This is a genomic window from Legionella lytica, assembly GCF_044626755.1.
Lineage (GTDB): Bacteria > Pseudomonadota > Gammaproteobacteria > Legionellales > Legionellaceae > Legionella > Legionella lytica_A.
In genome coordinates this window covers 1-57,671 of sequence record NZ_JBGORX010000004.1, presented here as the reverse complement: position 1 = coordinate 57,671, position 57,671 = coordinate 1, and the positions used below count along the sequence as shown (strand labels likewise).

Here is a 57,671-nt window from a genome sequence, read left to right as displayed (position 1 = left end):
AAAAAAAATGATGCTGAACAATTGAGGACTATTTTTAATGAAAGTAGTTCTTTACAGGAAGTTGTATGGAATCAATGCCAATGTTGGGCAAAAAGCGCCGGTTAATCCTTAATGAGGAACGCTGAAAAAAATTTTTATACTTCTATGTTTTCTCCAATTCTCGCCAAATTTTATGGAGCTCTCCATCGGATTTTTGTTTTAAGCTTAAAATAATAGCTCCATTATTTAGCTTTTCTTCATAGTCTTGAGCTTGAATTTCTGATATTTCTAAACCAATTAATGTTCCCATTAAGGTTCCTGTTACCACTCCGGCAAGAGGCCCTGCAATAATCAATCCAATAGCGGGAATAAAGATATTGGTGCCAAGAGCTGCTAAAAGGCCAATAATTCCTCCCGTAATTGCTCCGACTGAGCTGCTTTGCACAATGCTTGCGGAAGATGAAAGTTGAGAAGGGATTAAATCGCCATAAATCTCTTTCATTGTGGCTTCAGTCATAATGATGTTAATTTCATTTTTTAGGTAACCGGCATTTAAGGCTTCTTGATATGCCTTTTCCGCGCTTTCTTTTGTAAAAAAAACACCTATCAATAGATTATCATCCATTTTTGCCTCTCCCTGTACTTTCTTATTTAATTACCAACATAAAAAATAGTTCAGAATAGTGAAAATAATTTTATTATTCCTCCTCCTTGAGTAAATGAGTACCTAGTTACACATTCTCTGTTGTATTTAATTAAGTATGAACCCAAACCTCGATTTGTACAGAATTAAATCATTCGCTGCCTGGGAAAAATAACTCCCTAAGGTGGCAGGGAGATGGGCCTGCCTTAGAGAAATATGATTTAGAGGCTATATTTCACAAAAATAACTCTTAATTATTTATTTTATGACAAAGGATATATATGTCCTGTCTTCTAAATTGGAGTAATAAATGTGTCTCAGAGGATGAGATGTTTATTTGTTGACGCATTTGTTCTTTTTAGATTTATTAAGTTTGAAGAACTTATTTTTCATAAGAAATATCGTTTCCTTTGATAAAATTTTCAAATAAGTAAATTTTACGAGAGTGAGTATAAGTAAATATCCAGGTCATTCCGTAGTTAAAATTATTTTATTCTTGAATGGTTTCCATAATCATTATATAGTTTCATTATGAAACTAACTGGGGTGGTTTATGAATATAGAGGCAATAGATGAGTTAAGATTTTATTCACGAGAGCTTATACGGGAATTTGGTTTTTTAAATGAAGCGAGTAAAAATGAAAATTTAAATTTTGCGCAAATTCATTTGCTGCTGGAGTGTGATCGCCATGGGGCTATTGATCAACAGGTGTTAGCCAAAAACTTAAGAATTAATAAATCCTATGTAAGCCGCTTAGTTAAGTCTTTAACCAGTCTGGGATATGTTGATTTTTATGAAGTAGAACATGATAAAAGAAATAAACCTATTTATCTTACTAGTTTGGGTGTAGAGAAGATCAATGAGATTAATGCCAATGCGAGAAATCAGGTTCTATCCGCTTTTAACTATGTCACCCCAGAAGAGCGGATGAAAATAATTGAAGGAATACAGCTTTATAGCCGGGCTTTGAAAAAGTCTCGTGACCTTCAAGGTATCAGCATACGTCTTATTGAGCCACAAGATAATGAGCAATTGTGTATTTTAATCAAATCGGTATTAAGTGAATTTGGTGCGAATAGGCCTGGATTTGCGTACATGGATGAAGAAACAGCGTCGATGTATGAGTTTTATCAGGAGCAAGGAAAATCCTACTTTGTGGTCCAAAAAGATAATAGGATTATCGGTGGAATAGGATTTGCACCCTTGAGCGGTACAAATGCTGGGATCTGTGAATTAAGAAAAATGTATTTAGATAAAGAGGCTAGAGGACGGGGGCTTGGTAATGAGTTATTAAATATTGCGATTAACGAAGCTAAATCCACCTATAAAACAATGTATTTAGAAACTCTGTCTCATATGACCCAAGCTATATCCTTGTATTGTAAGTTCGGATTTAGTTATTTATCCGCGCCTCTGGGAGATACCGGGCATTACAGTTGTGATACATGGATGATGAAGGAGATTTCATAAAGGAATCACGCACATTTTTTTAAAATCGATAGGTTAGATTTTAATAGCATGCTGACGGAGTTAGTAAATTATCTATTTTTAATTCAGTTGTAAAAAAGAATTTTTAAGGCAGTATATTTCTTGGGACATTTATTAACGGACCACGGTAGTCGAGAGTGGTGATAATTTATGAGGGGTGTCTCAAGGACTAGCCACAAGAATACGGTCTTTTGTCTATCACACTGCTTAACCAACGGGTCCCATTAATAACAAAGCATTTCTAAGGAGAGGGGAGATGAATTCCGGCAGAACTAAGGGATTAAGATTATTCTATATAGCCAGTTTTTTACTATTCAATACGAGTCACGCAGAGAGTTATCCTTTTCAAATTGGTGCTGGGATTTATGATATTACCGGTGCTGCAGCGGAAATTAATATGATGGGGTATGCAGCCCCGCTGCAATTAACGACGGGGATCCATTCTCGTTTATGGTCACGGGCTTTTATTATCGCCTCTCCAGCGAAAGATCAGCGTGTGGTTTTTGTTAGCGCGGATTTGGGCATGGCCTTTCAGTCAGTCAAACAGGGTGTGGTTAAAAAATTAAAAGAGCATTTTGGTGCGCTTTATCATGATAAAAACTTAATGATTAGTGCTACGCATACGCATGCGGGACCTGGAGGTTATGCTTTTGAGACTTTATATAATTTCACCGCTCGTGGTTTCTATAAAGATAACTATGATGTGGTGGTAAATGGAATTACCCAATCTATTATTCGTGCGCATAATAATTTGGAGCCGGGTACGATTTACATTGAAGAATCAGAACTAACAAATACTACAAAAAATCGTTCCCTTAAAGCCTACTTAAAAAATCCCGAAGAAGAGCGGGCTTTGTATGAGCATAACACGGATAAATCGTTTACCTTGCTCAAGTTAGTAAACGCTCAGGGTGAGCCTATCGGTATGATTAATTGGCATGCGGTACATCCTGTCTCGATGAGTAAGGATAATACCCTGATTAGTGGTGATAATAAGGGCTATGCTTCTTATCTTTTTGAGCAAGAGATGCGTAGTAATTGTCTGCAAGACAAGACCTTTGTTGCCGCTTTTGCTCAGGCGAATGAAGGGGATGCAAGTCCTAATATTTTTGATACGGTTGCTAATGGTCTTTGTGGTGAAATGACTTGCGTTGATATTCACCATACCTATGTCATCGGCAAACGCCAATATAAAAAAGCCAAAGGGTTATTCGCGAGTGCTAATGAGCCCATTGGTGAGGGTGTGGAGTACCGCCATCAATATTTAGATATGGAACATACGAAGGTACGAAGTGAGTTTACGGGAAGCCAAGAGCAATCCACGTGCACCGCGGCTTTGGGCTATTCTTTTGGTGCGGGTACTTCAGATGGGGTGGGCTTCGAGTTTTTATTCAGTCAAGGTCAATTAGAGTCTGATTCTTTTGTGAATTTCTTGCGCAATATTATTGCTACTCCTACTCCAGAAATGACGGAATGTCAGAATCCTAAACCCATTTTACTGGCAGTTGGACTGAATCAACCGGCGTGGGTTCCTCATAATATGCCCATCCAACTATTTAAAATTGGTCATTTAGTAATTGCGGGTGTTCCCGGTGAATTTACTACTATGTCAGGACGTAGGCTAAAAAAATTATTGAAAGAGACGTTTCAAGGCCAGGTTTCCCATGTAGTTATTGCCGGGCTGAGTAATTCTTATGCGGGTTACGTTACTACGCCAGAGGAATATAGCCAACAAAATTACGAAGGTGGTTTTACGGCATTTGGTAAATGGACTTTGCCTGCTTATTTGCAGGGTTTTAAAGGCTTAGCACTTGATATGATGAATCAACGAGAAACCGATACAGGGCCCCTACCCGAAGATTTAAGCTCTAATACTGGAAGTTTGATTTTTCCTGTGCTGTTTGATGATAAATGGCCGGTGATTCCATTTGGCAGTGTGCATGAGCAACCTAAAGAAGAATATCAACCCGGGGAGATTGCCCATGTTTCTTTTTGGGCAGGGCACCCACGTAATAATTTAGAAACGATGAAAGGCTTTTTGGAGGTACACCATTTACTTCCTAATGGCGAATGGGAAACGATTGCTCATGATTGGGATTTTAATACGGTTTATCGTTGGGAGCGTATAGGTATAGCCTATGCTTATGGACATGTTTATTGGAAAATCGCCAAGAATACTCCTGCAGGTAGTTATCGTATTTATCATTCAGGGCATTATAAAATGGGTTGGAATCAACAGATTTATTCCTATGAAGGTATATCTGATACGTTTAAAGTGAGTTAAGTCTGGCTCAGCCTTTAGGCTAGCGCGGGGGCATTGTGAGGCTCAATATGTCGTTAAGGCGTGGACATCTGGAGCAATGAGCATTTCTTTTATCCATGCATCAAATTTAATTGCCCCTGGGTATGGTTTTGGAGCATTCCCCCAGGCAATTTCAGGCAAGTTATGTACGACATTACCACTACCTATAATGAGTATTCCTTGTTCTCGCAGCGATTTTAATTGTTGGCCAATACGATAATGATATGCTCCAGATTGTTCTAAGTATATGCTCAGCTGGACTACAGGAATATTGGCTTTAGGGTATAAATGACGCAGCACTGACCATGTTCCATGATCCAATCCCCAGGTTTCATTATCTGGGTGCACCATGTGAGTCACCCAAGTTCCTTCAGTTAGCCAGTGGGCTGCGTTTTCCTAATTGTTGAAGGCATTCAGTAAAGTCATTTTTTTCAATTGCATTCATCGGTGAGCCATGACCAATGAATAACACGGGCATGCGCCCTGGATGTTTAGACTTTGGGTCCGTCATTACCAATCTCCTGGTTAAACTCCTTTTTGGGTTTTAGTGTAATATAGCTTGAATGCGAAGAGAGAGCAGGAAAAGTAATTTTTTGAATTTATATTGGCCTATTGGGATTTTGCGAGCAAAAGACGTGCTTGCTTATCCTCTTTTTATGTATGATAAATTTGGCCAAATACACTCCATTCATAGAAGCGATATTCACTACTGTCCCTGGTTCATTGATTTTTCCATAGAGATATCAGCTTCCTCAGATAAGCCCTTATTGGGAATTATTGGGGTTTCTTTAAAAAACCTAAACTGATTTTCACTGTTGGCAATAGGCTGTATGTTTAAGCTTAAATCGGCTAAGGTCATAGTCATTAAATCTAGCCCAATCTTAGTAAGAATAGGCCCCACAGTGTAGGATACAAATGTGTTTTGGTTTTTTCTAATAAGTTCCTGAGCCTCTCTAATTGGTTGGGACAAGTCTGGCTTCATATTTTGAGAGGCCATTTGAGAGAGCCGATCAATTTTACTATGCAAGTTCCGTGCTAGATCACCTATTTTTCGTTTTAGCTCAGCATTTAAATCAATGTGGTTTAGAGCGGAAGAGAGCTGTATTGCTTGTATTTTGATGTGAACCAAATTATGTTGAATAAACACGGTATTGTCGTCAGTAGGCGGAAAGGTGAGTGCAGGAGTACTTGGGGCTAGAGTTAGTTGAGTAAATAAAGCAATAGCCTGTTCAATTGTAAATCGTGAATCTACATCAGCCTGCAACATTCCTTTCAGCATGGAGCGAATGATTTGTTTGTTATCCGGGTCGATGAGGTCCTCTAAACCGGTAAATAATGAATCTAAATTTACATTTCGAGAGTTTTTACCACACAGTTGCAAATCATCCTGCATATAACTTGTTTGGTTAACTCGCCAGATCAGCGCTAAGACTCTACCTAAAGAAAAAACATCAATTTTAACGGTCTGTTTGCCTCTGAAAAATATTTCTGGAGGAGCATACGCTGGTGTGCCACAGCATTTTCCATCAAGTGCATTCGCTTTCACACTTAAGCCAAAATCGAAAAAGTTCACCAGCCCAGCGTGTAAGTCGACTAATATATTCTCGATCTTTACATCGCGATGAATAATTCCTTTATCGGTTATTTGTTTTTTTAAGGTGTGCAATAATAAGCGAGTGAGGTCAGTTCGCTGTTTTAAAGTTAAGAGACTAATACCCTCTAGATCTTCATCGATAAGAGTAAATAATTCCTGACCTTTTAGTTTTTTCATTACCGTATAACTGGTTTGCCCATCGATTGTAGGACGTTTTATCCCTAAATGACTTGCCTCTATAGACAAGTTATATTCTTTCAAAATGGTCTCGATAGGATTTTTATCATCGTGTTTTTGAATTTTCACGGCACGGGTTTTGTTGTTTAGCCCATGGGGTTTAAACAGAACATCATTAGAGCGCACTACTAAAGTGCCTTCTATTTCATACACATCACCAAATGTACCTTTTCCAAGGAGGCGATCGCTAATGAACTCATATCGATACCCCATTTTCCTTTCGTTACGTTGGCGTTTTATCACCTCAGAAGTGAATTGAAATGGAGTGCCATCTTCGAATGCATACGTGTGTCCTGTTTGCCAGACATTAATTTTTTCTGATTGCATATTAAAAAATGCAGCTAGTTTTTTTGAGTATTCTTCGGGTATATTTGTTGGGCTGATCGTGATCATTGAGCCTCTTTCTTCTTATCATTCTTGGGTCCATTATAGCCATATTTTATTAAAAAGTGCTTCAGTTTTTGGTCATACGTGGTGTGATGCTTTTTTAGTTTATTGGATAACCACAGATTAATAATATTAAAATGCCATTTTCTAAAAATAAGTCTTTAAATTAATTAATATATTTTAATTTAATAATATAGTTAAATGGAATATCAGGCGTTAATCTTAAGTATGAGGGATAGGTTAAGATAGGATATGAGGTATCTCAATTTAGCTATTTGTTTATTAATCAGTTTCTTGAGCGCAACTGCTTTGGCTGCCAAGGTTTTTACATTTAAAGAAGCCTTAGCAATGGCGTATCGGAATAACCCCGAATTGCAGGCTGAAATAGATAAAGCGCAAGCTATGCGCGGATATTTTATTCAAAGTGGTCTTTATCCTAATCCTCAACTGACCTTAACCGCAGAAAACTTTGGGGGTTCAGGGAGCTATTCTAGTTATGAGGCAGCAGAAACGACAGCTGCTGTAACACAGCCTATTCCTCTAGGAAGGCGTCTTTCCTATTTGAAAAAAGCAAGTTATGCGGATTATTTAGCGTCCTTAGGACAAATTCAGGTGCAGAAAGCAGCAATTTATATGGGGGTTGGGATTGCATACATCGATGCCTTATATGCAGGACAATGGCATCAGGTAACCCAAAAACTTATTGCACTGAATAAAAATATTGTTAACTCGATTGAACGACGCGTTAAGGCGGGGGCTGGGTCAGAGTTGGATTTAAGATTAGCCCAGGTACGTTTAGGAGAGGCGCGCATTCAAGAAAAAAAGGCGCAGCGCGATGCATTATCCCAGCGCGCGAAACTGGCTCGTTTATTAGGTAGGGGATTAAGGGTGGATTTGCCTTTAGTGGATCAGGGATTGCCAGATGTAACTTTAAATTGGCGCGAGCTTTTAAAAAAACTACCGCAAAGCCCACAACTCATCCAAATGCAACAACAAATAAAAGCGAAACGTGCAACCATTACTGCGGTTAAAAAATCGGTTTGGCCTGATTTAAACATTCAGCTAGGTGGGCGGCATTTTTCGGATGATGGCAGTAATGCGGCGGTCATGTCTGCTTATGCGCAAGTCCCTGTTTTCGACCGAAATCAGGGGAGAATAATGACCGCAGAGGCACAATTGACGCAAACAATACATCAATATCAGGGGGCAAGGCTTGATGTTCGGCAAACAGTATATAATGTCTTTTTGCAAGCTCAGCAAAGTCGTTATGAAGCGGATTTAGTGACCCGTTCTTTATTACCCTTGGCACGAAAGTCAATAAAATTAGCGCAAGATGGCTATCAAATGGGGCGATATACTTACATTGAATTATCGCTAGCCTTGAATACTTTATATGAAGAAGAACGACATTATCAGCAAGCACATGCGGATAATCACAAAACATTAATTCAATTGACAGGACTTTTGGGTCTGCATCCGACTAAGGAGAGTAAATGAATTGGTTCGCGTCACTAATTTCTTTTTTGCAAATTGCTGCGTTCCTCTTAGGGATGAGTTCTTTTGGGGTCTATGCACACGTTACTCATGCTAAAGAACACGAGCATCAGCATGAAGCAATAGAACTAGGCTCTGAGGGTGGTCGTTTGTTTAAAGAGGGTGATTTGACTCTAGAGCTTTTAATTTTTGAACGAGGTATACCCCCTCATTTTAGAGCGTATTTTTATAAAAAGGGTGAGCCGATTTTACCTCCAGAGTCCGATTTAAGCATTGAGCTTACTCGATTTAATGGCAAAAAGGAGCAAATCAGTTTTATTGCCATGAAAAGCTTTTTACAAAGTAAGCAAGTTATTGAGGAGCCCCATTCTTTTGACGTAAGAATTCGCTTTAATGACTCTGGAAAACAATTCAATTGGCATTATCCTTCTTATGAAGGACGAGTAAAAATTCCTCCCGCCATGCTTAAAGCGGCAGGAATAGAAACAGCAATTGCCCAACCTCAAGTGATAAGAACTCAATTAAATGTCGTCGGTAAAATCGCCACCAATCGCGATACCACAGCCCCCATTTACGCGCGTTACTCCGGGATTATTAAATCCATGACAAAAAATCTTGGCGATGAAGTAATCAAGGGGGATTTATTAGCCATCGTTGAAAGTAATGAGAGTTTACAAAGCTATGAAATAAAAGCGCCTATCACCGGAACTATTGTGCAAAAACATGCAACGAATGGGGAGTTCGCGCAAAATACTAAGCCTATTTATGAAATCGCGAACCTCGCTAATGTCTGGGCTGATTTTACTTTATATCGTAAAGAAGCGCCCTTAGTAAAATCAGGTATGGAAGTGATTGTGACTGGCGATGAGGGAAAACCTAAATCCATAAGTACTATTTCCTATATTTCTCCTTTAGGTATTGAAGACAGCCAAACCACCTTAGCGCGCGCGGTTCTTCATAACGAAGAACGCTTATGGCTTCCGGGTATGTATGTCAATGGTGCTATTGTCATTAAGGAAAAAACAGTCCCCGTTGCGGTCCCTGTTTCAGCGTTACAGCACATGGGCCAACAGGATGTAGTGTATGTGCAGCAAGGCGATTATTTTGAAGCCACTCCCGTACTGCTGGGGGAAAAAGATCACGAATGGGCTGAAGTGATTTCAGGATTAGGTGCCGGCGAGCATTATGTAAGTAAAAACAGTTTTTACATTAAAGCGGAAATAGGTAAGGAAGGGGCAAGCCATGAGGACTAACAAAGCATGATGCTTGAAAAAATTATTCAATTCTCTTTACGAAATCGGTGGTTAGTTCTTTTATTTACCCTGATTATTGCAGCCTTAGGCGTTTATAATTTTCATCATCTTCCTATTGATGCCGTACCTGATATTACCAATGTACAAGTACAAATAAATACGGAAGCATCGGGTTATTCGCCTTTTGAGGTGGAGCAACGTATCACCTTTCCTGTTGAATTGGCCATGAGTGGATTGCCCAATCTTGATTACACGCGCTCATTATCTCGTTATGGCTTATCTCAAGTGACGGTTGCCTTTAAGGACGGAACGAATATTTATTTTGCCCGGCAACTGATCAATGAACGTTTACAAGAGGTGAAAGATAAATTACCGCCCGAAGCAGAAACTACCCTAGGCCCTATTTCCACAGGGCTGGGTGAGATTTTTATGTATACGGTAACGAATAAAGCTAATGTTCCTCATAATAAACGCCATAGCCCCACGAAACTGCGCACGATTCAAGATTGGATTATTAAACCGCAATTGCGCAACGTTGAAGGGGTCGCGGAAGTGAATACGGTTGGTGGGTATGAGAAGCAATTCCATATTACTCCCGACCCAACTAAATTGGTGCGCTATGGCTTGAGTTTAAATAACCTGGTTGAAGCCCTGCAACGCAATAATGCGAATATTGGGGCAGGGTATATCGAGCATAATGGCGAGCAAAATCTTATTCGAGTGCCAGGCCAAGTGCAGAATATTACTGATATAGAAAATATCGTAGTAGCCAATTTTAACGGAACTCCGGTACGTATCCGCGAAGTGGCTGAGGTGGCACTTGGCAAGGAGTTACGTACGGGAGCTGCCACAGAGAATGGCGAAGAGGTGGTCTTAGGAACCGTCTTTATGCTGATGGGTGAAAACAGTCGTACCGTGTCACAACGTGTTGCCACTAAAATGAAAGAAATTAATAAGTCACTGCCTGCTGGAGTTGAGGCGGTTACTGTCTATAATCGCACTACGCTGGTTAATGCTACTATTAATACGGTAAAAAACAATTTACTCGAAGGCGCATTGTTAGTCTGCGTTATCCTATTCCTATTTTTAGGTAATATTCGTGCAGCACTGATTACGGCAATGGTGATTCCCTTATCTATGCTCCTTACGATTACCGGCATGGTGACCAATAAGATCAGTGCAAACTTAATGAGTTTAGGGGCGCTCGATTTTGGGTTAATTGTTGATGGCGCGGTCATTATTGTTGAAAATTGCATCAAACATTTAGGAGAACAGCAGCATACTATAGGGCGAATTTTAAATCTTGATGAGCGTTTAAAGGTAATTTCTCAAGCTACCACCGAAGTAATACGTCCCAGTATTTTTGGGGTATCAATTATTACGGTTGTTTACTTACCGATTTTAACCTTAACCGGTGTTGAAGGAAAAATGTTTTTACCTATGGCAGAAACAGTCATCATTGCGCTCTTGGCATCGATGCTTTTTGCTTTAACCTTTGTCCCGGCTGCCGTTGCTATTTTTTTGCGAGGGCGTGTACAAGAAAAGGAAAACCGGTTGGTGCATTTTCTTTCCCTAGGTTATGCGAAAGTATTAAGACAATGCTTTCATGCCCGAAAAAAGGTGATTGGGGCTGCGATCGGTTTGATTTTTTTTAGCTTTATTCTGGCTTTGTATTTAGGAGGGGAATTTATCCCTAGCCTTGATGAGGGCGATATTGCCATGCACGCCATGCGTATTCCCGGCACCAGTTTAACCCAAGCTATTTCCATGCAAGATTTGGTTGAGAAGCGGGTAAGGGAATTTCCAGAAGTAAACAATGTGTTTGCCAAACTGGGAACCGCAGAAGTTGCGACTGATCCTATGCCCCCAAGTGTGGCAGATACATTTATCATGCTTAAACCACGCAATAAATGGCCTAATCCGAAGAAAACCAAACAGCAACTGGTTCAGGAAATTGAGCAAGCGGTGCAAGAAATCCCAGGAAACAACTATGAGTTTACCCAGCCCATTCAAATGCGTTTTAATGAATTAATTTCCGGGGTACGTAGTGATGTAGCCGTTAAGGTATTTGGTGATGATATGAGTGTCTTACTCAAAACCGCGGATGCGATGAGTGTAGAGCTGAAAAAAATACCTGGCGCTTCCGATGTAAAAGTGGAGCAGGTGAGTGGTTTACCGCTGCTCACTATCGATATTGATCGCAATGCGCTCGCGCGCTATGGTTTGCAAATTGGCAGTGTTCAAGATGCCCTGCTGATTGCGATAGGTGGCAAAAAAGGTGGGGAGGTATTTGAGGGTGATAAACGCTTCGATTTGATCGTACGCTTACCCGAAGCATTACGTACAAGTCCTAATGTGTTAAGACTGGTGTTTATTCCACTGCCCCTTGGCAAAGATGGACATAGCCATTTTATCCCTTTAAGTGAGGTCGCTAAAATGGTACGCAGTGAAAGCCCTAACCAAATCAGCCGTGAAAGTGGTAAACGTCGCGTAGTGGTGACTGCGAATGTAAGAAATCGGGATTTAAGCTCTTTTGTTAACGAAGCGAAAGAACATATTGAGCAAACGGTTAAAATACCCAGTGGGTATTGGATCCGATGGGGTGGTCAATTCGAACAGCTGCAATCTGCCTCAAAGCGACTGCAAATCGTTGTACCCGTAACTTTATTAGGCATTTTTTTACTTTTATTTATGAGCTTTGGAAATATAGGTAATGCTTTGCTCGTATTTTCTGGAATTCCTTTGGCTTTGACCGGAGGCGTTTTTGCACTTTGGTTGCGGGGTATTCCTCTTTCTATTTCTGCAGGCGTAGGTTTTATCGCCTTGTCGGGGATTGCTGTTTTAAATGGTTTAGTAATGATTACCTTTATCAATAAACTACGGGAACAAAAAAAATTATATTTAAAAGACGCAGTGTTACAAGGCTCACTAGCGCGCCTTCGCCCGGTATTAATGACTGCCTTGGTTGCATCATTAGGTTTTGTGCCTATGGCATTAGCTACGGGTACGGGTTCAGAGGTACAGCGACCGCTTGCCACGGTAGTCATTGGCGGTATTATCTCATCTACCTTTTTAACTTTGTTGGTATTACCTGGATTGTATTTTGTATTGCATGAGCGACGCCCAAAAAATCGCGTTAAGAAAAAACGAGAAAACTAAGAGTGAATTGATGCTAAGAAAAATTGCCTTGGTCCAGTGGTTTGGACTGGGTCGCAGTAGCTGCCACTGACTACGCTATGAATTATAACATTTTTAAAGAATCCTAAGGCCGTATATTTCATTGAAAATTACTCATTAATTGACCATTTTATGGATCCCTTGGTCAAGCCACGGTAAAATTTTCTTAGCGTGACCTCATGGACTTCTACTCTAACTAATTACGAATGGTATTTTGTGCCGCACCACATGCTATCCATGATTAGGCTTGGGGATACTATTAACCTCAGTGTCATCACAGCTACCATTTCCTTTTTTAATATGGAACAATGTATTTCTGAGGCTCCCTCCAGAGGATGCCCGTGGTGATTTCTCTTCTTTTGGGGCTTGAAGTTTAAGAGACGCTTGATATAAAACCTCTTCATCAGGAGGGGTATACTGTGCTAAAAATACCGGCAAGGTAGTGCCATAACTTACCTGCTCAAAATTAATCTGTACTTTAATCTCCACGAGTTTTTTCAGAACAGCCCCTACCATTTCAGCACGGATCAATTCATTGTCATTACCCGCATTGGCAAACGTAATTTCAGTAAGAATATAGCCTAAAAAAGGCAAGGTAGTGCGGTATGCATTATAAATATCGCGCATAAATTTAAAATTTTTCTGGTTCGAAACGACACGGTTTACTTCATCAATAATACTGCGTTCTATTGAGGGTAATGTATGAAATGTATTGGTTAATCTTGAAACGCCCATGTTATTAAACACACTAGACAGCATCATTAGATGGTTTAAATCCGGGTAATGCTCCGAATCTAAAGGGCATAGATGTTGCGTTAATTCAACGAAAAAAAGCAATGCATTGTGAAGATTCTCAGCGGATTGAGAGAGAATTTTATCACTAAAATAGACACTTAACTTATTAAACTGTTCAGTAAGCTCTGTAATGCAGGAGGCATTTTGTTGACGTTTTTCCTTAAGCCAGCACTCTTCCCTAAACTCATTAAGGGATACTCGCTGATAAAACGCCATGGTTAAGGTCCTTAATTCTTTTGCTATTAGCTCAACATGTTCTACGCGTTTTTTGGGAGTAAGCGCTAAGGCTTGATTAATCAGCTCATCAAATGAGTCATTGGTTCTAACCAAATTATTATGATTAACTTGTTGTTTTATTAAATAAAAATTATGGAGTAAAGGTTGGCTGGATATCATGGAGCTTAATTGAAATGCTTTCTCCACATAGTCATTAAATTCGCTCCCTATTTCTCCTAACTCTGATCTTGGATTTACATTAAGGTTACACAGAAACCGTAACTGCAAACCTACTTGAGGGGGCAGATAAACTTGTGCAGTAGCATGATAAAACAATAGTTGTAATATCAGAAAGTTAGCGATGGATTTTTGTGCCAGGTCACAATCAAGGTATATCAGTCTTAAACCAATCAGGATCTCAATCAGTGAATGAACATTGAGAAGACCCAAAATACGATGAGATAAAATGCTAAAGTCGAATTCTCGTGCCGAATTAGGTTGTTCCTGTCCAGCAGTCAATAACCATAGTTTTTGTACTATTGTTTTATTTTGGTATTTTTCAGTGTTGAGGTTGAGTTCTTCCCGCGGAGGGATTTCAGCCAATGCCTGATTATTAATAAGGAGGTGAGCAAATAATTTAAGGAGGCAATTGAACTCATGCTGAACTAACGAATAGTGTTTATGGGCAGCGGGGTGTAAAAAACTCATTGCTTTGGAGAGAAGCATTTGGACTTGCTTCTTATCTAAATCAGTTTGATCAAAATCAATTTCTAGTACGTGATGCATACAGAATTGATTAAATTGCGCCTGTAATTGTATGGCCTCCTTAGAATTACGGTTAGTTTTATAGGCGATAACCAAATCTTTCACTAGGAAAATTAATTGCTCTTTAGATACCTCTGAATGGCCTTCGGCTATATCTGCATTAGCTACTCTTGAGCGAGATGAGGATAATTTAGGATTACTTGCGGAAGATAATAAGGGAAACTCCTTCCATAGCATCTCTTTAGTGCTCGAGTTAGGGCTACGATAACGTAAATCTAATTGTTCAATGGAGGCCAATTCCTGGCAATATAAAGCTTGGTTCAACCCATTATCATGGGCCGCAAGCCTCATGGGGGATTCGCCTTTGAAGTTGGTTAAGGTGCGGTTAACTAAAGGATTTTTTACCAATACTCGAACCGCCCAGGATTGCTTGTTAAAAATTGCGGTATGTAAAGGAGAATTCCCTGCATTATCTACTTGATTTAAGAGTTCAGGAAAATAGTCCATCAATAATTCCAAAACTCGTAAACACGAAGCATCACATTTAGCGGCATAATGTAACAGGGTATGCCCACCGCGATCACAAGGAGTAGCTTTGGAACGCCAAACTTCATTTTCTAGTAGTTTTTCAAGAACCTGAAATTTATTTTTTCGTATTAAAAAATGAAATACATTCTGATCTAATAAATACCTAAGATCCAATAATGAAGAATCTTGGTTAAACCATTTAATTAAGTTTTTTGCGATGTTCTTTTCATTTTCATTAGATGTTATTAAGTTTTTTATTGTTTGCTCATTCACTAATCAATTCCTTGGTGAGTGCTTGCTTACATTTTCATTAATTTTATTAAAATTTGATATTAATAAAAAAAACATTAAATGAATATTGTTATATATTATTTTTAATGGTGAAATTACTTTCAAAATGAAAGGAGCACACCCAATTGGTTTAATTGTTATCAAGTGGGATTGAAATTGGTCTGATCGGCTGTTTAAATTGGAGTGAGGTTTTTGAGCTATTTTATTAGGATTCCTTGACACTGTACTATAGTACGTACTCTATATTGCTATTTATAGACAATTCACGTTGATTAGGTGATTCAATTAACTTCGGAGCATATATGAGGTCTTTAGTTACTCTTTTTGTGATTGGTTTTTTCTTTAACAATCCTTTGTCCTATGCTAATACGCTGGAACACGCGAAAGAGCATACACTACCTAGGGAAAATGCTATCCAAATAGAGATTGAGAATGCGCCGAGTAAAATTACGGCTAACACGACACAATTACTTCATTTTCAACTTCTTAACAATAATAAGCCACTGACCTTAAGCGATCTTAAGACAGTACATACAAAAAAGATTCATGTGATGGTTATTGACCCCACACTGACCGATTATTATCATATTCATCCAGTCAGGGATAATAAGAACAAAGACTTTGTTTTCAAATTTACCCCAAAGAAAAATGGTTCTTATCGAATATGGGCTGATATCACCCCGATTGCTACGGGCAAACAAGTGTTTATAAATACAGATATTGGCTCCTCTTCAGAAAAAGCTGTAATTAATAAAGAGGTCACGTTAAGTTCCAAAGTAGTTCCGTATCAGTTTGATTTGCAACTCGATGGGCAACCTCGGGTCGGTAAACCGGTTATGGCAACCATTAGGGTAACCAAAGATGGAAAACCTTTCAGTCAGCTCGAACCGGTTATGGGCGCATTTGCTCATCTTATGGGTTTTAATGCAGATTACTCTTCCATTCTGCACATTCACCCTATGGGAAAAGAGCCTGGCAACGATGCAGAGCGAGGGGGCTCACAATTAATGTTTCATATCGAGGCACAAAAGGCAGGTTTCGTTAAATTATTTGCGCAATTTCGAATTAATGGAGAAGACGTTTATGTCCCTTTTGGCATCATAATCAGGTAATAGTATCAATCAATGCTCTGGGGTTTTTGACTATTTAAATGATAAAATATTCATTCATTTGATTCGTCAAACTTATGAAATTCTTGAGGAGCAAGGGCAATTTTTATTTACCAATATTTCTAAAGAGAATCCAATCCGTGTGGGAATGGAGTATATTTTAAATTGGCAACTTATTAGGCGTTCACGAGAAGATCTCTATGTAGGCGTCAAATGTGCATAGTGATGCAGCTTCCATTGGTAAAGAGGATACAAATCTGACTTTTCTTATTGAATTAATTAAGTAAATTAATTTGCGAATTTCAGCAGGGCTCTAATCTTCGTGAAGAAGCCTCTGCTTCAAGGACAACAAGAGTGCTGTGGCAATTTGTTTCCTGGCCCGATTAAATAACCAGAACTAGCTCCTCCTCTGGTATAACTGGGGTTTCTGATGCAGCGGTTGCAAAAAAACCTATCTTCCTGACCATTTTAACTTCGGTTAGCGTTGTATCCACTGGTTGGCCCCCTTGTCTTTGCATTTCTTCGCTATAAGAAGTCGCCATATCTTTTACGGTTAAGAGTGATAAATTTCTCTTTAGAGAATCGAACAGAAGGTCAGTCCAATTCTCTAATAGGACTCCAAAGCCTTTTCCTCCTAAAGAAAATCCTTGTAATGCCGCCTCCCGTGTTGGTTCAAAAGCTAATGGCAACAATAAGCCTGTTAGAATGCCGGCTCCAGTACCATATAAAGTGCCGAGCCCTATACCTACTATGAGTCCGGCTGCTATGGAGAAGAAAAGCCATGTTAAGGTAAGTATCGTGAGACTTACAAGCAAGAGGCTAATAGCAAATGCCATTGCAATCATCTCCACTTTCGAGCCGCTTTTATAAGCTTGCACTGCGTCATTTTTGAGCGATGAACATAACATAAAAGGGAGAGAGAACATACCAATTAAATAACCGAGTATACGCCCTGCAATGACAGATGAAAGAGTGGTATTGGATAGGCGCTCTCTAAATGGAAGCTTGGCTTTAAGCATACCATCGTTCCAAATATGATGGGCCAATTTTCCATTGGTCTTACCCGCGATAACCAAACTTTCAGCTGCAAGTCTCTCTTTAATGGAGGGATGGCTAAAGAGAAGTTTTTCTAAATTATTCGCGGAACGGATGTTGAAATAAATATTTTTTTTAAATTCTAACGATATTTCACACTGCTCTTGGCTGTAATCCACCATACCAATAAGCAATTTTTTATTTTCTTGACCATAAGCCAAGAAGTCTGCCATAAATTGCTCATCAGTTAACAAATCATTTAAAATAAGAGGATAGAATAATGCTAATTGAACATGCAGTCCTTTTTCTTTCAATAAATTAAAGTACTCTTCATTTTCGTAAATAAATGCTATTTCTTCTGGGGAAAATTGACTACTAGGCGCTTCTTTTTTCTCTCGGAGTTTATCTAAACGTGATGTCAAATTTTTAAGATAATTTTTATTTACTTCTAATACATTAGCAAAACGTTTGCAAAGAGTTGGCAATTCATTAGGATTTTCTTCACCTAAATATGTACTTATGTGCAAAATCAGGAAATCATCCAATTCGGAGAATAAGTCAGCACTTACTGTCATTTATATCATTCACTTACTGAATTTAAAAGTGAATTGTATCGCCAGTTACCTTTAAGGTCAATTATTGTCTTCCATGTTTCGAAATTAATTTTTCTGGTCGTGTTTTGAAATAATATTTTCTATATTTTAACCAATTTGCAGAGTTTAGAGTGTAAACTGTGCCCCAGTTTATATACTTCCAGGCCCAGCAGGGTACATTAATTAAATATTTTTGATCCTCGCCTGGAACAGAAGCCACACAGATACTTATCGACCAGAGATTGGTTTTAGTAATTTTGAATTTCGATATTCAGCATGCGACAGGCATTTAAGATTTCTTCAACACACAATTCATTATCATTAGAATAATACACAAAGGCTCGATGAACATTGCTACTGGTGGAGTTTAACGAACAGCCATCAACCGATGAAACTGCACCATACCTACCGTCAGCAAGGCTTGCTCTAACAACCTGGCCATGATCGATGAATATCAAACAGGACATACTCTGATTATTAGAAAAAATTGAATTTAAATAAAATGCATTAAAGCACGGACAGGCAAGCGCAGTGTGGTTAACTGATAAAAAAAGCACCATTAATAATATTAAAAGCGTATTTTTCAAGACGGACATTATCAGCACCAAATTTAAATCCATTTATTAAATTATAGGACATCCAACCTAGTGCGGGGCCTTAGTGAATGCTTTCGCATCGGCATTACCTCAAGTAATACTGTTTGCTTTATTCTTAGGGCGCCTAATTCATGCTGATGTATCAACGAGAAAGTTTTTACTTAAAGGGGCATTGTTTTTTGTAAAAATCCTTGTAGCATTTCTTTGTTGTTTAAGATGTTTCAGCACGGTTTCTTGTGTTAGAGATGGTTTACTATCATTGTTAAAAGGATTTTTATATTATGCGTTTTATTGCGTTATTCTTATTTTTTATTTCATCAACGCTTTTTGCTCAAGCTAATTCTGCTTGGATTTTGAAGCAGCATCCTCATTTAAAAGGAACGGTACAAATTAAGCAGTTTAAATCAAAATCATTACATGTAGTGCAAAAGAAGAATCTCTCTTATCCAACCCAACTTCTTCGTGTAGCCGGTGATTTGAGTGCATTTGAGTTGCATAATTGTGATTCTGTTATTGATGAGGTTCATAAAGTTTTAGCTCCTCTTTGGGCTAGAGAAGACCTTTTTTCACAAGGCTATATAATATGTTCCTCGGAAAATGATGGTAAGCCCATACAGTTTATGATTGGTAGTAATTTTGATGCATTAAGTGATGAAGCCATGGCTGTATTACAAGATTTTCCTAATCAAATTAAAAAGGATGCTTTTTTTGGACAAGCCGCAGCTTTAGAGCCGGTAATTACGGTCATAGCCTCAACAAAATTGGATGCAAATTTTATCGACGAACCAAATTCTAACGTTGAAGCCCGTTACAGGACCGAATATAAATCAGTTTTTGATTCTGTATATGAAATGGAGTCAACATTAATTCATGATTCTAAGGAGCAATCTGATAGCCGTTTTGAATTTTTGGATAGTTTTATGGAAAAATGGTTGCCTTATTCTAATTTTAGGGATTTTTTAGATAAAAGTACTATTAGCTTGTTAGTGGAGCCTTATGTAGTGGTTCAGAAAGAACCGAGAATCGTGCATTTGAGCTCCTATTTTTGGGGAACACCTGATAATGAGAAGCAGGATTCCTAATTATTTTCCTATGGGTCGTCTCCGGAGTGTTGGGACGACCGTCTATCAGCGATTAAGCCCCGCATTATTTTCCGCCTGAAAGCAAGGCAGTAAATTTTTCGATGCTCAATGATTTCTTCCGAGCCGCCATTCTGGTCAAAGGCTACATAATCTACTTCAAATCAAAGGAATGCTCGAGTGATGGATTGCAAATTTGAATACAACTGGATAATATGACCTTACAAAAAATAACAATAAATGAATGACATGAAACTCGCACTTTTTACTACGGCGTTACTAACAGCCGCCTGCGCCTCAGCTACTCCTCCTGTTAATAACTGGTATACGAGCGCTTTTGGTGGTTATACGCACTTATCTTCGAATGTAAAAACCTATTATTATGGTTACTTACTTTCTGATGTGCATTATCGTTACGGCTATGATGTAGGCGGTAGTATTGGATATCAGAGCTTTCCTATTCGTTATGAGCTGCAATATACTTATTTATATGCTGATACTAATCAGTACAGCTCTAATTACATAAAACGATTAAAGATTGATGGCGGTACTAAAGCCAATATTCTTATGGCAAACCTTTATTATGATTTCCATGAAATAGTGGGCCATGTTTCCCCCTTTGTTGGAGTAGGTATTGGTTATGCTTTGATGCACGCGACATTAAACAGTACAAGTCGCTTCCATCGACCTCATTTTAACCGGGATCAAAACTCCTTCACTTATCAAGGTCTTGCTGGATTGACTTATAATTTTAGAAATAATCTTGCACTGAACGCAGTTTATCGTTATACCGCAACAGGCAATAACAGTTATTGGGGCAAACCTCTCCAAGCACAAATGGGTAATTTAGAGGTAGTCTATCGTTTTGATTTCGCCAGCCCTAGTTATAAATAATGGCTTATTATCTTTAAGAGACAAATGATTTCATTTCTAAATAAAGTTCAATTAAGTAAAGAGTTTTTTTCCTGCCCACCAGATTCTGGGACTATTTTTTCTGCGGGGAAAATGACCGTTAATTGTGAAGCAAATTCTTTTTCTATAAAGTCTTTGCTTTCTTTAAAAGAATTACTTGTCAAAGAAGAAGAGGACGTTTTCCGTTTTTTAGTAGATACAGAAGGCAAGTTATGGTTTGCTTTTGAAACTCGCCCTCATAATAATGCACCCAAACATTTTCAAATGACCGGTGCTCCTTTGGAGGCTGCGAGTTGTTTGACTGCAGGTAATATAAAATTTAGCAGTAAAGCTGGGGCGGTTTTAAGAAACATCAGTCATCGTAGTGGTGATTTTCGTCCTTCATTCCTTTCTCTTCGTTGGGTATTAGCAATACTTCTTATCAATGAAGAAATACTTCCCTTTAAGTTGCCTCGATTTATTGTTATAAAAGAGCTAAAAAATGAAAAAGTATATAAACATGTATGGCGCCTAAAAAAAATCAAAAAATGGGTGGATAGTTTTAGTGATAATGAAGCGCTGATAAATCAATTACGTCAGGAAAACCTTTATAGCAAAACCGTACATTATGAAGCAACGAGGCATCTTGTTGAAGAAAACTGTGCTGTGTTAGTGGGGAACGAAGGGCAAGTGGCTTTCGGTTAAATAGAGGATTTGAGTTTTATAACATGCAATGATTACTTCTTCGCCAGGGTTGAATCGACCCCGGTTTATACCAACTCGATTCAATATCTCAAGAACATTAGTACACACCTTCTGCGGTTTGCAATCACTCATGTGTCTTTGTCATTTAGCGATTCATTTTTCAACAAAGGGGATGGTTTAAGTGATTAATATCCTATTGGTTCTAGTTGCATTTTTATTGGTTTTATTAAATGCTTTTTTTGTGGCTGCTGAATTCGGGATGGTGAAACTGCGTGCTACTCGCGTGGAAGCAATCAAAGCCAGTTATGGCCTAAGAGGTAAAATTTTATTTCATGTGCATCAACATCTTGATGCGTATTTATCAGCGTGTCAGCTAGGTATTACCTTCGCATCTCTTGGTTTGGGTTGGATTGGCGAGCCAGCGTTTGCTCATTTAATGGAACCCCTGCTGATTCTTATCGGGGTGACCTCTCCGCAGCTTATAACCGTTATTGCCTTTTTCACCGCATTTTCATTGATTTCTTTCCTGCACATTGTTGTTGGTGAGTTGATGCCTAAATCATTGGCTATTCGTCAGTCAGAGCGTGTCTCTGTATGGACTGCTTTGCCCCTATATGGTTTTTATTGGCTTATGTATCCTGCAATTTGGGCACTCAATACTTGTTCGAACTTTCTGTTAAAAGTTTTTCATTTAGATGCTGTTCATCATGGTGAGCATTTTTACTCGACCGACGAAATAAAGCTCCTTTTAAATGCGAGTCATCTTCATGGGGAGTTGAGCGAAGAGGAAGTTGATATCATTGAGCATACTTTGGATTTAGCTGATTTGAAAGTCACTGAAGTCATGCGTTTCAGTGAAGAAATGATCATGATTGATTTAAACCAACCCATTAAGCAGATGATGGATATCATTATGGAGCACCGTTATAGTCGCTATCCTGTATATGATCCTGAGAAAAAAGACATTATTGGAATTATCCATGTAAAAGACATCTTGCCTGCCATTTATCAAAAATCTGAACTCGATGATTTAAGACCATTTATTCGGCCTATTTTAAAAGTTTCGCGTCGTTTGCCAGCATTAGATTTGCTACGACAATTTCGTGAAGGAATGCCACATTTTGCGGTGGTTTATCGGGGTAAGAATACCATTTTGGGTTTTGTTACTTTAGACAATTTATTGCAAGTGCTTATTGGTCGTATTAAAGATGAATTTCATCGCACCAAAATAGATTGGGTCTTAAACAAAGATGGAAGCATCACCGCTTCAGGAAATTGCTCCATCTATTCTTTGGAACAAGCAATCGATCGCGACATTGATGTGGAAGATGACATAGATATTTTAACCGGATTGTTTTTACAACGCTTAGGCTATATACCCAAAGAAGGGGAGCATATAGATTTTCCGGAATTTGAGGCGGACATAGAAAAGATCAAGGCGAGTAAAATAGTAAAGGTAAGAATTTACCCCAAAAAAATATCAGACTAGTCATTAAAGCTGAGGATTTAAAAATGATAAAAGGCTTGCTCTCTTCGGAAGTAGAGGAACGAATACAACAGGGCAAACAGAATATAGCCACCACGACAAAAACTAAAAAAATCGCGGAAATATTTATTGAGAATATTTTTTCGGTTTTCAATTTGGTCATATTTGCAATTATTATTTTCCTAACCACGTTCTACTTTATCGAGCATGATGATCGATTGTTTTTTGATATTATTGGTGTATCTTTTATTGTCATCATTAATACATTCATTGCTATCTTTGAAGAAATTAAAGCGAAACGAGCTTTAGACAAAGTAAATTTATTGTTGACGCGTGAAGTCAAAGTGATTAGAGATGGAGTAGAGCAATCCATTGATCAATCCGATGTGGTCCTTGATGACATCATTCTCTTAGAACGCGGTGACTCAGTAGTAGTGGATGGTGTCGTAGTCGAATCTACTAAGTTAGAAATCGATGAATCTTTGTTAACTGGGGAATCCACTCCAATTAATAAAAATAGAGATGATGAATTAATGTCCGGAAGCCATTGTCTTTCCGGCAGGGGAGTCTATAAAGCGGTAAAAGTGGGCGATGATTGTCATGCACAGGAAATTACTAAGCTTGCCAAAAAATTCAAACGCAATATTTCTCCTTTGCAAAAACGATTAAATTTTATTGTAAAAGCTTTATTTGCAGTGGCTTTAGTTTTAATTACTCTGGAAATGGCATTTGGACCAGCCGAAGCAAATCGGGTGGAACTGATTCGGAAAATAGCCACGGTGATGCTGGCACTGGTTCCCCAAGGGCTTATTTTGATGGCTTCAGTTACTTTTGCGCTCGGAATTTATCGTATCAGTAAAATTGGTGCGATTATACAAAAGCTTAATGCCATTGAAGCTTTTTCTAATACTAAAATTGTATGCACTGATAAAACCGGTACTCTCACCCAAAACAAACTGTCCGTGCATAAAATCACGCCATTAACTACTGATTATTCTATCGAGGAGATAAAACAACTTCTAGGGACCTATGCGCGTTTTTCTCTCGATAAAAATGCGACCTTAAGAACTCTGGAACCTTTTAATGCCTCTGATGCTCATATCACGGGAGAGATTCCTTTTACTTCGGACAATAAATTCAGCCTCTTACAGTTAATCATCCACGATGACAAATTACTGTTGTTAAATAATAAAAAAACAACGTTTGTTCTAGGTGGTTATGATGTGTTATTGGATAAAATTGACGATTCACAAAAAAAGCAGATTGATGCGTTGTATCAAAAACAAGAATTAAAAGTTTTTCGCAATCTGATATTTGGTATCGAGAAATCTAACTGCTCACCAGAATCTTTTGCAGAAAATACGAAAGGCCTGGAAATTGAACCGATTTGTATCATTTCGATTATGGATCAGGTGAGAGACGATGTTATGGAGGCGATCGAGCTTTTCCAAAGAAAAAACATCCAGGTTAAGATATTATCAGGTGACAATGCTTCATCTATCCAAGCTGTTGCCCATGAGATTGGTTGGAAAATCCAGGACAGTGATTTAATCTCGGGCAGTGAAATTGATGCAGTGGATGATGCACAGTTATTAAAGATCATTAAAGACAAAAAAATATTTTCTCGTCTGAAACCGCAACATAAACTGAGAATTGTTAAGTTGCTTAGAGAAAATAAAATTTACACTGCTATGATCGGTGATGGAGTTAATGATCTACCCGCAATCAAAGAAGCGGATATTGGGATAGCTATGGAGGAAGGGAGTAGCATTACCAAAGAAGTGGCTGACATTGTTTTATTAAAAAACAAATTTACGCTTCTGCCTAAAATTTTTGATGAAGGCAACAAGATTGTTAATACGATTAATGATGTAGCGAAACTATTTCTTACCAAGACATTTTTAGTTATCTTTACTACCCTGATGTCGTTTTTTGCCTTTTATGATTTTCCGTTGACACCACGTCGGGTTGCCTTAATTAATATTTTCTCTATTGGTTTGCCCTCATTTATCATCGCGTTAAAAAATTCCAATATTAACAAATTAAAAAATTTTACAGCCGAATTATTTTCCTTTGTCATGGTTTCCGCATTATTAATTGCGGTGGCTTCTTATGTAGGTCAGTGTGTGGCGGAATGGTATCCAGGACATACCTCTGAAGATTTACAAATGGTGATGCTTTCAATCATGGTTATCGTAACAACGACTAATTTTTTGGCGGTTACCATTCACAAAAATGAAAAGAATTTACGATTATATTTTTTATATGCTTTTGGACTCATTGCCTTATATTCCTTACTAGCGCTTAGCGAAAGCGAGCTTATTTTGATTAAATGGGCAAAAATATTTTATGAAATATCGTATCTTGACCAAAAATATTGGCTGGTTACTTTTTTGATTAGCTTTGTCTTTTCAATCGCGATTATCCTGTCCCAACTTGTGCGGAAAAGAATAGTGAGATTAATAACACGTTCGCGCTCATAATGTGGGGATATCGATTTGAATTGAGCTCCTGATGATTAGTACCAGCTCAATTCAATATCTTAGCTCTAAGGGCTAAGAGCCCGAGTAATTTCTTCTAAACCTTTTTCGGTTTGTAATAAGGATTGAATCTCCAGCATTTGATTACGCTCTTGTTTCTCAATTTGCTGCTCATGATGTCTGGAGAAAAGCGATATAGATGTTAAGGAGTGCTTGTTGAGAGAGGTATTATATTTTACTAAGCGATATGCTGTAAGTAATTGCTTAAACTCAAATGATTTGGCATCGACAAACATAAGCGGAGTATAGTCCGCATCATTTTTTTGCAATAAATCAGCACCATTTTGAATAAGTAAAAGAGCCGCTGCAAAACTGCTAAACTTACACGCATAATGCAAAGGAGTCCATCCTTTAGTACTAGCGGGTGCGACATTAACTCCGGTTATTCCGGCATCGATTAATTTGATTAATGTGGTGACGTCATTTTTTTTTGCCGCTACGCATAATTGAGTGGATTGGGTTGCGTGCAAACTTTGATAATTGTCTCGGGCATATATATGGCTTCCGGAATCAGGATACTTATCATCTTGTAAATGCAGGAGATCTTGGCTTTCTCTATTGGTCATACGTAGGTAAGGTTCTAAACCCCGATAATTACCATCTTTATCACTAGGCAATTTACTCCAATTATCACTAAGAATAATCTTCCCGCTCATTGTGTCCATGTAGACTAAAGAAAATCCCTGCTCAGCTAGAGTTTTCCCGCAGGCCCTTTTTTCTTGAAAATGAGTTAAGTTGAGCTTAGCTTTGGTCGCTGCAAAAAATTGTTTTACAAAATCACTACTTTTTTTGGATTCCTCATGATCAGCCCAGCTTCCGATAAGCGTGATAGTGCATTCCTCTATGTTGATGCTGTTCCCGTGGTATTCAGCAAAAAATTTGTTCAAATCATCATGACAACAATTATCATCCCAATGCAAAACAGCGCTGCGTGAAGGATGGTAAATAAATACCCCACAACAACTACGCAAAGAGTCAGTACCGATGAAGGGAAGGGCATTTTTTGCCTCAACGATTAGATATTCTTTTTGTAAAACAAGGTTGAGTTTGGGCATGGTATTTTTCTGTATCTGGATATTTGTTGGTAATGATATAGAGGTTTTATTAAGAGAATATTAAGTCAATTTGATTTAAAGAAAGTCTTTAAAGGTCGCTATTATAGGCATGAATCGGGTTATACAATAAGAAATACTGGCATGATGGTAAGGAATAAGCCACTATTGTTTTCTAAGATTATGTAATTTATTCCATACAAAAAGTCGTCATTGTAAACAAAGGAAGCAATCCTGGACTGGGTTTTAACGAAGCATCGTTCTGGGTTCTCTTTGTTCATAATGACGAAACTACTATTTTCGTGAATCCTTACTAAGTGCCTCATATGAAAAGAGATAGCTAAGAACAGGTAGAATAGAATACTTTAGGTGTTCGAATCTAAAAACTCTTCCAGGACTGCTCGTGGTTTGTTTCCGAGTAAATTACTTTGCATATTATTTTTAAATGTGACCGGAACGCCTTTAATCGCAGTACCACAAACAGTTGCAAATTTATCATTTACCATTTGATAGAAAATCCAATCTCTGTATTTTTCTTGGTTAGAAACATACTCATAAACTGGCAAGAATGCTTTACAGTGTGAACACCAGGATGCATGCACTAATAAGACTGTTTTCGGCATAGCTAAAGCAGCGCAATCATTGCTTGTAAATGGTTTTAGTGTTGCAAAAGTCAGCGCGGGAAGCAGTGATGCTAGCATTATAACCAACCACTTTATTCGATTTTTCATTTATTTTTATCCAGGGATTTGGGGATAGGGATGATAAATTATCTCCCAATTTAAATCAATTAGAATAAAATAGTATAGAAAGGGATACTTATTGCACTAGAGAGTTATTAAAACGTCATGATGAAATAATAGGATAAATCTTTTGAACTGCACTTTAGGTTAGAGGTGCAGTTCAAAGGAAATAGCGATGAGCAATCAACCATTTACTTTCGGGGATTCGTGCATTCGTTGATCTTTAGAGTGTAGAAGTAATTCGTCGCTTCTTTTTCGCTTATTATTAGTATTATTTGCAGAAAAAAGAGCAGCCCAAGTCCTAGAGGCTGACCTATTTAAAGGCTCTATTAATATAGCGCTATCCGCCTCAATTATGGATTCATCTTCATTTTCATCAACATCTTGTGCTAAATAATCAGTCGAAAGCGGAATAATTTTATTTTGATTCTTAATTAAGGGTTGAATGTATTTCTCATGAATATCCGAAAAAGTAACAACAAGACCAATTTTATCTTGATAAAGACGAATTACCCGCCCAATCATTTGTTCTATATCTTGCCTTTCATTCCCCATTGCTGGCTTACGTAAAATGAGTTCCCAACCTAAATCAGGACAATCAAAACCAAAGCGAAGTTTTCTCACTGCCAATAAAACACCAGGCTTGTCACGTCGTACAAACTCTTTTAACTGATCTTCTTCCTGAGGATTTTTACTGTGTATCTCATAGGCATCAATATTCGCGTCTAACAACATCATTTTTACTTTTCTACATAACTCGATACTTGATAAATAAATTATTCCTTTCGCCTCAGCCAGAGTAGAGCCTTCATGAAATCCGGGATGATAGCGGGTTTTAAGTAAACGAGGTAAATCGTTAATTACTAAGTCTGCATTTTCAGAAGAATAGGGGATCCCCAATGATTCCGCGATAATGGGTGCATGAAACTGTCCATTCAAGGCTTGATCTAAGCTTAAAGTATATAAAGTTGCTTTGAGAGCATCTTCCAATGGGGGGGTCGCACTACTCCCAATAATCATTGGTTTATTTTCATCAGGTAGTGCCCCAATTAACTGTTTTACCGTTTTGGAATAGTAATGATATTCATCCAGCAAAATAAGTGAGGCCTTAGAAACAATATGTGCGGCTTCATCTAAAAGCTTTTTAAAGCTGTCTTCACAAATAATAATAATTAGCTTTTGTTGAGGAAAAAACTTATTTTGTATGAGCGCATCGACGCTGATGCTTTGTTGATGGCTTGAGACTGTAATAATATTCTGTGGTAAAACCGAAAGCGGATCGCCTCTCTCTAAAAGAGAGTCATTGTAACGGAGTAAATCTATATAAAATTGATGAACAAGATCAATGTGAGGAGTTACTATGAAGACCGATTGAGCTAAAAGGGAAGTCTGATGAGCCATCAATGCCCAGGTTGATTGAATAAGGCTTTTTCCACTTCCGGTAGCCATAACCAAGCGGGAGGGCTCTTTATATGCGGCCGCTGATTTAATAGCATCAGCTTGATAAGTACGTATCATCGAGGAATCAAAATCATAACTATTAATTGATTCAGTCCAGAATGTTTTGAAAAATTCTTCGGGTGGATTGAATGTAAGGGGCATATCCATTTCCTCTAATACATTACTAGGCATTAACAGGGGCACTGACACTCCGGTTAGGTTATTTGCCAGAGCATGTAATAAAGACAAATCAGCCTCTTGAATGTTTACCTCTAGTGCTTCATGCACGCAATAATTATTGGCAATAATTTGATTTAATTTATCGAGAGATAACTTCAGAACGTGCTGCAAAGGTAGGGGAAAAGGATAGAGCTGCTCTTCGAGATGAAAGGACTCTGCTCTTTTGCCACTGGCGGCGAAAACATTTTGATGTTTTTTCGATCGGAGCAGCCCCATCGATTCAATAGGAATTATTCCATACCCACAAATTCCTTGAGATTCAAATAGATGATGCAATACAATCTGAAAATAATAATCCTCACCCCATTTGAGTGCTTGAGCAGCGTTAGGAAAAAGGAGAAAAAGTTCCTCTGCCCCTTCGAGCTTCTGGCGGATAAATGCCATATTAATCCAGAAGAATTTCGAGCCCAGCTCATTAGACGCTTTTTTACGTCCCATTAAAGTACCTACACTGGTACTGGCTTGTAGAATCGCCTCAATTGTCAAAAAATTAATAACTTTATCCCAAGATGGATTCCCAGATGTGGGATTAATCGCGAGGCGCTTAATATTATCATCTAAAAGGGTAAAATTCGGGCACTCGAAATGATAGGCAAATAAAAAGGCAGCTAGGCGTCGTGCTGTCACACTACCTAATTGGGTATAAGAACCATTATATTTGCTTTCTATTTTATGTATTACTAATAAATTAATCTGAGGGGATATATAAGGACGTAAGGTTTCCAACTCTTCTTGGGTGCAAATTAAAATACTCTTTCCTGGTGGGACATAAGCATTTTGCACACGTCCGGCGCATATAAATGTATTAAATACAACAGGATTGATGTTCTGACTATCAGTATAAAGCGTTGCAACGAATGAATCAGTGGAAATATCCAATGAATAGCAAACTGAGAACGTGTGTATGTGTTCACTAACTTGGGCAAAGTCTAAATACTGATAAGGGGAAACCCTGTAACTCTTGGGGGGGATAACAGTAGGTAATCGTGCATGCGGTTTTCCCATAATGTATTTTGTATGAATTCCCCCTTTGATCATCTCCGCAGGTGGTGGTGAAGGAGGTAGTACTTGTGGTTGAGGTTTTGGGACAAGACTGTGGGATTGGGCATAAGCATGTGCTTCGATTTCAGAATAATCAGCATCGTATCCTTGAGCTAAGGATTTTGCATAGGAGCTAGCAAAGGCATCAACATACACTTGGGCATGCACCTCCCCGTATCCTTGAGCCTTAGCATAGACTTGGTCGTACAGGTGTGCTGGAATAAGTTGACTAAATTGTGCAGGTAGCGTCACATAATAAGCCTCATACATTTTGCGAATAGACGTCAGCGAAATATTATGTTTACACCGGATCTCCTCTACCATCTCATGATTTTGATTTTTGATATATCCTTCAAGCTCTATAATGATTGACCTCTGAATTCGGGACCCAAACATAGCAGAGTAGCTATAATTATCCGCCTCTTTATCAAAACCAGAAAATTTATATCCTTTCATTATTTCTGCTATAGAGGCGTTATCCCGAGTCCGATATTCCTCCACTTTTGCAACATTACCGGCTTCGGCATAACCTCTGGCAACTTGGTGCACCGTATCAGGGTGTTTATCCAAATGGTCGCTGACTTTTTGATCATTTCCTGCCCGCGCAAATAGCCGGGCCATAACATTGGCTGAAAGGCGATTTTTTTTTCGACAATCATTAATTTCTTGGTCTTTATTTGCCCTTATTAGCGCCAAAAGCTCATCTACCTTTGATACATCTTGGAAAAAAATACCACCACTCATGATAATTGCTCTAAAATAAAATGACCAACATTGTAACAGAAAGGTCGCTGTTAATGCTATCGGAATCTAATTTGATCGAGGTGACCGCTTGATGTGGGGAATGAAAAAGAAAGGACTAGATTAATAAAATCAATAGGTAGACACAACCACTAAATAAAGAGTGGGGCTAAATTTACTGTTCACAAAGCCCTTATCAAATCCTGAAAATAGTGCCACATGATTCGGATTAGGTCCCCAATACACCAAATACGCTTTAGCTAATGAAAAGAGAAGTACTACAGGAAGTGAATACTTCGAATCAAAGTAGGAAGTGATAAAGTATATAAGCTGATTAGCCAAACCATGGCAATCATACACACGCCAAGTGTACTGTCTGTCTGTGCTTACTCTAAGCTTTCTTCTTTTTTATGGTGATTTGATTGGTGTCTTGTAGCTATTCTTTGTAATAATCAAGCTATGGCCATTATCAACAGAATTTTAGGTCGTGAGTAGCTCGGCTAATCTTATTTATGATTTTCCTTGTTTTGTCAGCTCCGGAAAATCATAGTCTTGCCAACCTGGAATATCTGCCACTTTAAAACAAAGCTTACCTGCTGCAGGCTGAACAGTCTTTTCCAGAGGCACTTCGGATGTCAAAACAAGTGAACCAAAAGGATAGGTCGCATCAATTCCTACGGAAGAGGCGAGACGAGAATCTAGGGGAATATCATCTAGAATAGAAGGATCTAAGGGGCCTGCCGGTAAATTTTCCACAATCATAATGTCTTTATGAGGCTGCATTCGAAAAGAAGTAGCCCAGGTTACTTGATTAGGATCTTGAATGTTAATGTCTGGGTTCACTGCGATGACCATTTTCGGGCGCAGATTACTTGCCATGGCAGCGAGAATAGCCTGACGCGCTTCCCCATCAAATCGAGGCTCAATTGCTATGACAATATAAAAGGATACTCCTCCTGACGCAGGAATAGCTACATCGGAAATCGTGGGGAAGGATTTATTCATGCTCTGAAAGAAGGAGGCTTCAAAAGGTATTTGTTTTAAAAAGTGATTTTCAGTTGGCGGCACCCCAGTTAATAGGGCTTGGAAATAGGCATTCGTGCGATGTGTAATCGCTTTAACCCGGGCGGTCGGCTTCATCGAGCCCGGCGTGTAATAGCCAGTGTATTCTCCCAAAGGTCCTTCAAACACTAATTCGTCTAAATCTATTTCGAGCTCAAAAACCACTTCAGCATAAGCCGGCACTTGAACATCGATGGTTTTGCAGCGAGTTAAAACAACGGCCTCGCCGCGAAGGCCTCCTGCTACAGCAAAATCATTTGTGTCGTCTTGAAGTTGGAATTGGCAGGTGTATGCGATCACGGGATCAACTCCAATCACTAAAGCTATGGGGTACTTTTTATGACCTAACTGACGTGCCTTTTCCAGGTTTTTGCCTAGGCGATGATTGGGTTGTGCCAAGAATGACATGGTATTTTTGGAAATAATCTGGAACCGATAATTTCCCATGTCTGCAATGCCTGTTTCTGGATCTTTACTTACAGCAATGCCTGCAGTTATATATTGTCCGCCATCACTAGGACTATATTTAGGAACAGGAAATTGGGATAAATCAATTTCATTCTCTATAATAATTTGTTCATGAGTTGCGGCATTGTCGGTAAGCACTGGTTCAATCGGATTTTCTAATCCCTCTAGGATCTGTTTAAATATGGAAGTTTCGTCGGCTTGAAACGCAATCAAGGTTTTTTTTCGAGAATTATACAATCCACCAATTAGGGGAAAATCAGTGCCATTATCATTAAATTGAATCGCGGGACCACTGATGGAGGCACTTTTTTGCAATGCTTTACCAACATCCGCAGACAAATCAATTGGCCGATTAACCTCAATAATTTCGCCATTTTTTCGAAGGGCATCAATGAATTCCCGAAAATCCTTAAAGGGCATGTTGGCTATCCATATAAAAATATTATATAAAATATAGGATTGTTTCGCCTAAATTTCCATCGCTTTAGAGACCAGCACGTTTTACCCTTAAGCCAAAGATCGCGAAAAATTAAGAAACTTATACTATAAATATATATTAGTGCTTCATGTGTTTTTAGAAAGATGCTTCAAGGAAAAATGATGATTGCCCCAGATATTCCAGAAAATGAGGCGGAACGTTTAGCAACATTGTATCAACTACAAATCTTGGATACAGAGCGAGAAGAGCGTTTTGATAGGTTAACTCGCATTGCCTGTAAGCTTTTTGGTGTTCCTATAGCGGTCATTTCTTTTTTAGAAGCGGAGCGACAATGGATGAAGTCTACTCAAGGCTTTGATATTCGCGAGGCAGTCAGAAAAACCTCGTTTTGTGGCCATGTTATTCTATCCGATGAAATTATGATTGTTGAGGATGCCACTAAAGATATACGTTTTTATGATAATCCCTTTGTTGTGGGAAAACCTAATTTCAGATTTTATTTAGGCTGTCCTTTGAAAATAAAAACATATAATGTGGGTGTGATTTGTTTAATTGATGATAAACCTCGCTCAATCAAGGATGTGGATCAAAATATTGTGTACGATCTTGCGGACATGGTAGAAATGGAATTGGAATCAATCCATTTGGCCATCACTGATGAATTAACCGGCTTATCCAATCGACGCGGATTTTTAAAGTTAGCCGACTATTTATTTCAAAAATATCAACGCGAAAATAAAATTTTTACCTTATTGTTTTTTGATTTAGATAAATTTAAACAGATTAATGATCAATTTGGGCATGCAGAAGGTGACAGAGTATTAAAAGTTTTTGCGAACGGTCTACTTATGAACTTTCAATGTCATGATGTCATCGCTCGTTTAGGTGGTGATGAGTTTTGTGTATTGTGCTCTGGGTATAATCCAAGCGATGTAACTGGTATTATTCAACATTTAAGAGACTCATTAAAGCCAGTCGAAACAAAAGGTTATACGATTGAATTTAGTGTGGGTAGTATTCAATATAATCAGGAAGAGCATAAGACATTAGAAGGCATGCTGACGCTTGCTGATGAAAAAATGTATGATGAGAAAAAAAGTAAGTAGATAAAGGAAAAGAACAATATGGAGCAACCCAGTTTTACTACAAAATCGCTTTAGATTATTTCGCCAAAAGCTCTTACTCAGGGCTGATGTTCTAAAACGATCTTCCCAAGGTTCTCTCTTCAGGCTTATGCTCCGTTGGCAGCAAGCCGTTTTTGTCTTCTATCTGACTCAGATTAGTATTTTGAGAATCAGAAAGCCATTCTTGGCAAAAAGACTTATTATGTTGTACGGCAAAGTGCAGAAGTGATTCCTCATGCTCACCAATTCGTTCTCTTTCTAATTGCTCTCGCGTAAATCCAGAAAGTGCATTAACATTATCTCTAAGGATTGCCCGCATGGCGGGTGTATTGCCATCCCAATCTTGTTGATAAAGAATTCCGGCGTTTAAACACACTGCAACAGCCTCTCGTGTACCTTCCTCGGCGGCAAAATGTAGCAATGATCCTCGAGAATCTAGCAAATTTCTCAATTGTTCATTTTTCAGTAAGATGGTTAAACATGCTGATTGCCCATTTAAGATGGCTAAATGAGCGGGAGTATATCCCAGGAAATCTGAGGCTTTAATCAAATCACTTTGCTCTAGAGTAGTTAACAAGGTATCAAATCCGTATATGGCCATATAATGTGCTACATTTTGCCTTTGCTCCGTAATTTGTTCTATTGCTTCTGGGGCAGCCTGTTGCAATAAGGAATACATTTCAGTTCTTTTGTTGATATTTTTTTCCTTCTCTGAATCTGCTTCACTAATCGTTAAGCATAAAGCTAAATGAATTGGATAGAGTTTTTCTTTATCAGGACTGTTTTGTGCTCCTGCCTTTAAGAGCAGTTTTACGGCATCTAAATTTCCTAAAGCGGCTACCAGATGCAAGGGGGTTCGTGCATTTTTAGGATTTACGTTATGGATATATTCTTCTAAAAACTTGATGTATCCTCTGTAAGCGGCCCATTCAACAGGAGTTAAATTCATGAAATTAGGATTAGGTGTACTCACACTCTGACTCTGTGGAAGAAACTCATCAAGATATTCCCGAACCATAGTTTGCAATATGTTATATGCGTCCTCCGGTCTTTCTTTTGACACTAGGGAGGGGGCATACAAAATATTGTCGTTACACCATCCTCTTAGTGCCTGCAGTTGTGATGCATTTGCATAAACATGGGTTAAGCCTAATTCCTTAGCTAATTGCTGATAACTTATGGACATTTGTTACTCCTCTTTGTATCGATCCTCAGGCACAAATTTCCTACATTCACTTTGCTCTCTCTAATTTCAACGTGCATTCCTTTAATATGCTCTAGTTTGGTGAAGAATTAGGATGGGTAACTGTAGGCTGACTATAGTACCTTTTATTAGGAGCATATTGTTTGGGGCTCGTACGCTTCATGAAATGGTTCATGCTCATTATTAATCCCTTTCACATCTATTTTAGCATAACCTCCATTCTTATTTTCACTATCAGCTAATATGCCAAGGCTTAATTAATCCTGGAAGTAAGAAATAAAAAAATCCCAAATAAGAACCCAATACGGTATTTTTTACCTCATTACAGAGTTTAGGTCGCTGGAGAAGGGAAGTGATTATCAATCCAGAAATCTTTTTGTGAATAGGATGTCCTATGTTGTTCTTCTTTTGCCATAAATCCCACTTCATCAATACTTGTTTGGCATAGCCAGGTAGTCATTTGTGCGGGCGTTTTGCTTTGAAACGATTTGGGAGTAAATAGTGCGACATTTTTGCCTCTGTCTTTATCTCTGGCGGAAATATATTGGAAAATTTCTACACCAGATTCCCGCATAGTAGAACCAAGATGCTGGGTTTCAGAATAAGACGTTGGGGATGTTAAAGTTACTTCGTACTGTGCAAAAGGGTCTTGGTCTAAAAAAATACTCTTGTCGCTCCGTACCTTGACTGTAAACGAGGTGTATTGATTTGATATGGGTTGTTCATACGGCGTTTCAGGGCCAAGCATGTATACAAATCGATAATAAGCTGTTTCCGATAAGGCCGTCTTGATATTCAATGAGCCATAAAAAATTCCTTGTTCAAAGGTTCTGCCAAATCTCGAGCCATATTTCAAGGGGGGGTATCGAAATGGCGTGGTGAGCAAATAATGTAAAGCACTTGTATCATTAGGGAGCGGATTTTTAGTTGACTCTAATAACTCCTCTAGTACACCTTGTTCATATACATTGTTTACCAGTCCTAAAGTTGCTATTTGTTCCTGAGATTCTACTAATCGATAAATTTTTGCCATTAAGGGCTTTACCTGATTTTTCCCATCAGTTTCGGACCAAATATCAACCATTAGATCTTTCCTCGAATCGCATCTAAATAATTAACCACTCGAGATAGTCCCAAAACGCTTTTCATCGTTTCCAAAGGGACTCCCTGAATATGTCGATTATTAGTTCTTAACCAATGCTTCATTGCCTCCACATTGCCGCCATTTAATGCAAATAAAGAGCGATAAACCCTTATTAACAATAAGGAGCACTCACCTTCTTTGCTTTTAACATCAATTTTCTTGTTACTTAATGAACGCGATAGGGTATTACGATGAACCCCAATAATTTCACTTAGATCATTATGGGAAATATCTAAGATGTCTTTTAAATTATGTAGCGCGATTGCTAAGACCTCGCTTTCACTTGGTTTTGACTCGATGTTCATAAATAGCTCCAGCATGCACCATATGTAATATATTAGCATGAAATGCACTTTTTTGTGCGATTATTTGTGCTTATTAATAAAATACTTCTAGAGTATGAATCCTCTTAACCTACCTTTTTCCCGGTCGGCTTGGCGCTGATTTTTGCCGCGCTAAGGTTGTTGCTAATCCGAAAAACCGTTCTATCTACTCGTCGTTGCAACATGATTTCTACCATTACGGTTTCATTCGGATGAAGAATTTTGTTAATGTCGGCAAGGGAGGAGTGAAAATCCAGTATACGGTAGAAGGCAAGGGCTTGAGTGCTTTCTTCCGGATGAGCCTTGATACGAAAACCCAGATTGCCTTGCATTGCAGGTGTATTAATTCCGCTTTCCATGACGTCGTAGTCCAGATAATAGGTAAGTTTACCGTGATCCAGCTGGTTTTGTTGGCGATCAACGAAAAAACCTGGAGGAAGTGCATATTCGCTGTATTGGGGGCCGGCAGTTAGATAAAGATCATAATCATCAAGATGATTGCCTCGATCATCAATTAGCCGAAATATAATCATAGAATAGCGACTAGTCGTGAACTCCCGCTTAGAAAGAATGGTCTTTACAAACTCTGTGTGTTCCTTTTTTTGAGTATCTTCAGTAAGCTTATTCAGCTCTTTTGTTAATGCACCATAACCGTTACTATCTTTTACTTGGAGACAGCGTAAAACCCATAGAGCGGTAGGGTGGCTGGCTGCATTGCTCATAGTAATACTGCGTAGGATCCCCATTTTTTTACCGGAATGTGAGCATTGAGGCAGGATTCCTAATGCCATTGGTTTTGAGCGGATCATTTGCGAAACTATAAGATTTTCCCCATTAGTTCCTGCTTGATGTAACTTTAATAAACTGTAATTCATATTTGCAGCAGCAACACGTACAACACCATCCGAACCGGGTTCACCCGTGTACGAGTTAAGTGCATCATAAAGTTGGCGATCAATTTTTTGGCCTGTTAGTACAAAGGGAAAGATAGCATTAGCCGGGCAATCATAATCAAGCCAGCTTTCATTTAGTTGCCAGCTCATATTGCTGCCAAGCTCTAACCAATCGAGCACGTGTTGTCCGGGTTCAATTCCTTCAAAAAAGCTTTTGATTCGACTTAGTCTGGATTTTCCAAGTTGTGCTAGTGCTGAACCGTGGTTGGCAGGGGCTAACATAATCAGATGACTCAAGGGACATTGTGCAAGATTATTCTTAAAATATAAATCCATCCATTTACGCACTACGGGGCCACCAGTTGAGTGAGTAATGCACGCAAAGCGTTCCCCATTGTGCAATTTATCAGCAATTTCATCTCGCAGCGCTTGCTCAAATGCTCGTGCTATGTCGTCCACGGTTACACTGTCGTTAAAACTAATGTAGCGTCCAAGGTAGATATTGCCAACGTGAATATTCAACATGCCATCGATGCTTTGGCTTGCTAGCCATTGCGGAAGCGCTCCATAAGTATTGGTATTAGTGACATTCCAGCCATGGACGAAAATAACGATCATAACGTTCCTTAATTATTGATACGAAGAGGAAGAATTATTGAGCAAGGCGATGATATTGGATTATTTTACAATAATATAGCGGTATTTAAAAAATTCCTTTGGCTTGGTTCTTTAAGAACTGATTCATAGACTTCTGTGGTTTAATTAAGTTAAGATTTCTTGTCACAAGCCAAAAATTACACAGGTCTTAGGAACCTCTCGAAGGACGGATTGATGCTTGGGCATGGATGAAAATAAAGTTTGAATAGGGGGTGGGTTTTATTGCCGAGGGGCTCAAGCCACAATGACATCCATCTAATTAAATTAGTTTGTGGGGAAAAATGAATTCTATTTCAGAAACAGAAACGGCAAAACGCTTTATTACCGCTGGGGCTTTGTTCGCTCTACTTGCTACGGTTTTGGGTGCTTTTGCTACTCATGGTTTACAAGGAACATTTAGTGTTGAGCAAATGAAAGTCTTCCAAACCGGAATTTTTTACCAGTTTGTACACAGTTTGTCGTTGATTATGCTGGGTTTGCTTGTGTTGCATGCAAATTTTAAGTTGATACGCTGGGCGGGGTATTTATTTATTGCAGGTATTTTGTTCTTTTCCGGAAGCTTGTATTTACTCTGTATAGTAAAGATTAAACCGTTGGGGATAATTACTCCCATTGGTGGTATGTGCTTTATTATGGGTTGGTTATCACTCGCTATTGGAATATATAGGAAGAATTAAATTCCCCCAGGGTGAGCAAAGTAGGTAATGCAACCTTCTATGCCTTGAATCCCTGGGTTGTTTCGTCACTACGTTTCTTGCAATCACTAGGTTAACGAATTAATCGCTGCAAAGAATGATGGCGTTTAGCGATTAGGACAGCCGGCTTGATGATAGGAAACTAAAGCGTTATAAATGGCTTCATAGTTTGCAAAAGAAACTTTATTGGCTTTAATGTCATCAAATACTCCATTAGTACGATTGCAATCGCCCATGTCTGTAATATTAGAGTGATCCCCATTCGCTTTTTTATAGGAAATAAAATTAGTTCCACAATGTAAATGGGGCCGTTTCGCTCCACCATTGCCTAAGAAATCTTCATTGTTACAAAACGTCTTTTTAAAGTTCATCTTACTAAAATCAGTATTCTCGGCGAAGGATGTTCCTGAAAGTATGGTGAATAGATATAAAGTGACCATTGCAATTATTTTCATCATAAAACCTTAAAAAAAAACTAGAGGTCAAAATATAACACGATTTGATATATATTGAATATAATCATTCTGAAAAATACAAGTAGGTTAATTTTTCATTAATAAGCAAGAGATGGAGTGTGCCAACCTGGTACTTGTTGATCAAATATAGTGCATTTGATATAATTTATGTCTTTCCAGCCAATGCCTATTGAAAAAATAAAAACTTTTCAATAAAAATGAGATTTCCTAATGGATGACAAAATAGAATTTAGAGTACCTCAAAAAAATCAGAAGAAAAGAAAATACATCCCAGAATTTAGCCACTATTTTGAGCTTGATGAACATTGGATGGAGGCAAAGGAATTTATTTTCGGGGCATTAAAGTATAGATATCCTCAGCACTTTATTAAGGATGAACCTGATTACCGTAAAATTGGCGAAGAATTAAAAAATAACCCCATTAAAGCAAAAGCAGCTCGAGAAATTTTTATTTGTTATTTTAAAATTTTATACAAAGCTACTCATAAAACTGCTAATACAGACTATCCCTACATGGAGGATATTATCCAAGAGTTTGGCGACCAAATTATTGCACATGGAGTAGAGGAAGCTAAAGGCGGAATGTATAATTTATTGATGATGGCTGTGAGTAATAAAATATGTGTTCCTCAAATCTATTGGGGAGCTTTGGTTCCGGGTTTGCCTAATATATCTCCTGTTTCTCATGGGCCTTATTATGTCGTTTATACAACACCTTTTTATCAGCAGGAAAAAGCCCCCAATAATCCTTTATTGTCTGATATTGCCTGTATCCTCGTGCCTTTTGAGTCCAATAAAACTCTGTTAAGGGAAGCAATGAATAAAATGGTAGCTTATGAATTAACGACAGAGTCAGTAAGCTCCCTTTTTCTTTCTAAACTGAGAAGTTATGAAGAGTTTTACCATGAATTATTAAAACATAAAAAGGAACCAAGAATAACGTTTGCTAATTCATCTTTCGCTCCTCTCAGCTGGATGTCCGCTGCAAACAGTTCATCCAGTGAGGAAACGGAGTCTCATGCAATACCGGAGGCTGATGACGATGATGATTGTTTGGATTGGATGTTAGAGCTTTGATTTGAACTTGTCCCTCATCTTGTTTTTAATCTTATGCGTTTATCCAGGCTGGATTCACTGATTTTGATGTGCCAGTAGTACTGGGTACTGAGCTTGAGCGCTTGAAGCAAGAGATGATGCAGGCATCAACAGCTAATGACGTTCAAATACCGCAATTTTCTCATGCTAATGCATTTTTCCTACCCGTAAGCACTCAACAGAAACCCTACCACGAGTCCTTACTCTGTAATCAATGTAATAGGTAGTTTGGTGAGGATTCAACGATATTTTTATCGTTGAATCTGTGTTCGCTCATCCAGAGGTTATTTTTATCTCCTATAACTTAGATAAAGACCTATTATTGGGTTTAATTGATGGTGCTACGATTGGTTCTAAGATTTTAAAAAATCCGTGTAGGTGTTGCTGGGAATCATTCATAGGCAATAATCTCGTTAATTTCGCGCGGTTTTGTTCATCGCTCCCTGAAAATACTGTAGGCACGGCTCTATAATTTGCTTGGGGTTCTGCATCGGGTTCCATTCCTTTAAATTTGTTGAATAAATGGTATGCCAATGTTTTGCTGGGGGTAGGGCTTTTTTCTTTTGAATTGCTTTTATCTGGTGCAGTATTTTTGGCTTGAGTGTTTTCCTGGATGTAATAGGCCATACCATTTTGATGAATAATGACGTCATTTCCGTAAAGACCACGAATCACTTTCAGGACAAAATTATCTATATGTTCAGAGCGGTTTTTGGGAAAAAATTGATTCAATTCTGAAACGAAGGCATAACTGTTCATATTAAGGGTAAATCCGATGACTACAACCTTGTATTTCAAGCCAAGGCTTAAAGCTCCCCGAAACATTAAAAACTGCAGTAAGCCTTGAGGTGTAGTATTTTGCGGATCTATTGAGGAATTAGTTTTTGCAGCGAGTACATAATGCCAGATAATGATGGGTTGCTTTCCGGGTAGAACAAGGAGTTCATGCACCGTTCCAGCGATTAATTCGTTTACCGTAATGCGCTGGTTGCCCACCAGAGCGAAGGATTTTTTATATACTAATTCAACAAACTTATTGCTTCCGGAGATGTCTTTATCAAATGAAAATCGCACCTGACTGGTTTTGATAAGATTCCAAAATTCATCTGAGGTGGATGATCCATGAATGAGCTGATAAAACCGTTGCTGTTCAGTAGCGGACATTAAGGCTAGAAATTTAGCTTTTTTCTCGGGGGACAAAGTGCATTTAAATCTTTTTTCAATCAAAGTACACCAAAGCTCTCCTGCTTCTGAATGAGATAAGCTCTCCTTTTTCGCCGCTACTGCTGCCGAAAACTCCAATTTATCTTGCTCAGTAATTAATGAATCAAAGCTTGCTTCGACTAATGAGGAAAAAAGTGAATTTTCGTCTTTGCTAAGTAAGGCTGCGGATTTAAAGATTGTTTCCAGTTCGATGGGTGGGCGATCGGTAGATCGAGTAATAAACGTGGAGCTAATTTGTTGGTGGGTTGCTACTAGAGAAATACTAGTTACTCCTGTGTCTCTATTGCTGAGGGATTCTTTAAGTGGAGGTCGGAAGTAGCTCCACATTTTATTTAGAGCAGTACACTGTTCTAAATGCTCAGATGTCATCCATTCTATTTTGTTATAAATAGCTTCATAAAGCGTTTCTAATCGATAGGGGCTATAGGCAGCGGAGCGGCTAAATCCATGGGCTAATACAGTACCTAAGCAATCGGCTAAATTATTGTGGATTATGTGCCCAAGCAAGGTATCTTGTTGTTTCAGATCAAGTTGGTCGGGATGTATTGGTGTATGGCTTATTAGCCAATCAAATTCTTTAATAGGGATAATTGCTAGCGGGGGAATTATGCCTATTAATTTTAAGTGCCCATCATCCATACGCTTAAAAAATGGGTATTTAGGCAGAGGGTTCCCTTCGTAATCGCAATTACATTGACACTTAGGCGTGCTATTAGGATTACAATTATTATTACAATTACTACGATGAGTTGTTTCGAGCACATACTCATCATCTTTTAGTAACTCGTAATTTTGGCGAACGCTTGCATCATATACTTCAAAAGGTCTTTTACCAAAGCTATCCAGTAAACGGACTACTTTTGATGTCTTGTGATGTACTAAATAAAATTGTGTATTTTCTCGCTCTACCATGAAGTGCGGTTGGCTTTTTGATGGAGGCAGCAATCTTCCTGGTTCGGAAACATTTAAGGTAACCATCGGGCTTTCTCTATAGGCGCGTACCAACTGAAAAATCCGGTTTATTTGGTCATTTGGTGTACCTATAGAAAAGGTGCGTTCTTCTAAAACTGTATGGGTAAAATGCTGGTTGGGATTTTCCATAAACATTGCAATATGCTTTAAATCTTTATGCAGTTTCGTTGCCTGAGGTATTTTATTTTTTAAAACTTGAATAAATACATTAAATGCATTAATCGTTTGCAAAACAATGGCTTCTTCCTGCGCCCCACCAACACAAAAAAGACCACCACCATTGAAACTGTACTCTTCCTCACTAATATTATTTTCTGCCAACAGGCTCATACACCATAGCATAAAGTTTCGTTTCCTCTCTCCTTTCATTGTGGTGCGAAGAGATACTCGAATGATTGGGTTTTTCGTTGGTGCTAAATCTGTGGTTGAGTTGGAATAAAGTTCAATGGCGAGATCGCGTAGAGCAAATGAAGGTTCATTTTCTATTCTAAAGCGCACAAAATGAACCAGAGATAAGTTAGGCGTTAATTCAATTTCAGGAGTGGCTTGGTGGCGCAGCGTGCCATTTCTTGTCACAAAATGAGTTAAGGGTAAATCCAGATCTAAGTCTGGCACTAAATCACGTGTAAAAGCGATTCCGTGGTGTAAAGAGCCATTTTTTCTCGACTGCTCATCTACACAATTAAAAAAATTACCCATTCTATAGAGTTCTGTCATTATGGCACCCCAGATTTCTGATGCAATATTATACGTTGTTGTTATTTTTGGATCAATATTTAACCATTAAATAGCCCTAATGGTTAAAGTTTACCCCGTAAAATTTACGGGTGTGTATAGCCTAGATGAACGAATAAAATGAGCAAGAGCCTTTTTTGTAAACAATTTTAGGTGTTTCTATGCCTCGTACCTTATCGGATCTGGATATTATCAGCGCATTGCTGAGTGTGGAGTACCTTTTGAATCAAGCGGGTATTTTTTGGAACGAATCGCTGGGTGTTTATTAACCCAAAAGATGTTTGACCAGCTTATGGAGTTGATGAACGTTAATTCACAAGAGCAGTGGCTCAGTAAGCAGGGACAGAGAGACAATCCCCAAACGGTGCCATTGTTTTTGCTGAACAGATTATAAAAAGTATTAATGGGGTCCTTAAGCAGTACACCCAACAATTTGAGATTTCTATAGAGGAGCGTGAATATTTGCAAAAAGTCAGGCTCCAACGACCCAGCACGAATTTTTTTGCACCAGAAACAGGTTTTCACCAAAAACCTTCTGATGAGGCTCAGCATAATCATACTCTGTAAAGGAGCATCTTTTCCTCTTAAAGAAAAGAACTCAGCGATAAAATATCGTTGAGTTCTTTTTAGTATTAAGCAGGTTTTATTTCAAGGTACTTTCTTGCCGCGTTGCGGCTTGTAACTCGGCTCCTGTTAATGCATCAGCCTCTTTGAGCGTTTTAATAATTGTGCTTTGAGTCTCTTTCTCCGTTTGAGTTTTAGGTTTCGCACTCATCGCCCAATCTAATGCCGTTTTGGGATTAGTTTCAGATTGACCATTAATATTAAGTTCAATTTGACGATTCAACTTATGTGTTACTAATAACTCCACAACTTGATGTTTTAATCCAAAAGAAGCACGTCTTAAAGCCAATTCAAAATTATTCTCCCTTAGGGGATTAAGAATAGATTCGTCATGGCATACTTTTAATACTTCATTAAGTAAAGGGTGTTCTTGTTTCCAAATAAGGTAGCGACGACATGCGCGTTGAAGTACAGACGTAGCGCCTTGTATTTTTTCTTCACGCACTTTTTTATCAGCCATCCCCTCAGGAAGCCATGAATGATCGGCTTTGCGTTCTATTTTTTCCTGTTTTGACATGCTTTTCATTGCCGAACTATAAGAATTATTTGATTCTATTAATTTGGCTATAGGTTGATAAAAGCCAATATCACTACGTTCATAAAGTGCTAAAAAAGGTAACCATTTTTTCTCGATCGGAATGAGAGGAGGGATGCGTGCCCCTTCAGGAGCAACATTTTCATAAAGATAATTAAATAATGCTGGGCCTGACATATTAATTACAGAAAGCTTCATGAGATAAGCTTTAGGAGTTAATGCTGATGAACTGTTGGATTTAACTTCTGCTAGGCTGGTTAAATATTTTCTAAAATGGAATACATTAGGATTTTCAGGATGTAAATGATGAAAATTATCCATTATTGCCTGCATGTCCACTGAATTTACCACCTGGTTTATTTTGATATCAGGAGAGAACGTGTCCCAAGAAAAGTCTTGTGTGTATCGCTCAATTATATGAGTTTTAACTTTTTCTAAAGCGCCTAGTGCCGCAGCAGATAATTGTGTTGGAATTTTATCATTCAGGCTAAATGCCAAACAATCTGTATTTACCAACAGTAACACGCTCTGTTGAACAGGCATGTATTCTGCGGTAAAAAGTACTGGGCCTCGCAGCGATAAATAGTCCGCGTCAGCGCTAACCTGTGTTAAAGAAACACGAACGTCAAAATCACTGTATATGCCATATTTTTCGATTACTGGTGTTAATAGACGTGTGCAATCAGAAGCTGCAGCCATATTTCCACCCGCTCCCTCAAGAGCATGCTGAATTTCTGCTTCTGCATAGGCATAAAGCTTTTGATCTTGGGGTTGTTGCATTTCAGATTTAAGGCGTTCAAATTCAATAGAAGTAATGTTATGTTGTTTGCAAAACAGATTTAATTCTTGAATCGCAGTAGGTGAAAGACAGGTTGAGCTGTAGATAAAAGACAATATTGCATTGGGATTATTCTGACGCATTTCAATAAAACGTAATTGATCTTCAACTCCTAAATAACTGTCAGGATTCGTGCTAAACCATATTTTATAATAGCGAGTGATATCAAATAAGTATTGCGGATCTTTGGAATTAAACTCTCGATTAAACATTGAAGCCCCATGTAAAAGTCTTTATTTTAATCAAATTGATTTTTATTTGCAATGAAAGTTTGTTTGAATTCCGCATCATGTACTTAATTGATGTCATTTGTTTCCAAATGATGGTTGGCCAACATGAGCAAAGCCATGGGATCATTATTCTTTGCACTTTCCTTAATCCAAAATAGATATGGCTTCATATTTTTTTGGTCCAAATAATGCGTGGCACCTAGTCTTTGAGCTACCGATAAATTGGCTTTTGCCATTAGCAGTTGGACGGCGAAAGGTTTCGCTTTTATCTATCTTGAGCTGATTTCTTTGTATATTGAATTACTTGTATCTGGTATGTTTTGGTAATTTCTTTGTTTAAAATATCAGAATAATGTTCCGATACATCAGTAAATCCATCAAGACAAGTAATTGCAGGATCGTTTAAAAAGTGTCGTACAACCAGGGTTGCTGATTCTGAAAGCTGCGAGGCAATTCGAGTCAGGTAAGTCGCAGCCATTTCGTTGGAGAAGTAGGAAGGGGCGTTTGATAATGAAACAAATTTACTTTTATTTTCATTTTTCTCCAAAGTGGAAACAATGTCTTCTTGGATGTAGTCTACCTGAGTATTTAAGAGTGCTTTTTTGGCTTGAGCAAATAAAGTGGGATTACATTCTGCAGGCAGCGCCTTAGGGGAAGTAATTTCGCCAAAAAAAATTAATTGGAGCATGTAATTTTTTCTCGCGAGGGTATTTAGAAACATATCATCAAAACATTTTTTATAGGTTTTATAAAAGCTGATTTTGGGATCTACCTGAGGAAATATGCCTGGCTTTATTTTCAACGTGATGCTCATCAATACCGCGTATATTCGTAAAAAACAGGTCCATGCCTTTTGAGGAAATTGATGAGAATAATAGGCTTTTTGTTCTGCCAGCGTCATACAATCAAAAATTCTTAATCCCTTTTTTCCTACAAATTTACGAATAAATTTACTCATTTTACGAACGGTTTGCTCCCATTTTCCAGAATAAAGAAGCGGAGTCCATGCGTTTTTACGAAATAAATTTAAAAAGTACACTTTTGTTTCAGGCTTTAATGTAACTAATTTATTAAACAAGATTTCTCGGGTTTGAGCCGTAGTATCTGCTGAGGGATATCCAAAAAACTCAAGGAATTCATTATGTTGCAAATGCCTTACACTTTCAACTCGTAGCTCGGTTAAGTACAGTTGCTCTAAAGAAAGATCCACACAAATGAGTTCTTGAGGGCATTTAGCTAATAGGGGAATAATTCTGCTGCCACTCCCAGCAATTGCAACGACTTGCGCTGTATTTTCTGCAAGAAGCTCTGCTTCAATGGCTGAGTCTTCATTAGCTAATGTATATACTAATCCATTGAAATGCGCCTGTCCCATAATTCACCTTGTTTGAATTAGTTTAAAGATCACTGGTCATTAACCAATTCCAGTCTCGTGGGTTCTTCCCATAATTAAATAATGTCATTGTGGAAAAGGGGAGGATTTGTATTTCTGCAAGCTTAGAAACCAAGGGATCTTCTGCTGCGATACAAAACATATGGATACACCCTTCTTGAGGCATGCTCTGTTCCGGATTTAGTGCCTCGGATTTTCCAAACTGAGCGTGCAAAATAGGAATTTTGCTTTGATCGTGCGTTAAAATTAAATCTTTAATTCCTTCCAAAGATAAAAATCGAATTTTTCCGCGGAACTGTTCCAAAATAGGTTGAGCTTTTTGCATCGCATTTTTATCTAAAGAAAATAAGTTAAGCTGTGTATTTGTTCTTACTGGAATCCATCGAAGCCATCTAATCAGTTTTTTCATTCGATTTTGATGACCACCGCTAGCTGGATTCATCGAAATACCAAAGCCATTCCACGAGGTGAGGAAATTTCGTAAATAAATTTTATAGGCCATTTTGATCGGTAAATGCCGGCCTCGATAGTCTGGATGGATTTTTAGATCGCAATAATACCAAATCTTTTTTATTCCTGTATGCGATGGCACATCCCTTAGAACAGCAGCGACAACTCCAGCAACTTTATTTTTGTCTACAAGCATATAATAATCGAGCTTTCCTTGGCGTTCGAAGAAAGCAAAGTAATCCTTGCCATGATCAATTTTAAAAAAGTGATCTCCATATGGGTACTCTGCCTTCTGCTCCAAATCTACAATTTGGGAATGATAAAGCGCTTTATTTTCGGGTGTTAAACGGATTAATTTCATGAAATCAAATCAACTTGCTGACACTTTGGGAGATACGATTCTTTAACATCAACGTGAAGCTGATTTCCTTGAATCCAACGTCTGTTACGTGCTCGGTATAATCCTTCGTATAATCCATAAAAGAGAGTGGCTCCTAAGCGAAGACCTTGTTCGACCATATTCCGAGATGCAGGATCTGTATTCCATGATGCTCGTAGGATGCTAAAAAAATCCTCTGCATGTTTGATGTCTAATTCTTCGTGAAGATCGTAATGAATTAGCTGGCTAGAGACGAGCCATCCTCGTTCTACTACATTTCGTCCGATAAAGGAGGAGATATTTGAGAACATTTTCTCGATTATTCCCATTGCTCCAACCCCGAGCAAATAATTATCGGAGTTACAGACACCATCTAATGTGGTATTAAAAATGCGAAGCTCCGGCCATAAAGTACGTGTTTTCACTGTTTCAAAAGTACATCCATCTAATCTTTGCAGAAAGGTTAGAAAAGTAAATTTATGAAAACGTTCGCTGTCTCCTTCGCCGTGCTCTTCCCAGACGTTTCTTAATACACCGAGTCTTAGTTCAGGGCAGGGAATTTTTGATACCAAGGCAGCCATGGGGCGGGCGAAAAAATCAACAGCTGAATAAAATTGAATTTGTGTCTCTACAAAATCATTTTTATCGAAGGTGCCATTTTTCAGGTGAACAAAATAGGGATTATTTAAATAATCCATTTCGCGGAGAATATGTTCTATTAGTTGATCCATGCTTATCCTACCTTTCTCATGCTATTGATTTGTGCATAAAATAAACTTCTATCCTGTGCCAACAATTCTGCGCTTTCAGCATCTAAAAGTTCAAAATGATCTGAAAAGTATTTCATAAAGTCTTTTTGATTATTGAGCTGACGCGTAAGTAGTCGTGCACCTGGTTTCATTTCATGATTGAGGCGACTTGCCAGGTTTCTAATACCTTCTTCATCCATCCAGTCAAAAATATTGGAAAGGTGTACCAGATCGAAGGAATTAAAATTTTCGACTTTATCGATTGTATTATTAAAGAATTCAAAAGAATATTCGGGTGTGGAGGCAGTGAGATAGTAAGGAAGACACGGCTCCTTATCGATGTACTGTCCTAAAAATAAATGGTGAATAAAATAATTTTGAGACATGTTTTCTTTTTCCAATCCTGCCTCGATTACCTTTCTGAAATACTCTGGATAAGAGCCTTTAGGAGCGTGCTGAACTGCTTCCGTACCAAACATGGCCTCGAGCAAACTATTATGAAAAAACAAATCAAAAGCTACTTTCCAATATTTATGCTCAAAGAGCGTAGTTCTTAGATTAACGCGGTGAGCTTGCTCAGGGGTGGTCAAAAGTGCTTTCAGCTCTTCACGATTCAAAATAAATTCATAGATAAAGTTTCTAAAGGAACGGAAGAGTGATTCAAAATTTCCTCCTTCATTTAGGCCCAATGAAGAATCGCTTTCTATATTAAAAGAGGCTTTTTTTTCTTCGAGTGATGCATTCTTTAAAGTGATGATTTTCTCTTTTATCAGTTTAATTTGTGCAGGATTAGGATCAACTAAAGTAAACCGAAGATTAGGAAAATAGGCCTGTAGGGATAAGGCGGTACATCCTCCTGAAGCAATAAGCAGAATTTCCTTAGCTTCAGAGGATTGAATTATTTTTCTTTCGATTTCTGGATCTTCTCTAACCACTGAAAATTGAATCGGATTATTTTTACTCATATTATTCTGACTCTCTGTCTTTTTTGCGTAATTTATTGAAAAATAAGCTTTAATACTAAATTGATGTTATGGCGCTGTGAGTATTGTATGCAATTAAAACAATTTGTGTCAATAATCAAGAGATTTTAGAAAAATTGAACTTGTTATACACAAGAGAAGCTTGTCTATTTATTCTCTCGTTTTAGAATGTTAGGACTTTTCATCTTTTTTTCTGTTTTTCGCAGGTCTTACTATTAAGCGTACATTCCTTTGGCCTTTAAAAAAGTAGAATACCCAGTCGATAAAGACCAAAATTTTAGTTCGGAAGCCGATTAAAAAGTAAATGTGAACAAAACACCAGGCTAACCATGCAAAAAAACCACTGGATTGCAACGGGCCGGATAATACGAGGGCATTGAATCTACCGATGTTAGCCATCATACCTCTGTCTTTGTAATGAAACCTAGGTCTCTTATCGACGGGGAGTTGTTTTCTAATTACATTTCCGACAAATTCACCTTGTTGCAATGCCACTGGTGCAATAGCAGGTAATGGTTCATTATTTTCTTGAAAACAGGCCGCATCACCAATTACAAACAACTCAGGATTTGTAGACAAGCTTAAGTCGGACTGGACAATAACTCGACCTGATTTATCGCAGGGTGCATCAAGTGATTTTAATAGCGCAGATGCTTCATTGCCGGCTGCCCAAATGATGTTGTGAGCTGGAATAAATTGATCCCCAAAGGCTACGCCTTCGTCAGTAATTTCCGTGACTCGTGTATTCAATAGCACCGTGACACGCTGTTTTTCAAGAGTGTGTTGTGCGTAGGTTGCCAATTTTTGAGGGTAACTATTGAGAACCTGACTACCTCCCTCGATTAGATAAACCTTGGTCTTACCCGGATCAATCGAGCGAAAATTACTTTGTAAACTCTGATGTGCAATTTCAGCTATTGCGCCAGCCATTTCGATTCCTGTCGGCCCCGCACCAATAACAATGAAGGTTAATAAACGTTCAATCAGTGATGCATCAGTGGCATTTTCCGCTAACTCGAATGAAGTTAATATCATTTCGCGAACACGAAGTGCATCTTTTAAGGTCTTTAATCCCGGAGCAAATTGTTCCCATTGGTTTTGACCAAAATAGGAATGGCGTGAGCCCGGTGCAACAATTAGATAGTCATAAGGAATCTGCTGTTGATCCTCAAGGCTTATTTGTTTATCGCTTTTGTTTATAGCGGTCACTGTGGCCATTAAGGTTTTGACGTTTTTACTCTTACGGAATATTTCACGAATAGGGGCTGCAATATCTCTTGGAGACAAGGCTGCGGTAGCTACTTGATATAATAAGGGTTGGAATAGATGATGGTTTGTTTTATCAATAAGGGTGACAGAAATTCCCGGTTGATTTGCCAATGTTTTTGCGGCATTTAACCCGCCAAAACCGGATCCAATAATCACAACCTGTTTTGTTTTCTTTGAGAAATTCTTTTTCATTAAAACCCCATATTCAGTCTTAAAAGTTAATTTTAAATGAGTATGTGAAATTACACCATAATAGGAGCGCGCGATAATTTTTTTTCCTAAGAAAGGAGGGTCAATTAGCAAGGATTTAGAGGAGGTGCGTTTTATTGATGGCGATTAAGAAGCTTTAAATTGGGTAGTTATCTTTTTGGGAAGCCAAAATTAAAGAAGACCACCGTAGTGGTCCTCCCCGTAAGTCTATGTCCTCAAAAAGAGAAAATTGACCTACTAGTATAAGTATAGTAAAAGATGAGGAAAATTCAACTAAATGGATCGTTTTAGAACACATAGTTTGATTGAATACATTGCCGCGGTGATAAAAAAAACACTAAGAGTTTATTCTAGCTTAATAGGTTAATTTTTTCTTAAGAAATATGGGCTAGAATTAGTAACATATTGATTATAATAAGTGGCCCACGAATGAAATTCTGTAGTAAATTTATTAATGGTCTCAATTCAATTAATTTTGTTGCCTCTTCTTCTAATGCTCTTAAACAATCGTTAATTGCGTTTGCTTATCAAGAGCTAAAAAAAGAACAAGAGCAACGTTTAAAGCAGTTATCAGAACTTCCCATCAGTATTCCTGGTAATGTTATAGCAAGTGAGCAATTAGAAGAATACAAAAAAAAGCAGAGAGAGGCTGTGGAGCAAATGGCGGCTCAAATGAATGCTATTTCTGAGGAATATAGCTCTTCTTTGGCACTTGATGTTGAACCTAATATTGAGAATTTACCAGCCTTTATTAAATCCATTGCTCAAAATTTCCGTGATATAAAACACCTGGCTTATACTCTTTCTGATGCGCCACCTGCCATTAAAAAATTACAGACACAATTATATATCGAGGTCTTATCTAAGTTAGACCAGGAAGAGCGAGAGGCCCAATTACAAACCCTATCATTAGCTAATATTCAAGACATGATAATGCAGGCTATTAGCCTTTATGAACGTGATCCTCATGACGTTCAATTGCGTAATCAATGCCGAATAATTGTGCATATGGGTTTTTATGAAATTATAAGACGTGATTGCACACAGGTAGCTCTTGTAGATGAGTCTAATAAATATTTAGAACATCAAGAATTTATAAATTTGCTACATTCTAAGTTAATTAATGTAAATCAATCGACCGTAATCGATAACTTAAGTCAATATAAAGCTACTGATGGAAAATCGATTGGGGATTTGTTAGTAGAAGCCGAAAAAAAATTGCAAATAGGTATAACAGACGATTGGACTAGTGATGAGCGCATCAATGCTCTGAAAGCAAGAAAGGAATTATTTCATGCATTAAGGTTTGGCCAGGAGGACCGCAGGGAATATGCAAAAAAGACTCAAGTGAATCTGATTCGTGATCTATTTTGGGCTAGAAACATCAGAGATATGGAGTTATTTACTAAAAGTAGGGTTACTGATGAGGTTTTTACTCGTTTCGCCCAAAGACGATATTTGCACCAGGATTCACTCTTTAAAGCAAAAAATGAAGTAAAGGCCTATAAGGTAGGGCAAGAGCCCAGATTTATCAAATTACAGGATATTCTCGAGGAAATATACGAGAAGTCTAAGGCGCAAGGGCTTAAACGAGGTGATAAGAGGGAACCGTTTACCGCCAGTGAGCCTAAAATTGAAAAACACATAAAGGATATTTTTAGAGGACAACGTGTTAAGCCGATTATTAATTTGTTATCTAATGGAACAATAGAAATAAATCTTTTTTATTTTAATTGCGATGATGCCTTTGCTAAAAAGCTAATTGATGTCATTGGAAAGAATGGAGGTTTTGGGCGGACTATTAATACGCAATCAATGGAGCAATTTCTCAAGGAGTCAGCGGTTACAGATAAAGTCCAAGGAATCACCCTAACAGGCGTCTCCCTTGCCGCTATAGAACAACAGATTGTTGTGATGGCGAGAATGGGCCAGCTTTCGGATGAACACGCTCATGCTTTTCTGCAGCAATTGACTGCAGTAAAAACGCAAATCGATGCGACCCAAGTATCCGAAATTCGTGATTTAAGTCTCGATAATAGTGATGAGCTATTATTACGTAAGGTGCTTGAATTATATTCCATTTATGCATCTAAACAGGTTAAAGATGCATTCAATGCACCCACCCCGACGGTGAAATCCCCTATTTCCATGACGCTGGAAACTGCTTTTGCTCACATTCAGGCTGGCCGATTTAAACACGCTTTAGAACTACCAAGGCTTGAAGGATATTTGAACGAGGCTTATCAAAAATTATCTCAATTAAATCCTCTGGAAGTTGCTGAGTCTGTTAAACCCCTTATTGAGAAATCCATTGTAATTTCTTCATCGGCACAGGAACGTCAGAGTTTATCAGAAGAGTTAGAGCTCGCTTTTAAATCAGGGAGTGAGGTTGCTAAAAAAGTTGAAGCGATATATCTAAACGAATATCGTTCGATGCTCCCGACTTTAGGACTGAAAGATCCTCATGACATTACGCACATGGAAGAACAAATTAAAATCATGGCAGAAGAAATGTCTCGATTGTACGAGCGGGTGGAAAAAGGGGAACCATCCATCACGAATGCAGAGCAAGATGCTTATTTTTCTATTTTAAAGGCAATTGCTGTAGCCATAAAACCTAAAGCTCTTAATGAGGTTCAATTCAAGGTAAAACATTCCGCCACAGGGCAACATACAGTAGATGTTTCAGATGAAAAAGGACAACCTGTTGCCTCCGTTTCTGTGAATATTGGCGAGATAAAACTTCCCTATTCTTTATTGAAACCTGTGGGAGGAGATTTTATTTTTTCCTATGGAGGTAGTCGCGGAATTATAGCTCCTTTTGAAGGGCTGGATGAGGCGTACAGTGGGGGCAAGCGGAAAGGGCGCTTATTTACTCATAGCAAGCTCTTGGGCGTGGGTCAATATGGTTCAGTTAAAGAGGTTGAAAGTTTATTATCTGGTTTAAATCAGGTCATTAAAAAAGGCTATGTGCCTGGTAGTGATGCAATACCCACATTCCAAGACACGAGTCGAAATGATTTAAGAACAAGACCTATTACGGCACGTGATGATCCTCTATATCGAATTGAAAGTGATATTCTGCAAAATTATTCCAAAGCCGTGCGGGAAAAATATGGGGTTACCTCCGGGAGTACTCAATATTGGATAAAAAATGATAAGGAGAGAAAGGCTGGTAAATTATTTGCCCGCGGTGGGACACTTCGCCAATATCAAATTTTGACTGAGCGTGCCAAAGGAGATACCTATGCTGATACCGCCAATCAAAAACTAAATTTATATACTAAAGCTGATATTGCTTATCATGATCCTAATAAACGAGGACAGCCACGTGCACTCGAATCGATAGGTTCTCTAAAGGATAGCCTTGAATTATCGCAACAAATTGTTAGTGAGGCCCAACGTTTTTCTGAGCTGGGTTTTTCCCATAATGACATTAAGCCAGAGAATTTCCTTTATAAAAAGAATCCTGATGGTAGCTATCAAGTAAAATACATTGATTGGGCAACTGGGGGCTTTGAACAAACTCTTTTAGGACAACCATCAAAATCGCTCACCGAAATTTTCTCTGAGATTTTCGGCGCTGATCTGTCACACAATATAAGTCCCGAAGGGAATAGATGTTTTGATATGAGCGGCCGTTATGTAGAAAAAAGCGATGTGGGTTTTCGTTATGGAGTGGATCCAACCTTGCAGATTGTGCATGGGGCACGCAATGGAACTCTGCCGTATATTAGTCCTAAGGTGTTGGGGGAAGAGAGGGGGATAATCCCTGAATCGGGTAGCGTACCGAAACCCGAATTAAACACTGTGTTAAAAAACAGTGAACCCTATATGGATGATTGGGCTTTAACGACCATGATTTTTGGCGTTTGCAATCGACATGCTTATTTTACTTTAGTGAAGGGACGTGCTGTTACTGACTATGTTGTCCCGGGTATTTTGGATGTTGATGGAAAAGAACCTTTAGGATTAAAAATTGTTGATGTAGCTAAATTCAATCAGTATTTTGCTTGTGGCACGGATATTACCCAAGAAGGAGATGTATTCAGTAAAAGAGATGCGGTGATGTTTATTCCCTCTAATCAGCGTGAAGGGGAGCCACTTCATCTCTATCGTCGCTTGCAAATGATTCAAAAGTCATTACGTGATTCTTTGCGTGCTCAAAATGAACTATTAGAAGACAATCCTGAGCAGCAAATTATTCATGATATTGACACCATTTTAACGCGAGTTCGTACAGTAGTTGGTAGTGGCGAAGGGCTTAATAAAATCCAGCTCAAAGAAATTATAGCCTCATCACAGCAATGCATTAAGCGCTATGAAAATATCCATAATCAGAGTTATAAACAGTCACTTCTCCAAGCTGAGACATTGCAAGCCGTTTTTAATGAGCACGAGCGAGTTCCATTAAGAGCAGATGATCTGTTAGTCGAAGTAGGCGAATTAAAACGGATGGATGTTTTATGTATTTATCCAAGGACGAATGAGCAGATAGAGCAAGCAATCGCTATTTTAAATCAAGCGCTGGATGAGCCTCAATTTAATGATAAATTTGTTGGGGAGCATGCCCCTTTTAGGGCTTTATTAGTAGAGGCTATCTCTCAAGGTCAAAATAAAATTCTCAATTCTTTATTAGGAAAAATAACACAACCTAATCCTGCATTTATTGCTCAAGTTAAAACAAGTGGGTTACTGCATTACGCGGCAGAGCAGGGAATGACAGATGTTTTTTCTAATTTAATTCGTGCATTAACAAAAGCGGGTGCGACAGCAGAAGAATTATTCGACTTAATGATGTCTGAGTATGGTCCGACCAAACAAATTAAAACAGCACCTTATGTAAAATGGTCAACAAATTGTTTTCATATTGCTATTCGTAATAACAATAAGGGGCAATTAGCGGCTATTTTAAATTTACTGCCTCAAGGTCATGCTCATGATGAGTTCATTGAGGAAGCATTACATCTTTGCGCTGTATTGGGGAATAAATCGCTATTTAATCAAATCGTTGCTAAGTACAATGAACTAAATTCTGGGGCTCAAGATCGAATTACCCCACAAAAAATTCTTGGCATGATGTTCCCACCGGATGGGCTGTCGCCATATCATTTATTTTTAACTGACGAAACTACTTCCGAAGCAATTCCTTTTGCTCGGCTTGAGAAAACATTCTTATTAACGCCACCCACTGAAACTGACGCTTATCCTCTTTTGATTGCCGCGAAGAATGGCAATTATTCCGGGGTTAAAAATCTAATCCAATTAGCTGATAATATTCCTCTTTCCAGAATAGAGTTTACCCAACTTTTTACTCAAAGTGATGAAGAGGGCAAGAACTTATTGAATTACATTCTAGAGCAAGGCCAGTATACTGTTCTAAACACAATCTTGGCTCATATTAAAGCCAAATGCCAAGATTCAGAGAAGGTATTGGTACACTTGCTCAGTAATCCGCATCCAGCGAACTCACTAAGAAACTTTTTAAATTCTGAAAAGAATGAGGTCAACCAATTTAGGATTGTACATCAATTATTTGATGAAATTTCTCCAGACTTTAAAACACCGGAATTACAGGAATATCGCATCATTGCGTTATTAGTTAATAAGGATTGGCTGATTGAAAAAGCAAATAATCCTAATAGCCATGCAGCGCTACGTGACCTGTTACATAATGATAAGTTATCAATAGAGTTGAAAGTTGGGCTGTTTAAAAAATTGGTTGAAGCGGCATCAGAAGAAACGGCCAAAAAGTTCTTTAACGGATTGCTCAAGGAAATTACCCCTCGCGTAGAATTGGATGTTCAAGCTGTAGTTGCACTCAACTTGCCAGTTAAACTCCTTCAAGAGGTAGCACGACAAAGTAGTGATTTAAATTCATTAATTGGTACTTTAGTAGTGGATCAGGAACTATTAAATCAATTAACTCAGCAAGTACAAAGCTTAACTCAAGAGCAGGAGCGGTTGTACGAGTTATTACGTGATAAGCAAAACGCTGTAGACGACAGCCAAAAAAGCCTAAGCAGGAATGCAGAGGAACTGGACTCTGCAGCCGTTAAAATCCAGCAGTTGCAGGATGCGGTTGAAGAAACCGCCCGTGCGCATGTGCGCAGGGTCGCTGAGTTGGAATTAGCGATTTCTAAGATGGATGAACATTCTAAGGATGCAGCACGTACACTGCACGAACTCCAAGACCAGCATCAACAAACCATGGAAGTGCTGGAGGAGCGTTTGCGTCTGGCAGAACATACTCGCCAGGAGATACAGAACGAGCTAGTTCAGGTGAAAAGTGAATTAGAGGAACAGGTCTTGGCGGTGCGCCGTTTGGAAGGGGAGGCACAGGAATTAAGGAATCAGAACCACTCTTTACAACTGGAGTTGCAGGCCTCAAATCAAACTCTTGAAGAGGTTCGTTCCCATTTAAGCGAGGAGTTAACACAGTACCAAAAAGCTACCGAGACCGCTCAATTAGCGGCCAAAACCACCTTAAAGCGTTTGGAGTTATTGCAAGAAGAACATACCCAGCTGACAGAAAAAGCACGTAATCTGGAGGAAGGCAATCTTGAGTTGACCTCTACGGTGCTTTCCTTAGAGTTAGAGATATTCGAACTAAAAGAACAGCAAACTAATTTGCAAGACTCCGTACGTAATGAGCAACGCACAGTAAGTGAAACCGAGGCGACTCTGATTAAGAAAGCTCAGGAGTTGGATGAGGCCACCGATAAAATCCAACAATTACAGCATGAGGCCGAAGCAAACGCTCGGGAGTATGCGCGCAAAGTCGATGAGCTGCAATTAATAATTGCCCAGAAAGATGAGCATTCCGAGGGAGCCACGGTTGAACTGCATAAACTCCAAGAACAGCATCAACTGGCTTTGGATGCGTTGGAGCAGCGTTTACGCCTGGCAGACGGCAGGCATCAACACCTTGCCGACGATCTCCAGCAGGTGCAAGGTGAACTGGATAGGCAGGTTGAGGTCGTGCGCCGCTTGGAAGGGAAGGCGCTGGAATTAAATAGACAGAACGACTCCTTACAAGAGCAATTGCACAGCTCTCAT

40 protein-coding genes (1 of these 40 running past the window's edge) are annotated in these 57,671 nt (G+C 38.5%); 17 read left to right on the top strand and 23 right to left on the bottom strand.

The window, feature by feature from the left end; genetic code table 11:
* Positions 1-105, top strand: the 3' portion of a protein-coding gene (locus ACD661_RS11165) for a YbdK family carboxylate-amine ligase (RefSeq protein WP_400187945.1). The gene continues 1,023 nt to the left of window position 1, outside the view; 105 of the gene's 1,128 nt are visible here — the last part of the coding sequence; its start codon lies off the left edge, out of view; the stop codon is at positions 103-105.
* Between the two features lie 37 nt (positions 106-142).
* On the opposite strand, the gene ACD661_RS11160 is transcribed toward ACD661_RS11165, so the two are convergent.
* Positions 143-604 carry a hypothetical protein gene (locus ACD661_RS11160; RefSeq protein ID WP_400187944.1) on the bottom strand — a complete coding sequence of 154 codons (462 nt, stop codon included), beginning with the start codon at positions 602-604 and terminating at the stop codon, positions 143-145.
* 571 nt (positions 605-1,175) lie between these two features.
* Between ACD661_RS11160 and ACD661_RS11155 the strand changes: the two genes are divergently transcribed.
* Together ACD661_RS11155 and ACD661_RS11150 are read left to right on the top strand one after the other, a co-directional pair.
* Complete coding sequence (locus ACD661_RS11155; RefSeq protein WP_400187943.1) at positions 1,176-2,093, top strand: bifunctional helix-turn-helix transcriptional regulator/GNAT family N-acetyltransferase; 918 nt, start codon at positions 1,176-1,178, stop codon at positions 2,091-2,093.
* A gap of 274 nt (positions 2,094-2,367) precedes the next feature.
* Positions 2,368-4,395, top strand: coding sequence for a neutral/alkaline non-lysosomal ceramidase N-terminal domain-containing protein (locus ACD661_RS11150; RefSeq protein ID WP_400187942.1), 2,028 nt, complete (start codon positions 2,368-2,370; stop codon positions 4,393-4,395).
* Positions 4,396-4,437: 42 nt separating this feature from the next.
* Here ACD661_RS11150 and ACD661_RS11145 read toward each other — a convergent pair whose 3' ends face one another.
* From ACD661_RS11145 to ACD661_RS11135, 3 genes are all read right to left on the bottom strand, one after another.
* Positions 4,438-4,764: a DODA-type extradiol aromatic ring-opening family dioxygenase gene (locus tag ACD661_RS11145; protein WP_400187941.1), complete on the bottom strand. Its 327-nt coding sequence runs from the start codon at positions 4,762-4,764 to the stop codon at positions 4,438-4,440.
* A gap of 19 nt (positions 4,765-4,783) precedes the next feature.
* A complete protein-coding gene (locus ACD661_RS11140; protein ID WP_400187940.1) occupies positions 4,784-4,924 on the bottom strand; it encodes a hypothetical protein in 141 nt (46 codons plus the stop codon).
* Between the two features lie 195 nt (positions 4,925-5,119).
* Positions 5,120-6,637, bottom strand: coding sequence for a protein kinase domain-containing protein (locus tag ACD661_RS11135; RefSeq protein WP_400187939.1), 1,518 nt, complete (start codon positions 6,635-6,637; stop codon positions 5,120-5,122).
* Between the two features lie 246 nt (positions 6,638-6,883).
* Here ACD661_RS11135 and ACD661_RS11130 point away from each other — a divergent pair, with 246 nt between their 5' ends.
* The 3 genes from ACD661_RS11130 to ACD661_RS11120 are packed head-to-tail and all read left to right on the top strand — an operon-like array spanning position 6,884 to position 12,537.
* Positions 6,884-8,128 carry a TolC family protein gene (locus ACD661_RS11130; RefSeq protein ID WP_400187938.1) on the top strand — a complete coding sequence of 415 codons (1,245 nt, stop codon included), beginning with the start codon at positions 6,884-6,886 and terminating at the stop codon, positions 8,126-8,128.
* Entirely contained in the window at positions 8,125-9,378 is a 1,254-nt protein-coding gene (locus ACD661_RS11125) for an efflux RND transporter periplasmic adaptor subunit (RefSeq protein WP_400187937.1), read from the top strand. Before ACD661_RS11130 ends, ACD661_RS11125 begins: the two co-directional genes overlap by 4 nt.
* A 9-nt stretch (positions 9,379-9,387) precedes the next feature.
* Positions 9,388-12,537, top strand: a complete 3,150-nt coding sequence (locus ACD661_RS11120; RefSeq protein ID WP_400188056.1) for a CusA/CzcA family heavy metal efflux RND transporter — start codon at positions 9,388-9,390, stop codon at positions 12,535-12,537.
* A gap of 249 nt (positions 12,538-12,786) precedes the next feature.
* Here ACD661_RS11120 and ACD661_RS11115 read toward each other — a convergent pair whose 3' ends face one another.
* A complete protein-coding gene (locus ACD661_RS11115; RefSeq protein ID WP_400187936.1) occupies positions 12,787-15,132 on the bottom strand; it encodes a RasGEF domain-containing protein in 2,346 nt (781 codons plus the stop codon).
* Positions 15,133-15,452: 320 nt separating this feature from the next.
* Here ACD661_RS11115 and ACD661_RS11110 point away from each other — a divergent pair, with 320 nt between their 5' ends.
* Positions 15,453-16,262 (top strand): hypothetical protein, encoded by an 810-nt coding sequence (locus ACD661_RS11110; protein ID WP_400187935.1) that lies wholly within the window; start codon positions 15,453-15,455, stop codon positions 16,260-16,262.
* Positions 16,263-16,642: 380 nt separating this feature from the next.
* Here the strand turns inward: ACD661_RS11110 and ACD661_RS11105 are convergent, their stop codons facing one another.
* Positions 16,643-17,869, bottom strand: a complete 1,227-nt coding sequence (locus tag ACD661_RS11105; protein WP_400187934.1) for an MntP/YtaF family protein — start codon at positions 17,867-17,869, stop codon at positions 16,643-16,645.
* A 266-nt stretch (positions 17,870-18,135) separates the two neighbouring features.
* Positions 18,136-18,483, bottom strand: a complete 348-nt coding sequence (locus ACD661_RS11100) for a hypothetical protein (RefSeq protein ID WP_400187933.1) — start codon at positions 18,481-18,483, stop codon at positions 18,136-18,138.
* A gap of 281 nt (positions 18,484-18,764) precedes the next feature.
* Between ACD661_RS11100 and ACD661_RS11095 the strand changes: the two genes are divergently transcribed.
* From ACD661_RS11095 to ACD661_RS11075, 5 genes are all read left to right on the top strand, one after another.
* Positions 18,765-19,565 (top strand): hypothetical protein, encoded by an 801-nt coding sequence (locus ACD661_RS11095; RefSeq protein WP_400187932.1) that lies wholly within the window; start codon positions 18,765-18,767, stop codon positions 19,563-19,565.
* Positions 19,566-19,811: 246 nt separating this feature from the next.
* Positions 19,812-20,456, top strand: coding sequence for an outer membrane protein (locus tag ACD661_RS11090; RefSeq protein WP_400187931.1), 645 nt, complete (start codon positions 19,812-19,814; stop codon positions 20,454-20,456).
* A gap of 24 nt (positions 20,457-20,480) precedes the next feature.
* Positions 20,481-21,158 (top strand): hypothetical protein, encoded by a 678-nt coding sequence (locus tag ACD661_RS11085; RefSeq protein WP_400187930.1) that lies wholly within the window; start codon positions 20,481-20,483, stop codon positions 21,156-21,158.
* A gap of 181 nt (positions 21,159-21,339) precedes the next feature.
* Complete coding sequence (locus tag ACD661_RS11080; RefSeq protein WP_400187929.1) at positions 21,340-22,647, top strand: hemolysin family protein; 1,308 nt, start codon at positions 21,340-21,342, stop codon at positions 22,645-22,647.
* A gap of 23 nt (positions 22,648-22,670) precedes the next feature.
* Entirely contained in the window at positions 22,671-25,127 is a 2,457-nt protein-coding gene (locus tag ACD661_RS11075) for an HAD-IC family P-type ATPase (RefSeq protein ID WP_400187928.1), read from the top strand.
* 65 nt (positions 25,128-25,192) lie between these two features.
* Here the strand turns inward: ACD661_RS11075 and ACD661_RS11070 are convergent, their stop codons facing one another.
* The 4 genes from ACD661_RS11070 to ACD661_RS11055 all read right to left on the bottom strand — a co-directional run bounded on the left by ACD661_RS11070 (position 25,193) and on the right by ACD661_RS11055 (position 32,391).
* Positions 25,193-26,239 carry an ankyrin repeat domain-containing protein gene (locus tag ACD661_RS11070; protein WP_400187927.1) on the bottom strand — a complete coding sequence of 349 codons (1,047 nt, stop codon included), beginning with the start codon at positions 26,237-26,239 and terminating at the stop codon, positions 25,193-25,195.
* 362 nt (positions 26,240-26,601) lie between these two features.
* A complete protein-coding gene (locus ACD661_RS11065) occupies positions 26,602-26,967 on the bottom strand; it encodes a thioredoxin family protein (protein WP_400187926.1) in 366 nt (121 codons plus the stop codon).
* A 195-nt stretch (positions 26,968-27,162) separates the two neighbouring features.
* Positions 27,163-30,444 carry a DEAD/DEAH box helicase gene (locus ACD661_RS11060; RefSeq protein WP_400187925.1) on the bottom strand — a complete coding sequence of 1,094 codons (3,282 nt, stop codon included), beginning with the start codon at positions 30,442-30,444 and terminating at the stop codon, positions 27,163-27,165.
* A 507-nt stretch (positions 30,445-30,951) separates the two neighbouring features.
* Entirely contained in the window at positions 30,952-32,391 is a 1,440-nt protein-coding gene (locus ACD661_RS11055) for a UbiD family decarboxylase (protein WP_400187924.1), read from the bottom strand.
* Positions 32,392-32,568: 177 nt separating this feature from the next.
* Here ACD661_RS11055 and ACD661_RS11050 point away from each other — a divergent pair, with 177 nt between their 5' ends.
* Positions 32,569-33,516, top strand: coding sequence for a sensor domain-containing diguanylate cyclase (locus ACD661_RS11050; protein WP_400187923.1), 948 nt, complete (start codon positions 32,569-32,571; stop codon positions 33,514-33,516).
* A 91-nt stretch (positions 33,517-33,607) separates the two neighbouring features.
* Here ACD661_RS11050 and ACD661_RS11045 read toward each other — a convergent pair whose 3' ends face one another.
* The 4 genes from ACD661_RS11045 to plaB all read right to left on the bottom strand — a co-directional run bounded on the left by ACD661_RS11045 (position 33,608) and on the right by plaB (position 37,716).
* Complete coding sequence (locus ACD661_RS11045; protein WP_400187922.1) at positions 33,608-34,720, bottom strand: ankyrin repeat domain-containing protein; 1,113 nt, start codon at positions 34,718-34,720, stop codon at positions 33,608-33,610.
* 349 nt (positions 34,721-35,069) lie between these two features.
* On the bottom strand, positions 35,070-35,822 hold the full coding sequence (locus ACD661_RS11040; RefSeq protein ID WP_400187921.1) for an RES family NAD+ phosphorylase: 753 nt from the start codon (positions 35,820-35,822) through the stop codon (positions 35,070-35,072).
* On the bottom strand, positions 35,822-36,187 hold the full coding sequence (locus ACD661_RS11035; protein WP_400187920.1) for an MbcA/ParS/Xre antitoxin family protein: 366 nt from the start codon (positions 36,185-36,187) through the stop codon (positions 35,822-35,824). The genes ACD661_RS11040 and ACD661_RS11035 overlap by 1 nt, the downstream gene beginning before the upstream one ends.
* A gap of 104 nt (positions 36,188-36,291) precedes the next feature.
* Complete coding sequence (gene plaB / locus ACD661_RS11030) at positions 36,292-37,716, bottom strand: phospholipase PlaB (RefSeq protein WP_400187919.1); 1,425 nt, start codon at positions 37,714-37,716, stop codon at positions 36,292-36,294.
* A gap of 320 nt (positions 37,717-38,036) precedes the next feature.
* Between plaB and ACD661_RS11025 the strand changes: the two genes are divergently transcribed.
* Positions 38,037-38,432 (top strand): DUF423 domain-containing protein, encoded by a 396-nt coding sequence (locus tag ACD661_RS11025; RefSeq protein WP_400187918.1) that lies wholly within the window; start codon positions 38,037-38,039, stop codon positions 38,430-38,432.
* Between the two features lie 125 nt (positions 38,433-38,557).
* Here ACD661_RS11025 and ACD661_RS11020 read toward each other — a convergent pair whose 3' ends face one another.
* The gene (locus tag ACD661_RS11020; RefSeq protein WP_400187917.1) at positions 38,558-38,908 is read right to left on the bottom strand and encodes a hypothetical protein; all 351 of its coding nucleotides are present in this window, start codon (positions 38,906-38,908) and stop codon (positions 38,558-38,560) included.
* 228 nt (positions 38,909-39,136) lie between these two features.
* Here ACD661_RS11020 and ACD661_RS11015 point away from each other — a divergent pair, with 228 nt between their 5' ends.
* Both ACD661_RS11015 and ACD661_RS11010 read left to right on the top strand, forming a co-directional pair.
* Positions 39,137-40,003, top strand: a complete 867-nt coding sequence (locus ACD661_RS11015) for a hypothetical protein (RefSeq protein ID WP_400187916.1) — start codon at positions 39,137-39,139, stop codon at positions 40,001-40,003.
* Between the two features lie 68 nt (positions 40,004-40,071).
* Complete coding sequence (locus ACD661_RS11010) at positions 40,072-40,248, top strand: hypothetical protein (RefSeq protein ID WP_400187915.1); 177 nt, start codon at positions 40,072-40,074, stop codon at positions 40,246-40,248.
* A gap of 70 nt (positions 40,249-40,318) precedes the next feature.
* Here ACD661_RS11010 and ACD661_RS11005 read toward each other — a convergent pair whose 3' ends face one another.
* The 7 genes from ACD661_RS11005 to ACD661_RS10975 form a co-directional block, all read right to left on the bottom strand.
* Complete coding sequence (locus ACD661_RS11005) at positions 40,319-42,934, bottom strand: hypothetical protein (RefSeq protein ID WP_400187914.1); 2,616 nt, start codon at positions 42,932-42,934, stop codon at positions 40,319-40,321.
* 661 nt (positions 42,935-43,595) lie between these two features.
* Entirely contained in the window at positions 43,596-45,161 is a 1,566-nt protein-coding gene (locus ACD661_RS11000; protein WP_400187913.1) for a glycosyltransferase family 88 protein, read from the bottom strand.
* A 283-nt stretch (positions 45,162-45,444) separates the two neighbouring features.
* Positions 45,445-46,554: a DUF3419 family protein gene (locus tag ACD661_RS10995; RefSeq protein WP_400187912.1), complete on the bottom strand. Its 1,110-nt coding sequence runs from the start codon at positions 46,552-46,554 to the stop codon at positions 45,445-45,447.
* Positions 46,555-46,576: 22 nt separating this feature from the next.
* Positions 46,577-47,383, bottom strand: a complete 807-nt coding sequence (locus tag ACD661_RS10990) for a hypothetical protein (protein WP_400187911.1) — start codon at positions 47,381-47,383, stop codon at positions 46,577-46,579.
* Positions 47,380-48,132, bottom strand: a complete 753-nt coding sequence (locus ACD661_RS10985) for an iron-containing redox enzyme family protein (RefSeq protein ID WP_400187910.1) — start codon at positions 48,130-48,132, stop codon at positions 47,380-47,382. Before ACD661_RS10985 ends, ACD661_RS10990 begins: the two co-directional genes overlap by 4 nt.
* A 2-nt stretch (positions 48,133-48,134) precedes the next feature.
* Positions 48,135-49,115 carry a DUF3419 family protein gene (locus tag ACD661_RS10980; protein WP_400187909.1) on the bottom strand — a complete coding sequence of 327 codons (981 nt, stop codon included), beginning with the start codon at positions 49,113-49,115 and terminating at the stop codon, positions 48,135-48,137.
* Between the two features lie 189 nt (positions 49,116-49,304).
* Positions 49,305-50,594 carry an NAD(P)/FAD-dependent oxidoreductase gene (locus ACD661_RS10975; protein WP_400187908.1) on the bottom strand — a complete coding sequence of 430 codons (1,290 nt, stop codon included), beginning with the start codon at positions 50,592-50,594 and terminating at the stop codon, positions 49,305-49,307.
* Positions 50,595-51,041: 447 nt separating this feature from the next.
* On the opposite strand from ACD661_RS10975, the gene ACD661_RS10970 reads away from it, so the two are divergent.
* The coding region (locus tag ACD661_RS10970; RefSeq protein WP_400187907.1) for a hypothetical protein at positions 51,042-57,671 on the top strand (6,630 nt) is incomplete at its 3' end.

Excerpts from the sequence above, each read along its gene's own strand:
- ACD661_RS11020 (WP_400187917.1), bottom strand. The coding sequence starts at position 38,908 with ATGATGAAAATAATTGCAATGGTCACTTTATATCTATTCACCATACTT.
- ACD661_RS11035 (WP_400187920.1), bottom strand. The coding sequence starts at position 36,187 with ATGAACATCGAGTCAAAACCAAGTGAAAGCGAGGTCTTAGCAATCGCG.
- ACD661_RS11050 (WP_400187923.1), top strand. The coding sequence starts at position 32,569 with ATGATGATTGCCCCAGATATTCCAGAAAATGAGGCGGAACGTTTAGCA.
- ACD661_RS10975 (WP_400187908.1), bottom strand. The coding sequence starts at position 50,594 with ATGAAAAAGAATTTCTCAAAGAAAACAAAACAGGTTGTGATTATTGGA.
- ACD661_RS10990 (WP_400187911.1), bottom strand. The coding sequence starts at position 47,383 with ATGAAATTAATCCGTTTAACACCCGAAAATAAAGCGCTTTATCATTCC.
- ACD661_RS11100 (WP_400187933.1), bottom strand. The coding sequence starts at position 18,483 with ATGTCCGTCTTGAAAAATACGCTTTTAATATTATTAATGGTGCTTTTT.
- ACD661_RS10995 (WP_400187912.1), bottom strand. The coding sequence starts at position 46,554 with ATGGGACAGGCGCATTTCAATGGATTAGTATATACATTAGCTAATGAA.
- ACD661_RS11040 (WP_400187921.1), bottom strand. The coding sequence starts at position 35,822 with ATGGTTGATATTTGGTCCGAAACTGATGGGAAAAATCAGGTAAAGCCC.
- ACD661_RS10980 (WP_400187909.1), bottom strand. The coding sequence starts at position 49,115 with ATGAGTAAAAATAATCCGATTCAATTTTCAGTGGTTAGAGAAGATCCA.
- ACD661_RS11085 (WP_400187930.1), top strand. The coding sequence starts at position 20,481 with ATGATTTCATTTCTAAATAAAGTTCAATTAAGTAAAGAGTTTTTTTCC.
- ACD661_RS11065 (WP_400187926.1), bottom strand. The coding sequence starts at position 26,967 with ATGAAAAATCGAATAAAGTGGTTGGTTATAATGCTAGCATCACTGCTT.
- ACD661_RS11090 (WP_400187931.1), top strand. The coding sequence starts at position 19,812 with ATGAAACTCGCACTTTTTACTACGGCGTTACTAACAGCCGCCTGCGCC.
- ACD661_RS11045 (WP_400187922.1), bottom strand. The coding sequence starts at position 34,720 with ATGTCCATAAGTTATCAGCAATTAGCTAAGGAATTAGGCTTAACCCAT.
- ACD661_RS11005 (WP_400187914.1), bottom strand. The coding sequence starts at position 42,934 with ATGACAGAACTCTATAGAATGGGTAATTTTTTTAATTGTGTAGATGAG.
- ACD661_RS11135 (WP_400187939.1), bottom strand. The coding sequence starts at position 6,637 with ATGATCACGATCAGCCCAACAAATATACCCGAAGAATACTCAAAAAAA.
- ACD661_RS11125 (WP_400187937.1), top strand. The coding sequence starts at position 8,125 with ATGAATTGGTTCGCGTCACTAATTTCTTTTTTGCAAATTGCTGCGTTC.
- ACD661_RS10985 (WP_400187910.1), bottom strand. The coding sequence starts at position 48,132 with ATGGATCAACTAATAGAACATATTCTCCGCGAAATGGATTATTTAAAT.
- ACD661_RS11075 (WP_400187928.1), top strand. The coding sequence starts at position 22,671 with ATGATAAAAGGCTTGCTCTCTTCGGAAGTAGAGGAACGAATACAACAG.
- ACD661_RS11110 (WP_400187935.1), top strand. The coding sequence starts at position 15,453 with ATGAGGTCTTTAGTTACTCTTTTTGTGATTGGTTTTTTCTTTAACAAT.
- ACD661_RS11105 (WP_400187934.1), bottom strand. The coding sequence starts at position 17,869 with ATGACAGTAAGTGCTGACTTATTCTCCGAATTGGATGATTTCCTGATT.
- plaB (WP_400187919.1), bottom strand. The coding sequence starts at position 37,716 with ATGATCGTTATTTTCGTCCATGGCTGGAATGTCACTAATACCAATACT.
- ACD661_RS11145 (WP_400187941.1), bottom strand. The coding sequence starts at position 4,764 with ATGGTGCACCCAGATAATGAAACCTGGGGATTGGATCATGGAACATGG.
- ACD661_RS11070 (WP_400187927.1), bottom strand. The coding sequence starts at position 26,239 with ATGCCCAAACTCAACCTTGTTTTACAAAAAGAATATCTAATCGTTGAG.
- ACD661_RS11055 (WP_400187924.1), bottom strand. The coding sequence starts at position 32,391 with ATGCCCTTTAAGGATTTTCGGGAATTCATTGATGCCCTTCGAAAAAAT.
- ACD661_RS11150 (WP_400187942.1), top strand. The coding sequence starts at position 2,368 with ATGAATTCCGGCAGAACTAAGGGATTAAGATTATTCTATATAGCCAGT.
- ACD661_RS11160 (WP_400187944.1), bottom strand. The coding sequence starts at position 604 with ATGGATGATAATCTATTGATAGGTGTTTTTTTTACAAAAGAAAGCGCG.
- ACD661_RS11000 (WP_400187913.1), bottom strand. The coding sequence starts at position 45,161 with ATGTTTAATCGAGAGTTTAATTCCAAAGATCCGCAATACTTATTTGAT.
- ACD661_RS11120 (WP_400188056.1), top strand. The coding sequence starts at position 9,388 with ATGCTTGAAAAAATTATTCAATTCTCTTTACGAAATCGGTGGTTAGTT.
- ACD661_RS11060 (WP_400187925.1), bottom strand. The coding sequence starts at position 30,444 with ATGAGTGGTGGTATTTTTTTCCAAGATGTATCAAAGGTAGATGAGCTT.
- ACD661_RS11130 (WP_400187938.1), top strand. The coding sequence starts at position 6,884 with ATGAGGTATCTCAATTTAGCTATTTGTTTATTAATCAGTTTCTTGAGC.
- ACD661_RS11015 (WP_400187916.1), top strand. The coding sequence starts at position 39,137 with ATGGATGACAAAATAGAATTTAGAGTACCTCAAAAAAATCAGAAGAAA.
- ACD661_RS11025 (WP_400187918.1), top strand. The coding sequence starts at position 38,037 with ATGAATTCTATTTCAGAAACAGAAACGGCAAAACGCTTTATTACCGCT.
- ACD661_RS11155 (WP_400187943.1), top strand. The coding sequence starts at position 1,176 with ATGAATATAGAGGCAATAGATGAGTTAAGATTTTATTCACGAGAGCTT.
- ACD661_RS11140 (WP_400187940.1), bottom strand. The coding sequence starts at position 4,924 with ATGACGGACCCAAAGTCTAAACATCCAGGGCGCATGCCCGTGTTATTC.
- ACD661_RS11095 (WP_400187932.1), top strand. The coding sequence starts at position 18,765 with ATGCGTTTTATTGCGTTATTCTTATTTTTTATTTCATCAACGCTTTTT.